Genomic DNA, 44,107 nt, shown 5'->3' with positions numbered 1-44,107 from the left:
CGCGCGACGACATTCAGGCTCAGTTGGACGATTGGCACCGCGCGCATCCCGGTCCGATCACCGACATGCAAGCCTATCAGGCGTTTTTGCGGGAGATCGGCTACCTGGTCGCTGAACCCGAGCCCTTCAGTATCGCCACGCAAAATGTCGATACGGAAATCGCGACAATGGCCGGGCCGCAGCTTGTGGTGCCAAGCCTTAACGACCGTTTCGTCCTGAACGCCGCGAATGCACGTTGGGGCAGCCTGTATGATGCTTTGTACGGCACCGATGTTTTGTCCGCGCCCGCCGCACGGCCCGGTGGCTATGATACCGCCCGCGGCGCTGCGGTTGTTGCTTATGCGCGCGACTTCCTCGACACGGCCATCCCCGGTTGGCAGGCAGCTTTGTCCGGCGGGGCGTGCCCCTATTTTGTCGCCAAGGCGCAAGACGGAGCATCCACCCGCTATGTATTCAAGCATCATGGCCTGCACGTCGAAGTTCAGGTAAACCCGAACCACCCCGTTGGCGCAACCGATGATCTGCACGTCGCTGACGTCATCCTGGAATCGGCACTGACGACCATCATCGATCTCGAGGACTCAGTCGCCGCGGTCGATGCCGATGACAAGGTTGCGGCATATACCAACTGGCTCGGCCTGATGCGCGGTGACTTGGTCGCCAGTTTCGACAAGGGCGGCAGGACCGTAACCCGCGCGCTTGAGCCCGACCGCGACTATGATGGCCTGACGCTGCCCGGACGCAGCCTGATGTTCGTGCGCAATGTTGGGCATCTGATGACCAATCCAGCGGTTCTGCTCGCCGACGGCAGCGAAGCGCCCGAGGGGATTTTGGACGCATTGTTCACATCGCTCTGCGGTTTGCATGATCTCAAGGGGCTTGGCACACACCGCAACAGCCGCGCTGGCAGCATCTATATCGTCAAGCCAAAGATGCATGGCCCGCAAGAAGCAGCGTTCACCAACGACCTGTTCGACGCGGTTGAAGATGTGCTTGGCCTTGCGCGCCATAGCATCAAGGTCGGCGTCATGGATGAAGAACGCCGCACCAGCGCCAATCTCGCCGCATGCATTCACGCCGTCCGCGACCGGATTGTGTTCATCAACACGGGCTTTCTTGACCGCACCGGTGACGAAATGCACACCGCGATGCAGGCTGGCCCGATGATCCGCAAAGCGGAAATGAAGTCATCCTCTTGGATTCAAGCTTACGAAGCGCGCAATGTCCAGATCGGCCTTGCCTGCGGCCTCAGCGGCAAGGCACAGATCGGCAAGGGCATGTGGGCAGCGCCCGACATGATGGCCGATATGATGGCACAGAAAATAGGCCATCCCAAGGCCGGCGCCAACACCGCATGGGTGCCATCGCCGACTGCTGCAACGTTGCACGCGATGCATTATCACCAGTTCGACGTTTTTGCGCGGCAGGCGGAATTGGCCAAGGAACCCACGCCCAGCCTCGAACCTTTACTGACCATTCCCGTTGCGCCAGTTGGCCATAACTGGTCCGACGAAGAAGTGACCCAGGAACTCGAAAACAACGCCCAAGGCATATTGGGCTATGTCGTCCGCTGGATTGACCAGGGCGTTGGCTGTTCCAAGGTGCCGGACATCCACGACGTCGGCCTGATGGAAGACCGCGCCACCTTGCGTATCTCGTCGCAGCATATTGCAAACTGGCTGCTGCACGGGATCGCTTCCGAGGCGCAAGTTGACGCTGCGCTCATTAAGATGGCCGCCAAGGTTGACGCCCAAAATGCGGACGACCCTGTGTATGAAACGCTAACGGGGGACAGCCTTGCGCTCAAGGCCGCCCGCGCGCTGATCTTCGAAGGCGTTGCGCAGCCCAATGGCTATACCGAGCCGCTGCTGCACAAATTCCGTCAGGAAAAGAAAGCCGGGGCTTAAGGCTTCGGCGCCTTTTTAAGCTGCTGCGCCTTCCAATCCATCGCGCGGCGCACCCGCGTTTCAACAGATGGATGCGAGTAGAAAATCGCCTCCTGCAATGCCGAAGGCCGCGGGTAACGATATTCTGCGGTCTTTACCAACGCCCCTGCCAATGCGTCCGGCAGGTTGGCCGTCCGCAGCGAATATGCGTCGGCTTCGCTCTCGCCCACGCGCGTCACGCTGTTCAACGCTGGCTGCGCCAGCACGCCAAGCACAGACACGATCAACAGCAAAATCGGCAGACCTTCGGGGTCACCGACTTTAGCCGTGCTGCCAAACCACGCGGCTACCCGATCGAACAGGCGATCCGCCAAATAGAAACCAAGCATGGCAATAAACACGATCAGGAATATAATGCGCCAGACGTGGCCAAGGACGTAATGGCCGATTTCATGACCCGTCACGGCTTTCACTTCGTCAAGTGAGGCCTTGTCCAGCGCAACGTCGGAAATCGCTATCCGCGCCGTGCCAAATACGCCCGAGACATTCGCGGTGAAATTGTTTGACTGCCGTGAACCGTCGAACATCAGCACGCGGTCATGGGGTATTCCAGCCTCATCCGCCATTATGAGCAGCGCAGTGCGCACGGGCCCGTCGGGAACTGGCTTATATTCGTTGAAGATGGGTTCAATAACGATCGGCGACAACAATATTGTTGCCGCAACCGCGAAGGCCGCCAATCCACCCGACCAGATCCACCATTTTTTCCCTGCGCGCCGGATAAGCGCATAAACACCAAGGAAGAACAATCCGCCGAGGACGCTCGACAACAATGTGCCAATGGCATCCTGCGCGATGAAATCGCCGAAAGACTGGCTCGTGCGGCCATAGGATCTTTCAAAACCCCATTCTTCGTAAATGCCCCAAGGCAGGCTGATTATTGCCGAGACCAGAAAAAAGACTACGCAGATTACAGAAGTCCGAAGCGCCCAACTCCGATTTTGCAGAATTGATGCGAGCCGTTTGAGTATACCTGAGCGAACGATAATCCACGTGACGATAGCGGTAACAAACAACCCGACAAGCAGGTGCCATTGACCGGCCGCCGTATAGGCTGCAGACTTCTGCAATGCCTCCGGCCCCAAGCTGTCAATGTAGCGTGCGGTTTCGGCTGCTGGATCAAATAGCATGAATGTCCCCTCCTATTAGCTGTATTAGGTAGATGATACAGCACGAGGGCGCAACAGATTAAATGACGGTGTTCGAACGCTTTCTATAACTTCCGGGGTGCAGATGACCGGAAGCGGCAGCCTCACGCAACAGCGTCGATAAACCGTTCCGCATCGAGCGCGGCCATGCATCCAGTACCGGAACTCGTGCACGCCTGACGGTAGATGTGGTCCATGACATCGCCGCAGGCGAAGACGCCGGGAACACTGGTCTCGGTCGCCTGCCCCTCGAACCCGCCGCGCACCTTTATGTAGCCGCCGGCCATATCGAGATGCCCTTCGAATATGCCGGTGTTCGGCTTGTGCCCGATGGCAATGAAGACACCGTGCAGTTCGATATCCTGCGTGTCGCTGCCATCTGTTGCAGCGATCCGCATGCCGGTCACGCCCATATTGTCGCCCAAAACCTCATCGAGCCTGTGGTTCCACTTGATTGTGACCTTGCCTTCGGCCTCACGCGCGAACAGGCGGTCCTGCAGGATTTTCTCCGCCTTCAATTTGTCGCGGCGGTGCACCAGGGTCACATGACTTGCGATGTTTGCGAGGTACAAGGCCTCCTCAACCGCAGTATTGCCACCACCGATGACCGCAACCGGCTTGTTCCGGTAGAAAAAGCCATCGCACGTTGCGCACGCCGAAACGCCCTTGCCCATGAAGGCGGTTTCGCTTGGTAGGCCAAGATATTGCGCGCTTGCGCCGGTCGCGATGATCACCGCGTCCGCCGTATAATCGCCTGCCCCGCCAGTCAGCACAAAGGGCCGCTTCGAAAAATCGACCTTTTCGATGTAGTCATTTTCGATCCGGGTGCCGAAACGCTCCGCGTGCTTGCGCATCCGCTCCATCAGCTCCGGGCCCATCACACCCGCGTCGTCGCCCGGCCAATTGTCAACCTCGGTCGTCGTCATCAGTTGCCCGCCGATTTCAACGCCAGTGATCATCATCGGCGTCAGGTTAGCGCGCGCGGCGTAAACTGCGGCGGTATATCCTGCGGGGCCGGAACCAATGATAACAACAGGGGCGTGACGATTTTCGGTCATGAATGGTCTTTCTGATTCTATAGGTTGCGGACATAGGCATTCGCGGCGCGCTGGCCAAGGGCAGCGCCGGACTTATCCCCATTAAATTAGGGCTTCACATGAGCAAATACGCCACCTATCAGTCCGACAACATTCAGGTTTTACAGGAGCAGCTTCATGGCCAAGGTCACGGTAATTTCACGCAACGGCGATGGCCGCGAGGTCGAGGCGGAAAACGGCCTGTCGCTGATGGAAGTGATCCGCGACAATGGTTTTGACGAATTGCTCGCCTTGTGTGGCGGCTGCTGCTCATGCGCGACCTGCCATGTCCATGTCGACCCGGCCTTCGCTGACCGCTTGCCCAAAATGGGCGAGGACGAAAACGACCTGCTCGACAGCACCGACCACCGCAACGAAACCTCGCGCCTGTCGTGCCAGATCCCCGTCAGCGACGCGCTCGATGGCCTGATCGTGACAATTGCGCCGGAGGATTGATTGGGGGTCGTTTTGTTACGCGACATCCAAACCCACTACTCGTCATCCTGAACTTGTTTCAGGATCTATCGCGCAGCAATCTCAGGGCTTGAATGACTAAATGGACCCTGAAAAAAGTTCAGGGTGACGAGACAGCTGGACACTGCGTGCGACAAAATTATTCGTCATCCTGAACTTGTTTCAGGATAACAAACAACGGTCGCATGTAATCCTGAAACGAGTTCAGGATGACGAGGTCGGAAAGGCGGAGTGCTTAAAACAAATTCCGTTCTCCCTACCCCCGCATGGCGCTGTCCATGGATTCCTCCAGCACCGGATAGCCATGGCCATCGGGAATACACAACCAGCTTCCGTCCTCGCGCTTTTCGACATAGGTCAGCACCGTGGACACCGGATGCGCAGCGGCATGGGCAGCGGCAGCATCGAAATCTCCGAACATCGCCAGTCGTTCCAGATTGCGCCGTGTCGGGAAAATCACCTTCACATCGCCCCGTTCCGATTTTTCGAGAACCTGCGCGGCAGTCGCCCAAAACAGCATCCGGTTTTCGGTCTGGTCCACTGTGGCGAGCGGCGTCGTGTTGCCTGCGTCGACCAGATAGAAACGCGTGTCGAACACCCGCGAGGCGCGCTCAAACGCTGGTGGACGCCAGCGCGACCATGGCACCAATTGATCAAGGTCCGGTTCCCAGCCAAAGCGGTTGCAGACAGCCTGAAGGCTTTCCCCGTCATGCAAAGCCGCGCGCGCATCGATGCAGTTCGCGGCGTCGGAAACACCTGACAAGCCAAGTGCCAATCCGGCTTCCTCAATAGTCTCGCGGATGGCAGCAAGTCTCGCGGCTGCCTCATCGAGCGGCAGTGACGACTTCAGCATCCCCGCATAATCAAAGTCAGCAGGATCAACTTTACCACCCGGAAATACGGCAGCACCACCTGCAAAGGCCATCGCCTTGACGCGTTCGACCATCAACAACAATGGCGCACCCCCATCGGGATTTTCGCGGAAGATGACCATCGTTGCGGCCGGTGTGGCAATGGGCAATGGTTCACCACTGATCGGGTGATTTGTGAGTTCGGTTTCCATGCTTTCACTCAAGCATGCTTTAGATACGGGTTGAAGCGGAAAGTTCTTTTGGCCCTATTTTGCAGGTTCATTGCATCGCGGCGGCATCCGTGTCAGCCTGAACGCAATTAAAGGAGGCGACATGGGTGTCATCGAAATATTGGGTCTCGCGGGAAGCCTCAGCCTGTTGTCGGGCTGGCGTTTTTATCTGACCATTTTCGCGACCGGATTGGCGATGCATTTCAATATCGTGCCGCTGCCGGAAAATCTGCAGATGCTCGATGTTCTGGCGAACCCTTGGGTACTCGGGATCAGCGCGCTTGGTGCCGTTGCCGAGTTTTTTGCGGACAAAATCGCGTGGCTAGATTCGATCTGGGACGGGTTGCACACGATCGTCCGGCCAGTTGGTGGTGCGATGCTGGCGTTAGCGGTCGTCGACAGTTCAGACCCAGCCTGGCAAGTCATCGCATTCCTGCTTGGCGGCGGCGCGGCCTTTGCCAGTCACGCGACCAAGGCAAGCGCCCGGGCCGCCGTCAACACCAGCCCTGAACCGTTCAGCAACGTTATCGTCTCAACCGTTGAAGATGTTGCGACAGGTGGCTTGCTGGTGTTGGCATTCGCCAACCCCGTCGCCGCTCTGGTTATATCGCTTATTCTGCTTGGTCTTGCGATTTGGGCATTATGGGCGGGCTATCGGGCGTTCCGCCGGATGTTTCCGAAGTCGCCGTCACCGCCGTCGCAACTGGGGCCGCAGGCTGGTCCGCCGGAATAACCGCGCCCGTTCCTGCGGCAAATGTGACTGTTGCCGTGGGCGGCTTTGGCGCTGGCCGCGTACTCCCGAGTCCAGCGTAGATAAATCCGCCATTCTCCAGCGTCTGGAGGATCAACTCGCGCTTGTCGGGTTCGACCACAAAACACCCCTCGCTTGACCCCGGGCGACCGCGCATGGCGACGTGCTGGGCGTTGAAATAGCGGCGATGTTCGGGTGCGTAGCTGTGCACGACGATATCGCGCGCACGCATCTGGCTGTTGCTGGCCTCCAGCCCGTCGAGCCGCAACGACAGACCGTTAATCCCTGCGTATCGCTCCGCACCAAGCGCCGCGCCCAACGAGGATGTAAAACTCTCCTCAACATTGCTGAAGAAACTGGCATAGCCATCGTCATCGGGATCAGAGCCAATGCCGTGCGCCACGCGGATGGGCCTGTCCAACCCGTCACCGTCACGCAGATCGACGCGATACAGCCGCGGGTCGCTGCTATGTTTGGCAAAGTCGACAACGACAATCACGGCTGGCCCTGCTGTCCGGCCAAAGCTGCAAAAATGCCCTCGATATTTGTTCAAGGCGGCGGCGAACAACGCGGCCTCCAGACGTTGCCGGGGAAGTGTCGATGCTGGTGCATAATAATTGTCGGTGATCGTGCCTTGCGAGGTCTGCAATGCGGCGCAGTCGAGCATCGGTCGCGCAGGTGGCATGCCCAACGGCGCTTGCCCGTCGGTGTTTCCAGTTCCCTGCTGGAAGACTATTGCCGGGGCCGAAGGCGCAGGCGCGGCGTCCTGAGCCACCACCGGAGATGCGGCCAGAAACAGCGACGCAATAATGCATTTTCGAACAGCCATAATATTCTTCCGTCTGACAATCGTCGAACGTTCAACAATACACGACCCCTTTTGCTCCATTATGCTGCAAATGCGAACAAACGCAAGATGATGGAAAAGCCTGCCTTGAAATTGCTGGTGCGTTGGCCCATTTCGTTAATAACGCACCCCTTGCGCTTTTAGAACAAATCTGGAACAAGTTGAAATATGTCACTCACCCACATCAAGGTGCGCGGTGCGCGCGAGCACAATCTCAAGGGCGTCGATATCGACCTGCCACGCGACAAGCTGATTGTTATCACTGGCTTGTCCGGTTCGGGCAAATCCAGCCTCGCGTTCGACACGATCTATGCCGAGGGGCAGCGCCGCTATGTCGAATCGCTAAGCGCCTATGCGCGCCAGTTTCTCGAGATGATGCAGAAGCCCGATGTCGAGCATATTGAGGGGCTTTCGCCGGCCATCTCCATCGAGCAGAAGACCACCAGCCGCAACCCGCGATCAACCGTCGCGACCGTCACCGAGATTTACGACTATATGCGCCTGCTGTGGGCGCGTGTTGGCGTGCCTTATTCGCCGGCGACTGGCCTGCCGATCACTGCGCAGACTGTCAGCCAGATGGTCGACCGCGTGATGGCCCTGCCCGAAGGCACCCGCGCCTTCCTGCTCGCGCCAGTGGTGCAAGGCCGCAAGGGCGAATATCGCAAGGAACTCGCCGAGTGGCAGCGCTCGGGCTACACCCGCGTCCGCATCGACGGCGAACTCTACGCCATCGAAGAGGCGCCTGCGCTCGACAAGAAATATAAGCATGACATTGAGGTCGTCGTCGACCGGATCGTCGTCAAGGACGGCATCCAACAGCGGCTGGCGGAAAGTTTTGAAGCGGCGTTGAAGCTGGCCGACGGCTTGGCGTTTGTTGACCTTGCGGATACGACGGTTGCGGAGTTGGCGGCGCAAAACCCCGATCATGTGCCAAGCGCCTTCGGTGAAGCCCGCGCGACCTTTTCTCCCCTCCCGCTTGCGGGAGGGGCCGGGGGAGGGCAAATAAGCGAAACCGAAGACAAGTCACCCTCCCCTAACCCCTCCCGTACACGGGAGGGGAACATGAAGAATGTCGGCCTCCCCGCCAACCGCATCGTGTTTTCGGAGAAATTCGCCTGCCCCGTCTCGGGCTTCACCATCGCCGAGATCGCGCCGCGCCTGTTCTCCTTCAACGCGCCGCAGGGTGCTTGCCCCGATTGCGACGGCCTTGGCGAGCGGCAGGAATTCGACCCGCAGCTTGTGGTCCCCAACGAACATCTGTCGCTGAAAAAGGGCGCGATTGTGCCCTGGGCGAAGTCGAACCCGCCAAGCCCTTATTATATGCAAGTGCTCTCCAGCCTCGCGAAGGCCTATGGCTTCAGCCTCGATTCCACGTGGGAAGACCTGGCGCCTGAACAGAAGCTCATCATCCTCCACGGCACCGGTGGCATGCCCGTCGAGCTGACCTTCAAGGACGGGCGCAAGGAATATACCGTGCGCAAGGCGTTCGAGGGCGTCATCGGCAATCTCAACCGCCGCCTGCTTCAGACCGACAGCGCGTGGATGCGCGAGGAGCTGTCGAAATACCAGACGTCGCAGCCCTGCGAGACCTGTCACGGCGCGCGGCTCAAGCCCGAGGCGCTGAGCGTCAAAATCGCCGGCGTCGACATCGCCACGCCCACGAAGATGTCCGTCGGCGATGCGCTCGACTGGTTCGGCAGCGTCGACCAGACGCTCACCAACCAGCAGCAGCAGATTGCCAAGGCCATCCTCAAGGAAATCAACGAACGGCTGGGCTTCCTCAACAATGTCGGGCTCGATTATCTCAACCTCGACCGCACCAGCGGCACTTTGTCCGGCGGGGAAAGCCAGCGCATCCGTCTCGCCAGCCAGATCGGCAGCGGCCTGTCGGGCGTGCTCTATGTGCTCGATGAGCCCAGCATCGGCCTGCACCAGAAGGACAATGACCGCCTGCTCGCAACGCTCCGCCGCCTGCGCGACCTGGGCAACACCGTCATCGTCGTCGAGCATGACGAAGACGCAATCCGCACCGCCGACTGGGTGGTGGACTTGGGCCCCGGCGCTGGCGTCCATGGCGGTACCGTCATGGCCGAGGGCACGCTGAAGCAGATCCTGAAATCAAAGGACAGCCTGACCGCCGCGTACCTCAACGGCACCCGCGAGATCGCGGTCCCCAAGACACGGCGCAAGGGCAACAAGAAGAAGCTCACCGTCCACAACGCCCGCGCCAACAATCTGAAGAATGTGACCGCAAGCATTCCCTTGGGCACGTTCACCTGCATCACGGGCGTATCGGGATCGGGCAAATCGAGCTTCACCATCGACACGCTCTACGCCTCGGCCGCACGCAGCCTCAATGGCGCGCGCGTCATCGCTGGCGCGCATGACAAGGTCACTGGCCTTGAACATTGCGACAAGGTCATCGACATCGACCAGTCCCCCATTGGCCGCACGCCGCGGTCGAACCCGGCGACTTATACCGGCGCGTTCACCAACATCCGCGACTGGTTCGCGCAATTGCCCGAAAGCGCCGCGCGCGGGTACAAGCCGGGACGTTTCAGCTTCAACGTCAAGGGCGGCCGTTGCGAAACCTGCAGCGGCGATGGCCTGATCAAGATCGAGATGCACTTCCTGCCCGACGTCTATGTGACGTGCGAGGAATGCAACGGCAAACGCTACAACCGCGAAACATTGGAGGTCAAATGGAAAGGCATGAGCATCGCTGACGTCCTCGACATGACGGTCGAAGACGCGGTCGAGGTGTTCAAGGCCGTCCCGCCCATCCGCGACAAGATGGCGATGCTGGCCGAGGTTGGCTTGGGCTATGTCAAGGTCGGGCAGCAGGCCACGACCCTGTCGGGCGGCGAAGCGCAACGCGTGAAGCTCGCCAAGGAACTCACCCGCCGTTCCACCGGCCAGACGCTCTACATCCTCGACGAGCCAACCACCGGCCTCCATTTCGAAGACGTCCGCAAATTGCTGGAGGTCCTCCACCGCCTCGTCGAACAGGGCAACAGCGTGGTGGTGATCGAACATAATCTCGACGTCATCAAAACCGCGGACTGGGTGATCGACCTCGGCCCCGAGGGCGGCGTAAAGGGCGGCGAGATCGTTGCGGAGGGTACTCCGGAGGATGTGGCGAAGGAGCCGAAGTCCTACACCGGGCATTATCTGGCGCCGATGTTGGAAAAGGCGAAATAGCCACTTTCCCTTACGGCTTCCGTTCCTCTGCGAAAGGGTGTACGCTCGGGTCTCACGGGATAGGAGGGACCCCCCATGATACAGCATCTGAAAACGGCTACGGCGTTGACGACCACGGCTATCATCATCTTGTTCTGGGCCGGATCAGCGCAGGCTGCGAGCGATTATCTGTTGAAGATTGAAGGTGTGCCGGGCGAAAGCCGGGTTGCCGGCGCTGGTGGCGGCGCGTTGCCGCATGTCAAGAAAGAGAAATGGATTGAGCTGATTTCAGTCCAGTCCGGCGCTGAAATCGCGCCCGATGGCTCGGCCCGCGCCACAGGTTACGACGTCAAGACGATCAAGACCGCGCGCGAAGCTTCGTCAGGAATGGCGACGGGCAAACGCATGCACAAGCCCATGCCCGTGGCATCGCCGAACGTTGACACCGAAACCGCCGCCCTGCTGCTGCCCGCGGTTCAGAAAATCCGCGAAGCCACCGCCCGCATGACGCCATGGGCGGGCTGCACAGCGGGCCAGACGATGGACGCCATTTCAATCCAGCAGGTGTCGACCGGCAAAGAGGGCAAAATCCTCGACCCCGTCCTGACCACCTGCGCCGCAGATTCGGTGAGCTTCAACTTCACCAAGATCGAGTGGAAATAAAGGGCACCTCCTCCCGATTGTAGCGGGCTTTAGAAGGCCGTTATCGGGACGGGAAAACTCCCCCCTTGCAATGTAGGATTTCGTCTGTCAGCGTAGACCCTCAACATCGGTAACCGCCCAATAGCTGCAGGGGCATGCAATCAGCCGGCGATGCATTAATTGCCCGCGCTTCACGCGATACGCGATCCCACGCTGTAATCGGTCTCCGTTTCTTTGTCCCACCCCAAGCCCTATGCAAATGCGTTTAGGTGAGACTTTAGTGTGACTTTCCGCCCGTAACCCGCAGACTTCCGTTGGCCTCCGCTCCGACCGCTTCACGCGCACTTCCATTTATTCTTCCTTCGTCATGCTAAATTTGTTTCAGCATCTTACTTCGCCATCCTGAACTTGTTTGTGCGTTGCACGCCTGCGGCTCCAGGATCTTACTTCTCCAGGTCGTTTCAATAGTAAGATGCTGAACCAAGTTCAGCATGACAGGAAAAGCGAGCATCCCCCACAGCCCCTCGCCAAGGGAAAATGACGGGTGTAGACAGATCTGGTCGGACAATCATTGTCACGCGCCGGTCATGTTGGTCTGCGATGGCGCGAACGAATTTTTTGGGGAGTGTAGAATGCGTAAATTGTCATCCACCCGGTCAGTCACCTTTGCGCTGGCGTCCTGCCTTGTCGCCGCGCCGCTTCTGGCGCAGGCCGTGCCTGCTGCGCCCGCTGCCCCCGCGCCAGCGCCTGCTGTTCCTGCCGCCGCACCAGCGCCAGTCGCCGTCCGCATCGGCACGCCACCGATCACCACCAGCGAGGGGTATCTCAAGGCTGGTGCGGCGGAGCTCGCGCGGCTTGAGGCGGACAAGCCCAACAACCGCAAGGCGCGCAATGTCATCATCTTCATCGGCGACGGCATGAGCGTCACGACGCTGACCGCTGCGCGGATCTATGAGGGGCAGCAAAAGGGCGTCGACGGAGAGTCCTACACCGCGCAGATGGACCGCCTGCCCTACACCGCCCTGGTCCGGACCTATTCGCATGACGGCCAGGTGCCCGACAGCGCGCCGACCGCGACCGCTTTGGTTGCGGGCGTCAAGACGCTGAACGGCGTCATCGGCGTCGGGCCGCAAGCCATCGAGGACAATTGCAAGGCGACCGAGCCCTATAAGGTGCAGTCCCTGTTCGAGCTGGCCGAGGACCGCGGCCTTGCCACTGGCATCGTCTCGACCGCGACGATCACCCATGCGACGCCCGCCTCCACTTATGCGCATACGGCGCAGCGCGACTGGGAAGTCGACGCCAATATGCCTGCCGCGGCGAAGGCCGAAGGCTGCATCGACATTGCGCGGCAGATGGTCGAATGGCCGCATGGCAATGGCCTTGACGTGATGCTTGGCGGGGGACGCCAGCATTTCATGCCGAACAATGCGGCTGACCCGGAATATCAGACCAAGATGGGCAAGCGCGCCGATGGCAAGGACCTAATCGCAACATGGCAGGCGGCCAACCCCAAGGGCGCTTATGTGTGGAATACCGAGGGCTTTGCCGGGGTCGATGCGAAGAAGGCCAGCAAGCTGCTTGGCCTGTTCGAGCAGTCGCACATGCAGTATGACGCAGACCGCACCGCGACCGGATCGAAAGAGCCGTCGCTTGCCGAAATGACGAGCAAAGCGATCGAACTGCTGGCGAAGAACCGAAAGGGCTTTGTCCTGATGGTCGAAGCTGGCAGGATCGACCATGGCCATCATGGCGGCAATGCGCGCCGCGCGCTGCAAGATACCGTCGCGTTGAACGACGCGCTGAAGGCGGCGATGGACAAGGTCGATATGCGCGATACGCTGATCATCGTGACGTCCGACCACAGCCACAACTTCACGATGGCGGGCTATCCCGAGCGCGGCAACCCGATGCTGGGCAATGTCGTCGACCAGAAAGGCAAGGCTTCGCTGGCGCTTGATGGCAAGGGGTACACGACCCTGAGCTATGCCAATGGCCCGGGCGCCGTCACCACCGCGGCGCGGCCTGACCCGTTGACGCAGGACACGCAGGCGCTCAATTACAAGCAGCAGGCATTGATTCCGCTGCCGTCGGAAACGCATAGCGGCGAGGATGTCGTGGCGCGTGCGGCGGGGCCAAAGGCCTATCTGGTGAAGGGCACGATCGAGCAGAACACGATCTACCAGATCATGCGCGCAGCGCTTGGCCTGAAATAGAGTATGGCTTAAATAAGCGGGGTCAATAAAAACCCCGTCCGGGGGAGGGTTCCGGACGGGGTCGATTTAGTCCTCTAATGCCTGCTAGGGGGTTTACGAGGACTGGGAATTCGGGTCACCGAGGCGACCCGAAATCTTATGGCATAACAACAGTGTCAATGACGTGGATCGTGCCGTTCGACGCAACCATATCGGCTGCGGTTACGGTCGACTTGCCGCCCTTGGCATCGGTCAGGACAATCTTGTCGCCGTCCATCATCGCCTTCAGGCTGCCGCCGTTAAGCGTCTTGACGGTTGCAGTGCCCTTGCCGTCGGCGATCATCTTGGCGAGGTCGCCAGACTTCACATTGCCAGCAACGACGTGATATTTGAGGAGGGCTGCAAGCTTATCCTTGCTTTCTGGCTTCAACAAACCGTCGAGCGTTGCCTTGTCCACCTTGGCAAATGCGTCGTTCGATGGCGCAAATACGGTGAATGGTCCGGCGCCTGACAGCGTTTCGGCCAATCCGGCTGCGGTCACTGCGGTTACGAGCGTCGATGCCTGCGGGTTGCTTTGGGCAAGTGCTACGATTGTCTTGTCGCCTGTAGCTTCGGTCGCAACCATAGTGTCAGTTGCCATGGCATCGTCCTGTACAACTTCGGTGTCAGCTGTTGGCGCCGGTGCTTCTTCGCTACCACTGCAAGCCGTCAAGGCGAGCGCGGACAAGCCAGTTACCAAAGTGAGTTTCAAATTCTTCATCATCTAAGTCCTTCCGTATGATCCCCTCAACAGACAACAACGCACAACAGGGACGAAAGGATGCATTGCGCGCAAATTATATAATTGGGCTTTCGGTGCTGCGCGATATAGGACCAGATCATGTCCGGCCTTGCCCCTGTCCTTCGCGACGCTACCGCCGCGCTTGACGCCGTCAGCGCGACTCCGCGGCTTGATGCTGAACTTCTCTTGGCCCATGCACTTGGAATCGAACGATCAGAAATGCTGCTGCGACAGCACAGTCTTATTGCGCCGGATAGTTTTGCGGCGTTGATCACCCGGCGAATCGCGCACGAACCTGTGGCCTATATCACTGGCACCCAAGCATTTTGGGATCTTGAATTGCGGGTGACACCAGACGTCCTTGTCCCACGCGCCGACAGCGAAACCTTGCTTGAGGCAGCGATTGCATATTTCGGTCCGGATAGATCGCCCACGCGAATCGCTGACCTTGGCACGGGTTCCGGCGCACTGTTGCTCGCGGCGCTGTCGATATTTCCGGCGGCTGAGGGGATTGGCATCGACGCCAGTGTTCCGGCGGTTGCTGTCGCCCGCGAAAACACCGAGCGGCTTGGCTTTGCCGACCGAGCGAGTACGGAAATACGGGATTGGACGTTACCGGGCTGGCGCGAGGGATTGGGAAAGTTTGACCTCATATTGTGTAACCCACCTTATATCGAAGACGATGTCGTGCTGGCGCCGATGGTCTCGGCATATGAACCGCACACTGCCCTATTTGCCGGCGATGACGGTCTCGACGATTACCGTATTTTGATTCCGCAATTGCCAAATTTGCTGAATCCGCACGGAGTCGCTCTATTTGAAATTGGGTATAATCAGGCAGAATCGGTAGGTCTTTTGGCTGCCGAAGCGGGATTTGTGACTGAACTGCGACATGATCTTGCTGGAAATCCAAGGGTGTTACGCTTTTCGCTTGGCATAGAAGTTTACAACGACTAGTACGAACGCGCATCGCAGCAAAAGCTCCGTTAACAAGGTCTTTTAGCGCGAAGCCGCCCCCAGCGCAGATGGAAGTATTTGCAGGGTCATGCTGACCCTAGCGCAACCCAAATCGGGTCCAGGGGTTTCATGCAACTATAAAGTGCTAAACAGAGGACGGGTCAGCCCTGATGAATACCAACAACAGGCAGCAGCAGAATAACAATCGTCGCCGTGGGCGTAACAACAACAATAACCGGCAGCAAAATAACAACCGCAGCGGTTTTGATTATCAAAACCAGATCGACAACCGTGCGCGCGGCAACGCAGCGCAGATGTTGGAAAAATACAAGAAACTTGCGCAAGATGCCCAATTTAACGGGGACCGCGTCAACGCCGAATATCATTTACAATTTGCCGACCATTATTTCCGCGTGCTTGCCGATTTCCGCAGCCGTCAGGAAGCGCGTCAGGACCAGCAAGGCGAGCGCCGTCCCCGTGACGATGCACGCGACGACGACCGCGACGATTGGCAGAATGACGACCGCACGCAGAATTATGACCGGTCACCAAATTATGACGATCAGCCTTCATCGGAAGGCATGGACTCCGACCCGGTTTCAAATGACGATGCTCGAGATAGCGAACAGCGCGGTCAGCAACGCGACACACGCGCACGTCGCCCCGAACGCAACGACCGTAGTGAGCGTCCCGAACGTGCCGAGTGCCCGGAACGAGCGGAGCGTCCCGAACGTGCCGAGCGCCCAGAACGCGCCGAGCGTCCAGACCGCGGCGAGCGCCCAGCAAATAATCGCAACGCCAACCGGGGCCCACGCCGCGATCCTAAGGAAGACAATGACGACGCGCCCGTTGGCCTTGACCTTGCGGTCTTGCCGCCTTCAATTGCAATAACGCCAGACGATGGGGAAAGTGCGGCCGAAAAGCCGGCACGCAAGCCACGCGCACGCCGCGTTAAGCCAGAAAACAATGATGAGGTTGCGGCCGCTGCCGAATAGGCGAAACGCGCCGAGGTAACGCGGCGACTTCAGGACTGCGGTAAAGGTCTTGGTTTATGTTCGTCGTCTAGCGCGACGAATGTGAACAGACCTTCGGTCACCTTTACCTCCTGCTGACCACGCTCGCGCGTTGCGATAACCTCAACGCGGACACCCATTGACGTGCGCCCGCGCCGCTCAAGCGTTGCGTAGACAGAAATGATATCACGCAACAATATGGGGGCGATAAACTCCATCTTTTCGATTGCCACGGTCGCGCAGGCACCTTGCGCAATCCGGCCAGCCAATATGCCGCCGGCCTGATCCATCATACCAAGCACCCAACCACCAAAAATATGCCCGTTGGCGTTGATGTCCGCTGGCCCCGGAACGACGCGTAAAACTGGATCGTTCCGTTGCGGAAGGTTTCGAATATTTTCACTCACCTGTCGGCCTCATCCTCGAAAGGATCTTCGATGGCCTCATCATGACCCGAGCCGCTCGATAAAAACACAAGTCCCATCAGAGCCGCTGTCAACATCACCGCACCAAAAATTGCGCCGGCGGTGGCAATAAAGAAATGGATGGAAACCATGCCATTTTGCCACCAGAAGGTTGTCAAAGCCGCACACGTCACAAGCAATGTTACGCCAAACATCCAGCGCATCAGGCGCCAATATCGCTTCCATGCGAAGCTGGCATAATCGGGATCATCAAGGCGCGAGGGACGAGTCATGGGTTGATAAGGCCGCCTTATGCTATAAGTTCCACATGGGGCAAGAACATAGGAAGAGAGTCGATGACTATTTCTGCAATTTTGGCCAATCATACCAAAGACGTCTTCACGGCGTTGCCGCATGAAAGCGTTGGTGATGTTGTGGCGCGGCTTTCGGAAAACCGCATTGGCGCGCTTCCCGTGGTCGACGGTGATACCGTTGTCGGTATTTTTTCCGAGCGGGACATTGTCTATGGCGTTGCCCGCTTTGGCGCGGCTTTTCTAACGAAGACGGTTGCCGACACAATGACCTCGCCTCCCATAACGGTCGCGCCCGACACGCCCATAATGTCGGCGCTGTCACTTATGACCAAACGGCGAATCCGCCATCTTCCGGTCATTCAAGACGACACTCTTGTCGGATTTGTCTCCATCGGCGACTTGGTCAAACATCGGATTGAAAAAATCGAAAACGAAGCCGCGGCAATGCGCGACTATATCAGCATGGCCTAAAGCCGGATTACAGGACGCACATTTACCACGTTCATCAGGCTAGGAATGCCCCATGTCGAAAATCGAATTCTACACCAATCCCATGTCGCGTGGCCAGATTGCGCGGTGGGCCCTGCATGAAGTTGGCGCCGAATATGAACAGAATATTCTGGAATATGGCACAACAATGAACGCGCCCGAATATCTTGCCATCAACCCGATGGGAAAGGTTCCGGCAATCGTCCACAACGGCAACGTGGTGACAGAGTGTGCCGCCATTTGCGCGTATCTTGCTGACGCGTTTCCCGATTGTGGCCTCACGCCAACCGACGCCGAACGCGCAAATTATTATCGATGGATGTTTTTCGCTGCTGGTCCGGTTGAAACTGCAGTGACCAACCATGCGGCCGGCTTTGATCCTGCCCCAGAAAAAGAAATGATGTTCGGCTATGGCAGCTATGACCGTGTGATCGGCGCGCTTGACGTGCATTTTTCCGAACATGATTATGTCTGCGGCGAACGTTTTACCGCTGCAGACGTCTATGTTGGTAGCCAGATTGTCTGGGGCGCGCAGTTCGGTACCATGCCTAAGCGCGATAGCTTTTTGCGCTACCGCGACCGATTGACTGTGCGACCTGCCTATATCGAAGCCAAAGCCATCGATGGAGCGTTGATCGCGCAGGCGCAGGCAAATTCCGCGCGTTAAACGCCGACAGTCAAATGCCCTGCTACACGGAGGGTGTCGTCACCGGTGTCGTTGATGGTGGTGACGTATTGACCGGTGGTAAAGCGACCGGAGGCGAATTCACCGGCGGGGTCATGATGTTCGATGATGGAGTATACACCGGGCGCGGTGCATATTTCATATTCCAGTCGGCCAAGTCGCGTTCATATTGCACGTAGGAATCGTAAAAACTGACAAATATATTGTCGATATCGGTCAGCGCACCGATGGCATATTCCGCGAGCGCTTCCTTTGGTACCGAATTGGCTTCAGTCAGCTTACGCAGAGCCATGTCGCAATATTGTGAGCGCACGGGTGGCAGCGCGAAATAATTGTACAAATCCGTCATGCGTGTGTCGCGAATACGCAGTCCATTCTGCTTTGGATACCGCTTTACATATTCGCGATCGACCGATTTGCTGGTTTTGGATAGTAGAACCTTATGTATAACAATGAATTTGTTATATTCTGTCGCAGTCTGGCCCCAGACTGGTCCCTGACAATTCAACGCCGCAACGTTGAGCGCGGAACGGAAATGCCAGATTTGTTCGTCACGGCTGAGGCCGCGATTGGGCGTGACGCGTACGCCGTCCAAGCCAACAGGTGGTATCGTCATCGACAATGCAGCTCCGCCCGGTGGTAATGGCATCGCCGGTGGCGGCGGTGGCGGTGGCGGTGGAAGCGGTATGGGTGGCGGCGCAACCTTGACCGGCGCTGGCGCACATGCGGCGACGACAGTGATGAAAATGATGGCAGCTAGATTTTTGACGCCCCGGCGCATGTTCCGTGTCTCCGATTACCCAAGCATCAGCACAACAGGATTTTACACCGAAAGAAAAGCCCTGTTCGACCAAATTCCAAAGAAAATGGCCCAGTGGTTTCCCACCGGGCCATCTCTATCTGGTTTAGCTGAACGGCTAATGACTACTCGCGGTTTCCGAGAAAGCTCAAAAGAAACTGAAACATGTTGATGAAGTCGAGATAGAGCGTCAATGCCGCCATAACTGCGGCCTTACCCAACATTTCAGGTCCTTGCAGGTAGAAATATTCGCTCTTGATACGTTGTGTATCGTAAGCGGTAAGACCAGCAAAGATGAGCACACCTGCGCCGCTGATAACCCAACCCAGGGTGTCTGACCCGAGGAAGATGTTTACAATCGACGCAACGATCAATCCAACCACGCCCATAACGAGGAAACTTCCCCAACCGCTGATATCCTTCTTCGTGGTGTACGCCCACAGGCTTAGTCCCGCAAAAGATGCCGAGGTGGCAAAAAATGTTTGCGCAATGGATTCACCGGTGAACATCATGAAGATGCGCGCCATCGACAGGCCCATCAGGACCGCAAAGCCCCAGAACATTGCCTGGAGAGTGGCAGCTGAAAACTTGCCTTGACCAAAGCTCATAGCCATTACGACTACTAATGGTGACAAAATGATTACCCAGCTCATAAGGCTTGGGTTGACCATCAGGTTTTGCGCCAATTCAGTCTGCGCAAATAGCATCGCAACGACGCCTGTCAGCAAAACGCCGGACGCCATGTAGTTGTAAACCTTGAGCATGTGCGAACGCAGACCTGCGTCAACCGCAAGGTCGCCGCCGCGCGCGCCAACGCCTTCAAGGCTTGACCGGGTCCCGGTTACCCGCGGATCGGACCACTGTGCCATGACTTAATTCTCCTCAAAACACGGCAATATAGCCGCATACAAACTATATTGGATGAAATCAGTCCAAATTCAAGCGAAACACGACATGCCCTATGGGAATTTTTTCGAAAGCACATGGACTTAGAAGTTGAATAGCGTTTCAGGTTGCGCCCATTGCCTGTTGTGCTAGCCGTAAAGCTACAAGTCGATAACGACCAAAACGGGAGAGTTTAGTGAGCATGACGGCCGAAGGCGAAACCCCAAACGGTGTTCCTCCGCAAGCGGAAAAACCAATGCCCGAAGCCAGCAGTTACAGCTGGTATGTTCTCGTGGTCCTTGTCGTTGTTTACATATTAAACTTCATCGACCGGCAAATCCTCAGCATCTTAGCGGTTGATATCAAGGCCGATCTTGGCCTGACCGATGCAGATATGGGCTTTTTGGGTGGCGCGGCATTTGCGGTTTTCTACGCGCTATTTGGCATCCCGCTTGGCCGCTTGGCTGATAACTGGAGCCGCGTAAAATTGCTTTCGGTCGGCCTCGCCTTGTGGTCGATTATGACTGCCTTGTCTGGTTTTGCGCGTAATCAGGCTGAATTGACGATGGCGCGCATGGGTGTTGGGGTTGGCGAGGCAACGGCAAGTCCGACCGCTTATTCGTTGATCTCTGACTATTTTCCCAAACGCCAGCGCGCAACCGCGCTCGCCATCTACTCTTCGGGCCTTTACATAGGGGGCGGCGTTTCGTTGTTTCTTGGCGCGCTGATAGTCGAGACTTGGGACGCGGCTTACCCGCAAGGTGGACCGCTTGGCTTGGTCGGTTGGCATGCTGCGTTTGTTGCCGTTGGTATTCCAGGTATTCTAGTGGGCTTATGGGTGTCCACTTTGCGTGAACCAGTTCGCGGTGCAATGGACGGTCTGGCAACGCCTGCACATCCCGCTCCGTTTCGCACATTTGCGAGCGATCTTTCTATGATAGTGCCGCCCTTTACCTTGTGGGGCGCGTGGCAGCGTGGTCCAACGGCGCTTGCCCTTAATCTTGCGACTGGCGCCGGTATTGCTGTGTTTGCGTATACGATGATCCAACTGACCGGCAATCTGCCGCAATGGTCTGCCGTCGGCTTTGGCTATTACGCCGTCTTCTCATGGGCCTCGACATTGCGCGCAAAGGACCCCGCCACGTTCCGGCTCATTTGGGGTACCCCAGCGTTTATCTGCACAACTATCGGCTACGGCCTTGTGGCGCTGGCGGCTTATGCCCTCGCCTTTTGGTCGGCACCTTATGCCGAAACAGTTCTTGGCCTGCCAAAGAAGGAACTTGCGGGAATCCTGGGTGCAAGCGGCGCGCTTAGCGGATTTTTAGGCGTGATCGCCGGCGGAGCCTTCGCGGATCGTTTACGGAAGAAAAATCCAGCTGGGCGCATATTGGTCATCATCCTTGGAGTTTTGGGTCCAATCATTCCCATCGGCATTGGCTACACCACCGATAATGCAACCTTGTTCTATATCATGAACTTCGTTGCCGGCATGCTTGGCGCAACGGCGCTTGGTGCGGCGGCGGCAACCACACAGGATCTGGTCCTGCCCCGGATGCGCGGCACCGCGACCGCAGCGTTCTTCCTGGGCACAACGCTCGTCGGGCTTTCCTTTGGGCCATATATGGTCGGGCAAATCTCCGATCTTGCCGGAAGCATGGTCGACGGTAAGCTCGTGGGCAATTTGCGCGTGGGCATTTTGTCGCTCATTGCCGTTGCCCCGATCGCGCTGGCCTTGTTGATTGCCGCCTATCGCAGCGTACCACAGGCCGAACGCACGATCGTGGAGCGGGCACGGGCCGCGGGCGAACCGGTTTAATCAACCGATTAAATTCGGCTTGACGCCCGCGTCAGCTTGCTGGCATTGATGGGGGATTACCGCAGGACATTTTTGCAGGGGATTCCACATGTCACTCGATACCATTCCGCGCACCGCCTATAATGAAGATCATGAGGCGTTTCGCCAGTCGGTCCGCCAGTTCCTGCAAAAGGAAGTCGCGCCGCACGCAAAGCAGTGGCAGGAAGACGGCATCGTCCCCAAATCGATCTGGCCCAAGGCCGGCGAAGTGGGCATGCTTTGCCCGACCGCCCCTGTTGAATATGGCGGCCTTGGCCTCGACTTTGGCTACAACGCCATCGTCGACGAAGAATCGGCTTATTATGGCGGCGTAGCAACGGGATTCTCATTACAGTCCGACATCGTCGTCAACTACATAACCAGCTACGGCAGCGAAGAGCAGAAAAGGCACTGGTTGCCCAAGATGATCTCGGGCGAGGTGATCACCGCCATCGCCATGACTGAACCCGGCACCGGTAGCGATCTTCAGGCTATGAAGACCACCGCCAAGAAAGACGGCAACCATTACGTCATCAATGGCAGCAAAACCTATATTACCAACGGCCAGAATGCCGACCTGATTTTGGTTTGCGTCAAGACCGACACTGAAATTCAACCAGCCTATAAGGGCATGTCCATCGTCCTCGTCGAGGCGGAACGTGACGGTTTCAAGCGCGGCCGTAACCTCGACAAAATCGGTATGGATGAAGCCGACACCTCGGAACTCTTCTTTGAAGATGTCCGCGTCCCCATGACCAATTGTTTGGGCGAAGAGGGCAAGGGTTTCATCTATCTCATGAGCGAATTGCCGCAGGAACGGCTCTCTATCGCAGTGTCGTCGATGGCGAGCACGCAAAAGGCTTTTGATGAAACCGTCGCCTTCTGCCGCGATCGTATCGTATTCGGCAAGCCATTGCTCGATTTCCAGAACACCCGCTTTGTACTCGCAGACATCAAATCGAAGCTGCAGGTCGGGTGGGCGCATCTCGATTGGGCACTGAACCGCCATTACAAAAAAGAACTGACCGCCGAGGAAGGTGCCGCTGCAAAATTGTGGCACACAGATGTCCAGTGGGAAGTGGTCGATGCGTGTCTGCAATTGCATGGCGGCGCTGGATATATGAACGAATACCCCATCGCCCGCATGTGGCGCGCCGCCCGCGTGACACGCATCTTCGGCGGGACGAACGAGATCATGAAGGAACTCATCGGTCGGGGTCTTTGAACTGAGTAAGATAGCAATACCGTCACCCTGAACGTGTTTCAGGGTCTTACTTGTCACGCTGGTAGTAAGATGCTGAAACGAGTTCAGCATGACGGCAAAATAATATGGAATATTAAAATGCCCAAACCGCAAAGCTGGCAGCTCGATCCTGCCAATTACCCGTTCAACCACTCCGCCGAGACGCGGTTTGCGGATCTTGATTTGTTGGGCCATATCAACAATGTATCGATGGCCGGACTGTTCGAGCATGGCCGCGGCATGTTCAATCACGCTATTGAAGTCGAACGCCGCGCACCGGGGCAACGATGGTTGATCGTGAGCGTCGCACTTGAATATATCGCGGAGGCCCATTTTCCGGCCCATATCGCGATTGCCAGCGGCATCTTGCGGATCGGCAGCAGCAGCTGGGACATCGCCTCTGCCGCCTTTCAAGGCGGCGAATGCAAGGCGACCTGCATCACAACGATTGTGCTAACCGACGGCAATGGCCCGACCAGGATTCCCGACGACCTGCGCCATGAATTTGAACGACTTCACGTCAAAACAGGTTAATCCGTAAATACGCCGACGCGTTTCTCCATTCCGGCCATCACGGCTTCTATCTGGTTTGGCGTGCGGATAACGCGGGCTTGTCGCACGCTTTCGGCCATAAGGATCGCATCTTCGTCCAAATCGGCATATTCGTTGAACAAAGCCTTGGCCTCGCACATCGCGTCGGGGTTGCGGTTCGCGATTTCGCTGGCAATCGCCATCGCGCGTGCATGCGGGTTTTCATCGACAAAGGTCGCAAAGCCCAAGGTTAATGCCTCATTCCCGGAAAACTCGCGGTTTGTGTAAGTCAGTTCACGTAGCATATCCTCACGCACCATTCCGCGCCACAGGGCATAGCCGCCCATGTCGGGGATAAGGCCCCATTTCATTTCCATAACCGCAAGCCGCGCGTCTGGCGCGATTACGCGGATGTCCGCGCCGCTTGCAATCTGCAAGCCCCCGCCAAAGCAGACACCATGAACCGCCGCGATCACGGGCATGGGCAATTTGCGCCACAGCATCGCGACCTGTTGGAAGGTGTTGGCGTTGCCATGCGTCCGGTCGGTCAGGCTGCCCATCCCGCTGTTCGCGCTTGCGCCGCCGCTTGCCATGCTTGCCATATCGAGCCCAGCGCAAAAGCTTCGTCCCTCGCCCGAAAGCACGACCGCGCGAACACCCTTCATTTCCGCAAGCTGTGCACCGGCGGCAATAATCCCCTGAAACATCGCCGGATCAAGTGCATTCATCTTGTCCGCACGGTTCAGCCGGACATCAGCGATATGGTTGTTAACCGAAATGGATATGCGGTCGTTCATACATGGCTCCTGTTCAGGGCAAATTCTACCAGCGGCAATTGATCATTGCCAAAATACATTTTGCTACTGTCGACAAAGATCGTTGGCGAACCATAGCCGCCACGCGCAATGACTTCGTCAGTGTTGGCGCGCAATAAAGCTTTGACAGCATCCGTTTGTGACTGCTGGCGCATGGTTTCGCCATCAAGTCCAACGCGGTGTGCGATTGCCACCAACGTGTCAGGATCATCGAGATTTTCCTGCGCGCCAAAATAACTTTCGAAGGCGGCTTTGGTAAATTTCATCAGCGATTTCTGGTCATCTGCCAGCGTGCAAGCCATACGCATGGCATGCACGCTCTTTGCCGGATGATATGCGCTGGGAAAGTTGATTTCGACTCCCGCAAGTGCAGCCCAATCTTTCATGACACGCCAGCTGTGCTTGAATTTGGGGTTATCGGCTGAATCGCGCGCTGCGTATACCGACGGGTTAACGGCATTGAACACACCCCCTACCAGTATCGGTCGCAGACGGACCTGCGCGCCTGTGCGGGCAAGGACGCCGCCCAGATTGTGGAAGGCAAGATAGGTCCATGGACTTGAAAGATCATAAAAAAATTCGATGCGTTCAGCGGCCATTGCCATCTCCAAAATACCTCTTGAGGTCATAGCATTGCGGGTTATTTAATGAAGTGCATTAATGGCCGATTGGCAATTTTGAACATTGTTCCAACGCTGGTCGGTGATTTTACACTGTTGGTCGCAGTTAAGTTTAGTCTTAACGTGTCTTAAATTGACTTTAACCATATGGCGTCACAGGGGTGTGGGCGTCAAAAAAGCCTTGGTGGATGGGGACAGGGTCGTGGATAATACTCGCAATGTTTGAAGGCAGAGAGACACGGCTTGCCGGTGCCGGCTGGGACGCGAATATATTGCTGGCCGATGCGACTTCCGCGCCTATGCGCCAGATCCAGGAACCAAGTTGGCGCGACCGGTTGGCAGAACTGGATTTCGTACCCGATCTGGGCGAGGACATTGGCTCACTGGGATGGTTCCGTGGCCTTGGTACGTTAACAGTGTTGAGCGTGGCCGCACTCGCCCTGCTTCCAGATTATGGCCCGATTTACGGAAGCCAGCCTTCTCTGCCGACCGAGGCCGAGTTTGAAGAAGCCCGTGCACAGATGATCATGCCGATTGCGTATGGCAGTGACAGCGGCAAACGCATGGCCGCCACAGATGCGGTCGTTGCTCTGGCAGGCAGTCCGGAGCGTCCACGAATCGAACTTACCGCATCTTTGGGCCGCGGCGACAGCTTTGCACGTGTGCTGCAACGTTCAGGCGTAGGCGGTAGCGAGGCAGCAGATGTCGCCAATATGGTTTCGGGCGTCACTGCGCTGACAGACATTGAACCTGGCACACCGGTGGATATCGTTCTTGGCACCCGTCCATCCAAAAATCAGGCCCGCCCGGTAGAATCGGTTGCCTTTCGCGCTCGGTTTGACCTCAACCTCGAGATTGTACGCCAAGGCGGGGGCCTGACGCTGAAGCGAAAGCCCATTAACGTCGACACGACGCCGCTGCGCGTTCGCGGCACCGTGGGTAGCCAAGGGATTTATCGTTCTGCACGTGCCGCAGGGGCGCCGTCGCGGGCAATTCAGGATTATCTCAAAGTGATCGCAGGACGGACGTCCTTGGCTTCTATCCGCCCCACGGACGAATTTGATATCATCATGGACTATAAGCGCGCTGAAACCGGCGAAGTCAAAGTTGGCGATCTGTTATATGCAGGGGTTGATCGCGATGGCAAATCGCCAATCCAGATGTTGAAATGGAGATTGGGTGATAGCAACCAGTGGTTTGAAGCTTCGGGCGTCGGCGAATCCAAAGGTGCGCTGAGCCGCCCGGTTAATGGGGGCGTAACATCGGGGTTCGGCGCACGTCGGCACCCCATATTGGGCTATATGCGTATGCACAGCGGTCTTGATTTTAAGGCGAGCTATGGCCAGCCCATTTTTGCCGTCACCGACGGCGTTGTTGCTTATGCAGGACGCAAGGGCGGCTATGGCAATTTTGTGCAGCTCAACCACGGCGGCGGCCTTGCAAGCGGTTATGGCCATATGAGCAGAATCGCGGCGCGGGCAGGCAGCAGGGTCCGGCGTGGTCAAATCATTGGCTATGTAGGATCGACCGGCCTGTCGACAGGGCCGCATCTGCATTATGAATTGTACCGAAACGGCCGCGCGGTAAACCCGATGTCGGTCAAGTTCACGCAGCGCGCTCAACTTTCGGGCAGCGACCTCACACGCTTCAAAGGGAGCCTCCAACGCCTGAAATCGGTGAAGGCAGGCGCGGCGCTTACGCCCTTGCGGACGGCGCCCAAAGCCGATGAAGCGCCCAAGAGGGAAATCGACCGGCTAACGCTTCGCGTCGGGCGACCACTGACCAGCGGATAAGCCGTTGAGGATATCATGAACAAACGCTAACTCGTTAGGATGAGCGATATATCTAATTTTCCAAACAGCCGCCCGCGTCGCACCCGTGTAAGCGCGTGGAGCCGCAATATGGTTCGCGAGACGGTCATTTCGCCGTCGGACCTCATCTGGCCTTTGTTCGTCACAGAGGGACAATCGGTACAGGATCCGATTTCCTCTTTGCCCGGCGTGTCACGCTGGTCGGTTGACCAGATTGTCATGCGCGCCGCCGAAGCGATTGAACTTGGCATCCCATGCATCGCGCTGTTTCCAAACACGCAAGCCGACCGCCGCAGCGACGATGGCGCCGAAGCGCTTAATCCCGATAATCTGATGTGCCGAGCCATTCGCGCCGTCAAGCAGGCGCATGGCGATGCGATCGGTGTTCTGACCGATGTTGCGCTTGACCCGTATACCAGCCACGGCCAGGACGGGCTGATTGACGATGACGGCTATGTGGTCAACGATGACACGGTTGCTGTGCTTGTGGATCAAGCGATTAATCAGGCGAACGCGGGTGCGGACATCATCGCGCCAAGCGACATGATGGACGGCCGCGTAGGTGCCATCCGCAAGGCGCTTGAAATGAACGGACATCACAATGTTCAGATCATGTCCTATGCCGCCAAATATGCGAGCGCATTTTACGGACCGTTTCGTGACGCGGTCGGGTCAAGCGGCCTGCTTAAAGGTAACAAGAAATGTTATCAAATGGACCCCGCCAATACCGACGAAGCAATGCGTGAGGTCGCGATGGACATTGCCGAGGGCGCGGACAGCGTCATGGTCAAGCCCGGCCTGCCCTATCTCGACATCGTCCGCCGTGTGCGCGACCGTTTCGACGTGCCCGTCTTTGCGTATCAGGTGTCCGGCGAATATGCGATGATTGAGGCCGCGGCAGCGGCAGGCGCAGGGGACCGTGATGCGCTCGTTCTGGAAACGCTGATGGCTTTTAAACGGGCGGGATGCTCGGGAATACTGACGTATCACGCTGCATTGGCTGCTCGTTTGCTCAAGGGGTAATGCATGAACGGGACTGAAGCGCGGGGAAGCCGGGGGCTATTCCTGCTGACCATTTTAACGGGCAGCTTTCTGCTCTTCCTTGTTCAGCCCATGATTGCCCGCATGGCCCTTCCCCGCCTTGGCGGCGCGCCTGCCGTATGGAACAGCGCGATGCTGGTCTATCAGGCGCTACTCCTCGCTGGCTATGCGTATGCGCACCGTCTGGCGCGCGAACCTGCCCGCCGTCAGGCCATGATCCATATCGCGTTATTTGCCGTTGCGCTGCTGTGGCTTCCTTTAGGGCTTGTGGACATGAACCCTCCAGCTGACGGATCACCCATTTTTTGGGTTCCGTGGTTGTTGGTGGCATCGATTGGCCCGCTCTTTTTTGTCGTCGCTGCCCAAGCACCGCTGATGCAGCGATGGTATGCGATTTCGGGTAACAAAGGTGAACCCTATGCGCTCTATGCTGCTTCGAATATCGGCAGCTTTGCAGGCTTGCTGACCTATCCGCTGCTCGTTGAGCCGTTCACGGCCCTAAACAGCCAGAAATGGCTGTGGAGCGGGATTTACCTGCTGTTGATGGCGTTGGTCGCGATTTGCGCGCTGAAGGTATGGCATGCGTCGGGCAGTCTGTTCACTAGCGCCGAACCAGCCGAACCAACAGAACACATAAGCTGGCGTCGCCGGTTGTACTGGATTGCACTTGCCGCTGTTCCATCGGGGCTGATGTTGTCCACAACGTCGCATTTGACAACCGACCTTATGGCAATGCCGCTTTTGTGGGTCATACCGCTGGCCATTTATCTGCTGAGCTTCAGTGTCGCTTTTGCCGACAATCAACGGCCCGCTTATTGGATCAGCCGGTTGGCACCACTGGTCATGGTTGTCGCCGGGTCCTTTATTTTTCTGCAAGGCACTAAAGGCGCGATCAACGGCCTCGTTGCAAGTCTGGGCCTGTTATTCGCGGTTGCCGTGGCTTTGCACAATGAAATGTATCGGACGCGTCCGGCGCCAAGTCAGCTGACGGGCTTTTACCTGATGATGTCGGTTGGCGGCGTCGTGGGTGGCCTATTCTGCGCGATCGTCGCCCCGTTGCTGTTCAACTGGACGTGGGAGCATCCGATCCTGATCCTCGCAGCGGCGTTGCTTTTGCCAAAGATTACGTTGGTGTCGTTCGACAAGACCGATGGCAAGGTGGCTTATGTGATGGCTGCGTCTGGCGTTATGGCACTTGTTCTCGGGATATATGGAGCAGTATCCGAACCCTACGTCATGACTGTGCCGAAAGTCATCATGGCGTCGATCGTCATCGTGGTCGGGGCTTTAGTCGCCGGCTTTCGCGTTCCGTTCCTGCTCGCCATGGCTGGCTTGCTCACTCTAAACGGCGGCTATTATAATGCGCAACTGAGCATGGATGGCGCGCGTATGCGCAGCTATTTTGGCACTTACACAGTCAATTCATCGGACAGCGGCCGGGTACGCTGGCTGACGCATGGCACCACGATGCATGGCATGCAATTGCTGGACGAACCTACCCGCCCCATCAGCTATTACACGCCAGAATCGGGCGTTGGCCTCGCACTTGCAAAGACGCCTGAACTTTATGGCAATGGCGCAAGTGTCGGTATTGTCGGTCTCGGCACCGGAACGCTCGCCTGCTACCGCAAGCCTGGTCAGACGTGGCAATTTTTCGAAATCGACCCGTTGATCATCGAGATTGCACGCGACCGAAAAATCTTTTCCTTCCTCGAAAAATGTGCGCCGGATGCCATTATAACCTTGGGCGACGCAAGGCTGACGATTGCTGAGGTGCCAAAGGGTAAATTTGATGTTCTGGTGCTCGACGCCTTTTCGTCGGACGCTATTCCGCTGCACTTGCTGACGAAGGAGGCGTTTCAGACATATGGCCGTGCGCTTAAACCCGGCGGAATGTTGCTCGTCCATATTTCAAACCGCTATATCGACCTCAAGCCAGTAGTTGCTGCGGAAGCGAAGTTGAATGGCTGGGTCGCGGCGCTGCGGCATGACGGACCGACCGAAAAAATGGTCAGCAGGGGCGCGCGGCCATCGGTGTGGATCGCACTCAGCCGGGACCCTCAAAAATTGGCTCAGCTTACGGGAAAGATGGATGCCAAAAAGAGCGCATTTTATGATGCTGACCAATGGCTGGAATTGCCAGCATCGAACGATACGCGCGCGTGGACCGACGATTATGCGTCGGTACTTCCGCATCTCATGTTTTGGAAAAAAGAATGACGAACAACCGGCGCGATGTCAGCATCGTCACATTGAACGGCAAAACGCCGCATATCCACGAAAGCGCCTTCATTGCGCCGGGTTGCCGCATCATTGGCGATGTTTCCATCGGTGCGGAAGCCAGCGTCTGGTACAATTGCGTCATCAGGGCAGAGGTTAACCGCGTCGTCATCGGCGCGAGAACGAATATCCAGGACGGCAGCGTTGTCCATTGCGATGGTCCGATCCCGGGCGTTGAGGATGGCTTTCCAACCATCATCGGCGATGACGTGCTTGTCGGGCATAATGTCATGCTCCACGGATGCGTTTTGCATGATCGCGCTTTTGTCGGACTTTCGGCCACTGTCATGAACGGCGCAGTTATTGAAAGTGACGCTATGCTGGCGGCAGGTGCGATGCTGACGCAGGGCAAGCGTATCGAGACGCGGCAATTATGGGCAGGATCGCCCGCGCGTTTCTTGCGCGACCTTGATGAAGCCGCTGTAATGGGTATGCGGCTTGGCGTTGCGCATTATGTCCACAACGCCAAGGCACATGCCGCTGCCGTTAGCGCAGCTTAGAACTTTGCCCGTATCGTGAAGCGGCCATTGATGGGCGCGCCGGTCGATATGTTGTTATTGTTGTGCGCATCCGAAAAATATGTGGTGTTGAACAGATTTTCCACATTCAGTTGCACCTGGACTGCGTCGCTTACATCATAATAAAGTGCCGCATCAACGCGCGTGAATGCGGGCAATAAAGTTGTATTGGCCGCGGTTCTAATCGCTGCAAACTGGCTCGACTGGTGAATGATGCCAAGACCCGCTGCAAATGCATCGCTGACCTCAAAACGATTCCACAGGCTCGCTTGATGCTTGGGCACTTGACCCAAACGTATGCTGTCATTGCCCGCTAACGTTGCGTCCTGATAGCTGTAACCGCCGTGGACCTGCCATGCAGGCGTAATCTGACCGGTGGCTGCCAGTTCGATCCCCTGCGTGCGGGTCATGCCAATGTTGATGCTGACAAGCGGGTTAAGTGGGTCCGGCGTGGTTGCGTTGCTGCGCTCAAGCTGGAAAGCGGCGAATGTAAGGTTGAAATTAGGACGTACATCCCATTTTGCACCGATTTCATAATTGGTGAATTTCTCTGGTGCCAAATTCTGCTGCGATACCGTCAGCGACAGAAACTGGTCGCCGGAGCGCGGCAGGAACGATTGGCTGTAGCTGCCATACAGCGAGATAGTGTCTTGCGGCTTGAAAATGAGGCCAAGCCGGGGGCTGACCTTTTTATCTTTGCGTGCAAACGGCCGGTCGACCGCTGGAAACAGATCGATCCCGCTGATATCAAAGCTGTCATAGCGCAGGCCCGCAACGACATCGATATGGTCGCCAAGGCTAATCTGGTCCTGCACATAAGCCGAGAAGAATTTGACGTCCGACACCGTTTGACGGTTTGGCGTATTGAACCTGACTGTCGGAAAAATCGGATTGGCAAGGTTTAGGGTGGCGTTTGAAAGCGTGCCGTTAGTCCTGCTATTGGTCGAACTCTGGTCCCCATATTCCGCACCGATCAGGATTTTATGCGCCAGAGGACCCGTTTCCACATCCCAGACCAGATTGGCTTGTGCGATGAAATTCTCGCGCTTGGTCGGGTCGCTATAGGCCGCCAATGCAACGTTTCCGTTCTGCGCCGAGGCTGAGCCGTTGGCGTACACGTTCACATAAATTTTATCATAATCGCCATAGAGCATTGTGCCGCTGAAGCTCAAATTCGGGGCAAGCTGACCATCCAGCCGCAATTTTGCAATTTGCGCTTCCAGCCGAGTGCGATTGACGCCCGGTATCCCAAAAAACTGGTCACGATATCCGGAAATCGGTCGGTTGGGCTGGCCGGCTGTGGTCGCGATCGAAGGAACACCGCGGTCGGTGGTTCGGTCGTCGTTTACATATTCGTAAGAGAGCCCAAGCCTCCATGCATCGCTAAGTTTGAACGCGATATAAGGGTTCCATGCATATCGCTCGCCGCCAACGAAATCACGGTGGCTATCGAGATTTTCATAAACGGCATTGACCCGCACGGCTGCGCTGTCACTCAAGGGCGCATTGAGGTCAGCTGACACATCATACGCGCCAAAGCTGTTGACGCTGGCTTGTCCTGCATAAATCACATCATCAGCCAAAGGAGATTTTTGGACTCGGTTGATGATTCCGCCGCCGCCGCCGCGACCAAAAATCAGCGCATAAGGCCCTTTCAGGATCTCGACACGTTCAATATTATACAGGCCGCGATAATATTGCACATCGTCACGTACGCCATCGAGGAAGAAGTCAGCGGTCGTGTTTTGACCGCGCAATGTAATCTGGTCACGATTCCCCTCACCCTGTCCAACCGTTGTGCCGGGGATGTAGCGCAAGATATCGGCGAGCGAATGGTGCGCCTGATCGTCCAGCTGCGCGCGCGTAACCACGTTGATAGTCTGCGGAATGTCGAGCAGCGGCGTGTCGGTCTTTGTTGCCGTGACCGAATTGGACGCGAGATAGCCATCACTTAATCCGGTAACGACGATCGTCCTGCTATCGTCACTCGCGTCGGCGTCAAAGGCGGCTTCTTCAGCAAATGCAGGTTGCATGTATAATGTTGCTGACAACAAGGCGACGATAGACGTGGATATTTGGCGCATTTGAAACCTTTTTTGACATTGTTGCGAATGGTTCGCAATATTATTTCCTCCCACTATTGCGAATCGTTATCAGACGCAATTGAAAATTGTAAAAAATGTTGGATTGCTTTTGCATCTTGCTGACTTAGATGCGCTCACGTCAAAATGTCCGATGGAGATCAGATATATGCATGCAACAATTTGGCATAACCCCGATTGCGGAACATCGCGAAAGGCCCTCGAAATCCTTCAACAGGCAGAGGGCGTGACCGTAGAAGTGAACGAATACCGAAAGCAGGTTTTTGACCGTGCGATGCTCGTACAGCTCTTCAAGGACGCTGGCCTTACGCCGCGCAAGGCGCTTAGGACCCGCGGATCTCCGGCGGAGGAATTAGGTCTGATTGACGGCGCATCTGACGACCAAATCCTTGACTCAATGGTCGCGCACCCGATTTTGGTCGAACGGCCCTTTGTGCGGACGGATAAAGGTGTTCGCCTTTGCCGGCCACAGGATAAGATTTTCGAGATATTGTAATAAAGGTTACGCGACCTCGCGTTGCGGTCCGTTGAATAGGGCAAGGCTGTCGTCGAAAAGCATTGGCCGCCCGAAATAATAGCCCTGGATTTTTTTGCAGCCAAGTTGCTGGACCATGACATACTCACCTTCGGTCTCAACACCTTCGGCTGTCGTCGCAATATTCAGGCTGTCGGCAAGCGCGACAACCGCCCGGATGATCGCAAGGCTCTCTGCCTTGTTCTTGGCGGCGCCTTGTACAAAACTGCGGTCAATCTTGATCGTGTCAAACCTGACGTTGCGCAAATAGCCAAGCGATGAATATCCGGTGCCGAAATCATCAAGCGACAATTTTATGCCAAGGCCGCGCAGACGGTCAAGCACCTGCACAGCCATAGTTCCGTCACGCAAGAATATGCTTTCGGTGACTTCAAGTTCAAGACGCCATGCTGGCAGTCCGCTGTCGTGCAGCGCAGAAATGACGGCTTCCACGAAATTCGCACTGGTGAGCTGATCAACCGAAATATTTACCGCGATTCGGGTGGATTCAGGCCAACTCATCGCGTCCTGGCATGCCCTTCGTAAAATAAAGTTGCCAATTGCCACAATAAGCCGGGCATCTTCAGCAACCGGGATAAATTTGGCAGGCGAGACAAGGCCGAATTTCGGATTGACCCAGCGTAGCAAGGCTTCAAAGCCGACAAGCGCGTTTTCCGCGCTGGCATTGACCACGGGCTGATATTCGACGTGGAATTGGTCACCTTCGAGCGCAGCGCGAAGCTCAAATTCCATCAAGCGGCGCTCTTCCGCATTGGCATGCAGCTTGTGTTGGTAACTGTGATGCGTGTTTCCGCCTTGGTCCTTTGAACGGTACAAAGCCAGATCGGCGCTGCGCATCAAAAGGTCGACCGAGCGTCCATCAACGGGGCCAATCGCGCTGCCGACGCTGGCACCGATAAACAGCGTATTTTGGTCAACCTCATAAGGCCGCGAAAGGCTTTCAATGATTCGGCGGGAAAGCGTGGCCACGTAACCGGTATCGGTTGCGTCCTTAATCACTACCGCGAATTCGTCGCCACCTAGACGCCCGCACAATTCATTGTCAGTCATGATTAACTTCAAACGCCGCGCAACCTGCGCCAGCAATCGGTCGCCTACCGGATGGCCAAGCGTATCATTGACCGCCTTAAAGCGGTCCAGGTCAATCATCAAGAAGGCACAGCGCCGCCGCCATTTGTCGGCGTCTTTCAACGCATTTGCCAATGTCTCGGTCAACAACATCCGGTTTGGCAAACCGGTCAAAGTATCGAAGCGTGCCAGATGCGAAATCTTGTTTGCGGACTCGCGTTGCTCGGTCACATCTGACCCGACGCCACGGAAGCCCATGAAGCTGCCGTCGTCAGCATGGCGCGGCGAGGCGGATAATTCCCACCAACGCTGCACGCCTTTGGACAGGACTGGTACGATTAGGTTGCTGAATGACTCGCGTCGTTTGAGCCGATTAGCCAGCTCGTGCAGTTCCGCGGGATATTGACCTTGCTCCCACGCATCGCCGGCAATCAGTTTTAGCAAGGGCTGCCCCTCCACCGACTTCGTATCCGTGCCAAGTGCATACGCAAAGCGCGGGGACACTTGCGTGGCGCAACGCGACACATCGGTCTGCCACAGCCAATCCGCTCCACTGTCTTCAAATTCCCGCAGGAGAAGGCTCACCGTCTCAGATTTTTCCTGCAATATGCTGCTGGCTACCTCGTATAATATCTGCGCCCGGGCAGTTTGCAGGCACGCCATGACCAGCAAGGCACCGATGCCAAGCGCGGCAAATGCCAAATAATAGCCACCATGAAAGGCAAAGCCCAAGCTTGCACAAAGGCTGGTCACCCCGATAAAGATGGTCGCAGCCATCGGCGCAGTCGGCAGCAACAGCGATGCATAGACCATCAACCCAAGCACAATCGACCACAAACCAAGCATGTCCATGATAGAACCGCTGGTGCCCAATATCACAAAGGTTGATCCCCACATGATAGCGGTAAGCGCAGAATGGGTGTTTAACCGCCGGACATCGCTTAAGTTATATTGCGGTGTCTCCCATATGGATTTCGCACCAAACTGAAAAAATGTGATTGTGTGAAAACTGCAAAATAGCGACGCCCAGGCGATCATTGACCAATTGGGCGCTGTGCCACGATAGAGCAAAATGACCATGATCGCGAAGGCTAGGTTCAGCGCAACGCGCAATGTTTTACGTCGCTGCACGATGCGTCCTTGGATCTCGCGCATGACAGCGCCGTCAAGTCCGACGGGCTCGGCAAGTCCAAGCAATGCCTTGTAAGACAGCTCGGTTGGTAGTTCGAAGGACGCGTTATATTTGATCACGCCCGCAATTTAGGAAAATAACGTTACCCAAAGGTAAGGATGGTCGAAAAAACTGTCTTAAAAAAGCGAAATAAAACCCATTGTGATACAGTGTGTTACATCAATTTCGCCGTCCTGCGCGATTTACGTCCTTGCTGGGTGGGGCAAATTGCACCCGCCCGAACAGATCAGGCGGCAATTGCGTAAGGCTGGATTTCACCCGACAGATACAGGTTTCGGGCCTTCGCGCGGCTCATCTTGCCCGAGCTTGTTCGCGGCAAAGTCCGTGGCGGAACCAATTCGATGACGCAGTTCATACCCGTCACTGACCGCACCTTGTCGCGGATCTGTTCACGCAGCTTGGCCCGTTCGACCTCGTCAGTAGTGCGGCACTGCACCAGCACGGCTGGCGTCTCTTCGCCGCCGGGTGTGGTCACCGAAAAGGCCGCAATGTCACCCGCCTTGAACCCGGGCAATTGCTCCACCGCCCATTCAATATCCTGCGGCCAGTGGTTCTTGCCGTTGATGATGATCATGTCCTTGGCGCGGCCAACGATGTAGATATAGCCGTTCGACAGATATCCCATGTCGCCAGTGTCAAGCCAGCCATCAATCAGGCAAGCATCGGTCGATTCCTTGTCGCGGAAATATTCCTTCATCAACGACGGGCCCGTGCACCACACTTTGCCAATCGTCCTATCGGCAAGCGGCTCGCGGTTTTCGTCGCGAATTTCGATGGTCATGTCCTTGACTGCGCGGCCGCAATTGACGATCGCGCGGTAGCGGACGGGCCGGTCGGGCGCGCCGGGATGACCAGTCAGCTCGGTTTCTTCAACCAGCTCGACCTGAATGCCTTCACCCGGCGGCATGATCGATACCGCAAGCGTCGTTTCGGCGAGGCCGTAGCTCGGCAGGAACGACGACGCTTTGAAACCAGCTTCGCCAAAGGCATCGACAAATGCCTGCATAACGTCGGGCCTGATCATGTCCGCGCCATTGCCTGCAAGCCGCCATTTGGACAGGTCAAACCGATCGTTCACGTGCGTTTGGCTCGAAACCCGACGCGCGCAAATATCATAGCCAAAGGTCGGCGAGTAGCTGATGACGGTGCCGTCGGCCGCGCTGATTACATCAAGCCAGGCCAATGGACGCCGCGCAAAATCCTCGGTCTTCATATAATCTGTCGAAACCTGGTTCGCGACCGGTGACAGGAAACAGCCCACAAGCCCCATGTCGTGATACCATGGGAGCCATGATACGCAGCGGTCATTCTCGGTCACTTCCATGCCATGGGAATGCGCCGACAGATTGTTGAGCAAAGCCTTGTGCGTCACCGCGACACCATGCGGAAAGCGCGTCGATCCGCTCGAATATTGCAGATAACAGATTTCGTCCGTCTGGGCTTGTGGCAATTCGGTCCTCAGCGCGATCCGGTCGCTAAAGCTTTCCCAGTCGACACCTTCAACTCCGCAGGCGCGCGCAGCGTCGTTCGCCATATCTGCTAATTCGGCAGGGAAGAACAAAATCTTCGGATCGCAACTTTTCAGTTGGACCGACAATTGGTCAACATAGCTTTCCTTGCCGCCAAACGACGTTGGCAGTGGCAGTGGCACTGGCCATGCGCCCGCATAGACGCAACCGAAAAACAAAGCGGCAAAATCCGGCCCGGTTTCGGCGACTAAGGCAATCCGGTCATCCTTCTGCACGCCGTGGCTGATCAGGCGGTACGCCATTTTCAACGCATCTTCGCGCATTTCGTGATAAGGATAAGGGCGTGCCAGCTGACCACGCATGTCGTGGAAATTAAGGCCGCGTTTGCCTTGAGCTGCATAATCGAGCGCCGCGCCAAGCGTCGCAAAATCGGAAAAACGGCGTTGCAAGCTGTCCTTCGTCGGCGTGGATGCCATTGCGCTCATAATATTTCCCATAGTTGTAAGGGCATTTGCCCATGCTTTTATTGTTAGTCTGCACCCTTAGCCGCCGATACCAGTTCAAATTTCGACCCGACTGTGGCAAGAATAGGGCGTGAACCGCGCCCGCTCCGACAAAAAGCCACCTCCACCGTTAAATGACGAAAGGATGCGGCAGTTGGCGCTGCATTATGTTGGCAAATACGCAACGACGCAGGCGAAATTGGCGGGCTATCTCGCGCGCAAATTGCGCGAGCGCGGATGGGACGACGCGCGACCGGCTGACATTGCTGCGCTGACCGAACAATTTACGCAATTGGGCTATATCAACGATGCACAATTTGCGGAGGCCCGCAGCCGTTCGTTCGTGCGTCGGGGCTTTGGCGAACGGCGGCTGAACGAGGATCTACGCGCCAGCGGGATCGGTGACGCAGACGCGATCTCGGCCAAAGCGCATATGGAGGAAAGCGTATTTCACGCCGCTGAAAACTTTGCGCGGCGAAAGCGGCTTGGGCCATTTGCGCAAGACCCGGCGCCGCCCGAAAAGCGGCAGAAACAGTTAAATGCGTTCTTGCGCGCCGGACATGGTTTTGATCTGGCCAAACGATTTGTATATGCCCAACCCGGCGACGAGATCAGCGAAGACTAAACTTAGTCGTAAACACGGTCCGCGGTAGCCACTGCCTCTGACGCGCGAAGCGCCGAGATTATGCGCATCAAATGCTGGAGATCATGCACCTCCAGATCTACCTCGAACGTGTGAAACTCGACATCACGCGCCGTCATGCGCAGGTTGATGATATTCGCCTTGTGATAGCCGAATATCCCCGCAATTTCGCCCAGGGTTCCCGGCCGGTTGTGGATGATAACGCGCAGCCGCGCTGACGCGCCTTCGCTTCCCTGCCCCCAGCTGAGATCGACCCAGTCGGCATCTTCCCCGCTTGCCAGCCGGTCGCATTCGATTGTGTGCACCTCAACCGGTTGCCCGGGCTTGCGCAATCCGACAATCCGGTCGCCGGGAATGGGGTGGCAGCATTCGCCGAGATGATAGCCAACGCCGGGAGTCAAGCCACGGATCGAAATCGCGCGTTCCTGCCCCGGAAAATCAAAGTTTACCCCATCGGCGTCAAAGCCGGGAACCAGCGCCTCCATCAACGCTCGGTCGTTAATCTTGCCCAAACCGATGCGGTGCATCAGTTCATCTTCATCTTCCAATTTCAACCGCGTGACCGCCGCCGTCAGCGCTTTTTTGCCGATCTTGCCCGGCATGCGCGCAGCGATCTCTTCATAGAGCTTGCGGCCAATCGCCACGAGCTCGTCGCGCTCGCGGTGTCGGACATGGCGGCGAATGGCAGCCCGCGCCTTGCCCGTGGTGACGAAATTCATCCAGGTTTGCTGCGGCTCTTGCGCCTTGGATTTCAGGATTTCGACCATGTCGCCATTGTTCAGTTGCGTGCGCAACGGCACATGGCGGCCGTTGACCTTTGCGCCCACAGTCTTGTCGCCAAGATCGGTGTGAACCGCATAAGCAAAATCCACAACGGTCGACCCTTTTGGTAACTGGTGCAGGGCGCCTTTGGGGGTAAAGGCAAAAATCCGGTCCTGATACATCGCCATGCGCGTGTTTTCGAGCACGTCTTCGGCATCCTGACTTGTTTCCAGAATTTCGATCAGGTCGCGCAGCCAGCCTGCCTGCCCATCTGGCTTGTCCGACTGTTTATACGCCCAATGCGCAGCAAAGCCGTGTTCGGAACTTCGGTGCATATCGGCGCTGCGAATCTGCACCTCAACCCGCATGTTTTTGGCAAACATGATGGTCGTGTGGATCGATTTATAGCCATTACGTTTTGGCGTTGAGATGAAATCCTTGAACCGGCCCGGCACCATCTGCCAGCGGCGGTGCAACACACCCAAGGCGCGGTAACAATCTTCGGTTGTCTCGGTAATCACGCGAAACGCGTTGATATCGGTCAGTTGTTCGAACGCAACATGCCGTTCCTGCATCTTTTTCCAGATCGAATATGGATGCTTCTCGCGGCCCGAGATCTTAATCTTAAGCCCCGCTTGCTCCATTTCCCAAGCGATGGTCTGGTTGATCTGGTCGATTTCCACATCGGCTTTTTCGCGGATCTGTTTCAGCCGTCCGGTGATCGTCTGATACGCCTCGGGCTCAAGTTGTTCAAAGGCGAGCAACTGCATTTCGCGCATATATTCATACATGCCAATCCGCTCGGCGAGCGGGGCGTAGATATCCATCGTCTCTTTGGCAATCCGGCGGCGCTTTTCGGGACTTTTGATGAAATGCAGCGTGCGCATGTTATGCAACCGATCGGCCAGCTTGACCAACAGCACGCGGATGTCGTCCGAAATCGCGAGCAGAAACTTACGCAGATTTTCCGCCGCGCGCTCGTCCTCGGTCTGGGCTTCGATTTTCGACAATTTGGTCACGCCGTCCACGAGCCGTGCGACCTCTGGGCCAAAGCGCGCTTCGACATCTTCAATCGACGTCAGCGTATCTTCCACCGTGTCATGGAGCAGAGCGGTGATGATCGTGTCCTCATCCATTTTCAGGTCAGTCATCAGGCCAGCGACCTCGACGGGGTGGCTGAAATAGGGATCACCCGATGCGCGCTTTTGCGCGCCGTGCATCTGAACGGTGAAGACATAAGCGCGGTTGAGCCGATCTTCATCGACGTCAGGCGTATAAGCCCGCACGCGCTCCACCAGTTCATATTGCCGCATCATATCTCCAACTTGTGTCTTTTACGCTGCGATGCAACCTGAAAATGGCTTTATTTGTGCGCTCGCGCCAACGAATTGCAGCAACCAAGGTCTGCCTCCCTCAAAAGACGTCCCCACAATATGCCGCAAACCCTGCGTATCTGCGCATGACGAAAAAACACTTTCCTACAATATATTCAATATGTTCTATACTGTTGAATGACACAGGAACCAACATCATCTAACCGCCCTGACGAAGCGTTGAACTCCGTCTGCGATGCGCAAAGCGCCAATTTGGCCGCCAAACCCGATACACAGGAAAATGACGGCTCGTCGTCCGAACCGGAATATTATGATCCGGCGGAATATCGCTGGGTGCCGGTTCGGCGGCGACCGCGCCATGACGGGTGGACCGAAGAAAAACAGAGGCGATTCATCGAGACTCTGGCCGACACAGGGCTAGTCAGTCACGCCGCCAGAGCGGTGGGAATGAGTCGCGAATCCGCCAATCGGCTTCGTCGTTCAGCCCATGGCGCGTCATTTGCCCGCGCATGGGATGCTGCGCGCCAGCACGCGGGCACCGCGCTTGAAGACATCGCATTCGAACGCGCGATTGAGGGCGTCGAGCACAATGTTTATGACGAATATGGCGATGTGATCTGCACCAAGCGCGTATATAATGATCGGCTTTTGACCTTCCTGTTGCGCCATCTCAAGCCGGAGCGATATGCCCCGGACGTAACGGGGATCGCTTCAGCGTCGTCGAAAAATCTCGAAATGAGTTTGCGGGCGATGGAACCGCAGTTGCCCGCTCCACCCGAGGCATTGATGGATGCGGAAACATTTGAGGATGCGCTTGACCTTGCCGACGCGGCGGACGGAATTTTGCCTACGTTTCTGGCCGAGCAGAACCCCGACAAAGTGGGACAGTGGTTAGACCGCGGGCATACCGAAAAAGGGCCGCACCCAAGATCTATAGCGTTTGGTCTTTCCAGCCGGGATGTACCACCGCCACGGCGTTTCAGGTGAGACCTTAATGTGACTTTCCAACCAATTTATCGCTCTACAAAAATGCGCCGGAAGGGAGTTCCCTCCGGCGCAGTCTGGTTTCGGCCCCTGATGCTACACGCAAGATGCAGCGATGGGATAAGGAGGAGAGCGGAGCCGAAAAATTCCGGGGCTGCTTTAGTTCTTCGCGATTGCCTTTGCATTGCCGCCATTGCAGGCTGCAACTTCTGCGGCGGTGAACACGCGCTCACCAGCCGAGAATGCCGCAACTTCGCCGAACTTGCGGGCGATGCTGATGCACATGTTCTTAGGTGCAGTCGACGCCATCGGCGCGCGACAGTTGTTGCCTTCGCACTTGACGAAAACGCTGCGCAGCAATTCAGGCTTAGCTGTCGTAGGCTGCGCCAGTTCAATTTTGTAATACGTGCTGTTGGTCGCTGCATGGGCCTGCGGGGCAACGAACAAAAGGGTCGCGCTCAAGGCGGAGGCAGCAACGAGTGCGCCCAGACGGGCGGAAACATGGGAGAGAGTCATCTTGTTTTCCTTTAGCTTTGCTAAACTTTCAAAATACAGGCGGGAACTTTGGTCCCTCGTCAGCACTTTGCGCTTCTGGTAAATCAGTTGCGAATCACTACTTATTATTATAGGTTTCTTTTTGCAACTGATATTTGCATATTCAGTTGATTATTTTTGACGAGGGTCGCAATCTGCGGCTGAGAGGATGTTACATGGGCGAATTGCGCGAACCGTTACAGGAACTGGCCGAATGCGGCCTTCCAACTGCGTTGGAGGCAATGGGTGAACGCTGGTCATTCATGATCCTGCGCGCGGCCTTTAACGGCGTGCGTCACTTTGAAGAGTATCTTTCCGAGATTGGCATTGCCCGCAACATATTGGCAAACCGGCTTACAAGGCTGACCGAAAGCGGGATTTTGCACCGCACACCCTGCCCTGATGACCGGCGCAAGGTGGAATATCGGCTCACGGAAAAGGGGCTGGACCTGCTGCCCACGATGATCGCCTTGCGCCAATGGGGCGAAAAATGGGGCACTGGTGTGTTGTCCAACCCCGTGCTGGTTGATGAACGCGACCGGCAGCCGATATCGCCTGTAACCATCCGCAGCCATGACGAACGCGTGCTCGGGCATATGGATCTTTGCTGGATGAACTCGGCCGATATAACGCCGATTAGCGCCAGTTCGGCCGACGATATGGGCGACCGGGTGAGAAAACTGAGCGCAATTTAATTTGCGCTATTGACACTCTTTACAGCAGGCATTGAATTTTTGTTGCGAATCTGTTACACTGCGTGTCACAGGCCAAAAATGGCCGATGACTGCGCACCTAAAACGGGCTGAAGCAGGATCATGACGCAAGGGACGAACACAAAAGTCTTATGGACATCATTAAGGTGTCCGAAAAGCTATTCTCCCGGATAATCAGAAAGGTCGTAATATGACGTCCAACGCGGCGATGTTTGATGTAGGCGATTATGTAGTATATCCCAAGCATGGGGTAGGACGCGTAATTGAACTCCAGGATTCCGAAATCGCAGGTATGCAGCTTCAGCTCTATGTCCTGCGCTTTGAAAAAGAAAAAATGACGCTCCGCGTGCCTTTCAACAAGGCCGAAGGCGTCGGCATGCGCAAGCTGTCGAGCGACAAGACGCTCAAGGAAGCGATGCACACATTGACCGGCAAGCCCAAGGTGAAGCGCACCATGTGGTCGCGCCGTGCGCAGGAATATGAAGCGAAAATCAACTCGGGCGATCTCGTTTCGATTGCCGAAGTGACGCGCGATCTGTTCCGTCCTGACGATCAGCCCGAGCAGAGCTATTCCGAGCGGCAGATATTTGAAGCCGCATCAAGCCGGTTGGCACGTGAGCTTGCCGCGATGGAAAAGACCGATGAAAAAGCGGCGCTCCAGAAAATACTCGTCATTCTGAACGAAGCGGCGCCGCAATATTACGAAAAAGCAGAATAGAAGTTTCCTTACCGGAAAATCTGAAGGGCGCTGGAAACAGCGTCCTTTTTTTTGGGTACATGCATTCGCGACGCTACCAGCAAATGCCCAGCCTGACAGTTTCACACAGCAGGGGTAAAGAGACCCAATGTCCAAATTGACGATCTGGTACGATGGTGCGTGCCCCCTATGTATTCGCGAGATTGCGCTGATGCAGCGGCTTGACCGGCGCGGGGCGATCGATTTTGTCGATATCGCGCCCGACGATGCCGTCTGTCCGCTTGACCGGCAACTGATGCTGGCACGCTTTCATGCGCGCGAAGATGGCGTCATTCTATCTGGCGCAGCGGCGTTTGCGGCGATGTGGCGGGCTATCCCTTTGCTGAAACCGCTTGGTTTCGTGGCGCGCAACGCTTTCATCCTAAGCCTTCTTGAAAGCCTTTACCTCCGCTTTCTCAAACTCAGGCCACGCCTGCAAAAATTACTGGTCCCCAAATGATCCTCGAAAACTTCCCTGCGACGCGCAGCTTCGCGCTTTCCCGCCTCACGCAGTTCGCGCCGCGCGCTGGGCAAGCTTATGCCTCGGGCCGCAACACCGACCCCGGTCCGGATGAAGCAGGGGCCGTGTCCAAGCTTTCGCCATATCTCCGCTATCGTTTAATTACCGAACAAGAGGTCATCGGCGCGGCGCTTGGTCAACATAGCCTGCCTGTGGCAGAGAAATATGTGCAGGAAGTTTTGTGGCGCACCTATTGGAAGGGCTGGTTGGAGATGCGTCCATCGGTCTGGTCTCAGTTCCTTGAAGAATGCGAACGGCAGCGCGACAGCTTTCCCAACGCCCGCGCAATTCGCAGCGCGGAAGCAGGCGAAACTGGCATCGAAGGCTTTGACGACTGGGCCCGCGAGCTTGTTGAAACAGGCTATCTGCACAACCACGCCAGAATGTGGTTTTCGTCCATCTGGATCTTCACGCTTCGCCTTCCCTGGGCGTTGGGAGCCGACTTTTTTCTGCGCCATTTGGTTGACGCGGACGCCGCGAGCAACACATTGTCGTGGCGGTGGGTCGCCGGGCTTCAGACCGCTGGCAAAACCTATCTTGCGACGACAGACAATATCTCGCGGTTCACCAATGGCCGCTTTGCGCCAAAGGGTCTGGCGACAACTGCAACGATGCCAATCGACACGGGCATAGCAGCAGCCCGCCCCTTGCC

General features: G+C 56.7%; 39 protein-coding genes and 1 pseudogene. 24 read left to right on the top strand and 16 right to left on the bottom strand.

Features of this window, described 5'->3' with window-relative positions; translation table 11 throughout:
* A partial coding sequence (locus tag ACLL9E_RS05965; protein ID WP_411290824.1) for a malate synthase G occupies positions 1-1,907 on the top strand: 1,907 nt, incomplete at its 5' end.
* On the opposite strand, the gene ACLL9E_RS05960 is transcribed toward ACLL9E_RS05965, so the two are convergent.
* Together ACLL9E_RS05960 and trxB are read right to left on the bottom strand one after the other, a co-directional pair.
* Positions 1,904-3,076: a M48 family metallopeptidase gene (locus tag ACLL9E_RS05960; protein ID WP_411290823.1), complete on the bottom strand. Its 1,173-nt coding sequence runs from the start codon at positions 3,074-3,076 to the stop codon at positions 1,904-1,906. The genes ACLL9E_RS05965 and ACLL9E_RS05960 overlap by 4 nt on opposite strands.
* 122 nt (positions 3,077-3,198) lie before the next feature.
* A complete protein-coding gene (gene trxB, locus ACLL9E_RS05955; RefSeq protein ID WP_411290822.1) occupies positions 3,199-4,152 on the bottom strand; it encodes a thioredoxin-disulfide reductase in 954 nt (317 codons plus the stop codon).
* A gap of 156 nt (positions 4,153-4,308) precedes the next feature.
* Between trxB and ACLL9E_RS05950 the strand changes: the two genes are divergently transcribed.
* Positions 4,309-4,626: a 2Fe-2S iron-sulfur cluster-binding protein gene (locus tag ACLL9E_RS05950; protein WP_411290821.1), complete on the top strand. Its 318-nt coding sequence runs from the start codon at positions 4,309-4,311 to the stop codon at positions 4,624-4,626.
* A gap of 274 nt (positions 4,627-4,900) precedes the next feature.
* Here the strand turns inward: ACLL9E_RS05950 and ACLL9E_RS05945 are convergent, their stop codons facing one another.
* Entirely contained in the window at positions 4,901-5,707 is an 807-nt protein-coding gene (locus ACLL9E_RS05945; protein WP_411290820.1) for an NUDIX hydrolase, read from the bottom strand.
* A 121-nt stretch (positions 5,708-5,828) separates the two neighbouring features.
* On the opposite strand from ACLL9E_RS05945, the gene ACLL9E_RS05940 reads away from it, so the two are divergent.
* Positions 5,829-6,458, top strand: coding sequence for a DUF4126 domain-containing protein (locus ACLL9E_RS05940; protein ID WP_411290819.1), 630 nt, complete (start codon positions 5,829-5,831; stop codon positions 6,456-6,458).
* Positions 6,459-6,543: 85 nt separating this feature from the next.
* Here ACLL9E_RS05940 and ACLL9E_RS05935 read toward each other — a convergent pair.
* Positions 6,544-7,143 (bottom strand): annotated as a pseudogene (locus ACLL9E_RS05935) (murein L,D-transpeptidase catalytic domain-containing protein); the annotation flags it as partial.
* A 348-nt stretch (positions 7,144-7,491) separates the two neighbouring features.
* Here ACLL9E_RS05935 and uvrA point away from each other — a divergent pair.
* From uvrA to ACLL9E_RS05920, 3 genes are all read left to right on the top strand, one after another.
* The gene (gene uvrA, locus ACLL9E_RS05930) at positions 7,492-10,524 is read left to right on the top strand and encodes an excinuclease ABC subunit UvrA (RefSeq protein WP_411290818.1); all 3,033 of its coding nucleotides are present in this window, start codon (positions 7,492-7,494) and stop codon (positions 10,522-10,524) included.
* A 75-nt stretch (positions 10,525-10,599) separates the two neighbouring features.
* Positions 10,600-11,166, top strand: coding sequence for a hypothetical protein (locus ACLL9E_RS05925; RefSeq protein WP_411290817.1), 567 nt, complete (start codon positions 10,600-10,602; stop codon positions 11,164-11,166).
* A gap of 611 nt (positions 11,167-11,777) precedes the next feature.
* Positions 11,778-13,361, top strand: coding sequence for an alkaline phosphatase (locus ACLL9E_RS05920; RefSeq protein ID WP_411290816.1), 1,584 nt, complete (start codon positions 11,778-11,780; stop codon positions 13,359-13,361).
* Between the two features lie 136 nt (positions 13,362-13,497).
* Here the strand turns inward: ACLL9E_RS05920 and ACLL9E_RS05915 are convergent, their stop codons facing one another.
* Positions 13,498-14,103 (bottom strand): fasciclin domain-containing protein, encoded by a 606-nt coding sequence (locus tag ACLL9E_RS05915; protein ID WP_411290815.1) that lies wholly within the window; start codon positions 14,101-14,103, stop codon positions 13,498-13,500.
* Between the two features lie 117 nt (positions 14,104-14,220).
* On the opposite strand from ACLL9E_RS05915, the gene prmC reads away from it, so the two are divergent.
* Positions 14,221-15,078, top strand: coding sequence for a peptide chain release factor N(5)-glutamine methyltransferase (prmC, locus tag ACLL9E_RS05910; protein ID WP_411290814.1), 858 nt, complete (start codon positions 14,221-14,223; stop codon positions 15,076-15,078).
* A gap of 170 nt (positions 15,079-15,248) precedes the next feature.
* On the top strand, positions 15,249-16,073 hold the full coding sequence (locus tag ACLL9E_RS05905; RefSeq protein ID WP_411290813.1) for a DUF4167 domain-containing protein: 825 nt from the start codon (positions 15,249-15,251) through the stop codon (positions 16,071-16,073).
* 29 nt (positions 16,074-16,102) lie between these two features.
* On the opposite strand, the gene ACLL9E_RS05900 is transcribed toward ACLL9E_RS05905, so the two are convergent.
* Together ACLL9E_RS05900 and ACLL9E_RS05895 are read right to left on the bottom strand one after the other, a co-directional pair.
* Complete coding sequence (locus tag ACLL9E_RS05900) at positions 16,103-16,498, bottom strand: acyl-CoA thioesterase (RefSeq protein WP_411290812.1); 396 nt, start codon at positions 16,496-16,498, stop codon at positions 16,103-16,105.
* On the bottom strand, positions 16,495-16,788 hold the full coding sequence (locus ACLL9E_RS05895; RefSeq protein WP_411290811.1) for a hypothetical protein: 294 nt from the start codon (positions 16,786-16,788) through the stop codon (positions 16,495-16,497). The genes ACLL9E_RS05900 and ACLL9E_RS05895 overlap by 4 nt, the downstream gene beginning before the upstream one ends.
* 63 nt (positions 16,789-16,851) lie before the next feature.
* Here ACLL9E_RS05895 and ACLL9E_RS05890 point away from each other — a divergent pair, with 63 nt between their 5' ends.
* Both ACLL9E_RS05890 and ACLL9E_RS05885 read left to right on the top strand, forming a co-directional pair.
* Positions 16,852-17,280: a CBS domain-containing protein gene (locus ACLL9E_RS05890; RefSeq protein WP_411290810.1), complete on the top strand. Its 429-nt coding sequence runs from the start codon at positions 16,852-16,854 to the stop codon at positions 17,278-17,280.
* Between the two features lie 52 nt (positions 17,281-17,332).
* Entirely contained in the window at positions 17,333-17,965 is a 633-nt protein-coding gene (locus ACLL9E_RS05885) for a glutathione S-transferase family protein (protein WP_411290809.1), read from the top strand.
* Between the two features lie 22 nt (positions 17,966-17,987).
* Here ACLL9E_RS05885 and ACLL9E_RS05880 read toward each other — a convergent pair whose 3' ends face one another.
* Together ACLL9E_RS05880 and ACLL9E_RS05875 are read right to left on the bottom strand one after the other, a co-directional pair.
* Positions 17,988-18,764 (bottom strand): hypothetical protein, encoded by a 777-nt coding sequence (locus ACLL9E_RS05880; protein WP_411290808.1) that lies wholly within the window; start codon positions 18,762-18,764, stop codon positions 17,988-17,990.
* 143 nt (positions 18,765-18,907) lie between these two features.
* Positions 18,908-19,651 carry a Bax inhibitor-1 family protein gene (locus ACLL9E_RS05875; RefSeq protein WP_411290807.1) on the bottom strand — a complete coding sequence of 248 codons (744 nt, stop codon included), beginning with the start codon at positions 19,649-19,651 and terminating at the stop codon, positions 18,908-18,910.
* A gap of 218 nt (positions 19,652-19,869) precedes the next feature.
* On the opposite strand from ACLL9E_RS05875, the gene ACLL9E_RS05870 reads away from it, so the two are divergent.
* The 3 genes from ACLL9E_RS05870 to ACLL9E_RS05860 all read left to right on the top strand — a co-directional run bounded on the left by ACLL9E_RS05870 (position 19,870) and on the right by ACLL9E_RS05860 (position 23,278).
* A complete protein-coding gene (locus ACLL9E_RS05870; RefSeq protein ID WP_411290825.1) occupies positions 19,870-21,483 on the top strand; it encodes a spinster family MFS transporter in 1,614 nt (537 codons plus the stop codon).
* Between the two features lie 88 nt (positions 21,484-21,571).
* Positions 21,572-22,726, top strand: coding sequence for an acyl-CoA dehydrogenase family protein (locus tag ACLL9E_RS05865; RefSeq protein ID WP_411290806.1), 1,155 nt, complete (start codon positions 21,572-21,574; stop codon positions 22,724-22,726).
* Positions 22,727-22,843: 117 nt separating this feature from the next.
* Positions 22,844-23,278 (top strand): acyl-CoA thioesterase, encoded by a 435-nt coding sequence (locus ACLL9E_RS05860; protein ID WP_411290805.1) that lies wholly within the window; start codon positions 22,844-22,846, stop codon positions 23,276-23,278.
* On the opposite strand, the gene ACLL9E_RS05855 is transcribed toward ACLL9E_RS05860, so the two are convergent.
* Positions 23,275-24,072 carry a crotonase/enoyl-CoA hydratase family protein gene (locus ACLL9E_RS05855; protein ID WP_411290804.1) on the bottom strand — a complete coding sequence of 266 codons (798 nt, stop codon included), beginning with the start codon at positions 24,070-24,072 and terminating at the stop codon, positions 23,275-23,277. The genes ACLL9E_RS05860 and ACLL9E_RS05855 overlap by 4 nt on opposite strands.
* Positions 24,069-24,689 carry a 2-hydroxychromene-2-carboxylate isomerase gene (locus tag ACLL9E_RS05850; RefSeq protein ID WP_411290803.1) on the bottom strand — a complete coding sequence of 207 codons (621 nt, stop codon included), beginning with the start codon at positions 24,687-24,689 and terminating at the stop codon, positions 24,069-24,071. Before ACLL9E_RS05850 ends, ACLL9E_RS05855 begins: the two co-directional genes overlap by 4 nt.
* A 239-nt stretch (positions 24,690-24,928) precedes the next feature.
* Here ACLL9E_RS05850 and ACLL9E_RS05845 point away from each other — a divergent pair, with 239 nt between their 5' ends.
* Genes ACLL9E_RS05845 through ACLL9E_RS05830 form a run of 4 tightly spaced genes read left to right on the top strand, consistent with a single transcriptional unit; the run spans position 24,929 to position 30,342 of the window.
* On the top strand, positions 24,929-26,503 hold the full coding sequence (locus ACLL9E_RS05845) for a M23 family metallopeptidase (RefSeq protein WP_411290802.1): 1,575 nt from the start codon (positions 24,929-24,931) through the stop codon (positions 26,501-26,503).
* A 39-nt stretch (positions 26,504-26,542) separates the two neighbouring features.
* Entirely contained in the window at positions 26,543-27,544 is a 1,002-nt protein-coding gene (gene hemB / locus ACLL9E_RS05840) for a porphobilinogen synthase (protein ID WP_411290801.1), read from the top strand.
* A gap of 3 nt (positions 27,545-27,547) precedes the next feature.
* A complete protein-coding gene (locus tag ACLL9E_RS05835; protein ID WP_411290800.1) occupies positions 27,548-29,782 on the top strand; it encodes a fused MFS/spermidine synthase in 2,235 nt (744 codons plus the stop codon).
* A complete protein-coding gene (locus tag ACLL9E_RS05830) occupies positions 29,779-30,342 on the top strand; it encodes a gamma carbonic anhydrase family protein (protein WP_411290799.1) in 564 nt (187 codons plus the stop codon). Before ACLL9E_RS05835 ends, ACLL9E_RS05830 begins: the two co-directional genes overlap by 4 nt.
* On the opposite strand, the gene ACLL9E_RS05825 is transcribed toward ACLL9E_RS05830, so the two are convergent.
* Positions 30,339-32,393 (bottom strand): TonB-dependent receptor, encoded by a 2,055-nt coding sequence (locus ACLL9E_RS05825; protein WP_411290798.1) that lies wholly within the window; start codon positions 32,391-32,393, stop codon positions 30,339-30,341. The two genes, ACLL9E_RS05830 and ACLL9E_RS05825, sit on opposite strands and share 4 nt — an antisense overlap.
* A 217-nt stretch (positions 32,394-32,610) precedes the next feature.
* Between ACLL9E_RS05825 and arsC the strand changes: the two genes are divergently transcribed.
* Positions 32,611-32,958, top strand: a complete 348-nt coding sequence (gene arsC, locus ACLL9E_RS05820; protein ID WP_411290797.1) for an arsenate reductase (glutaredoxin) — start codon at positions 32,611-32,613, stop codon at positions 32,956-32,958.
* 6 nt (positions 32,959-32,964) lie between these two features.
* On the opposite strand, the gene ACLL9E_RS05815 is transcribed toward arsC, so the two are convergent.
* A complete protein-coding gene (locus tag ACLL9E_RS05815; protein WP_411290796.1) occupies positions 32,965-35,316 on the bottom strand; it encodes a putative bifunctional diguanylate cyclase/phosphodiesterase in 2,352 nt (783 codons plus the stop codon).
* A gap of 167 nt (positions 35,317-35,483) precedes the next feature.
* Positions 35,484-37,211: a fatty acyl-AMP ligase gene (locus ACLL9E_RS05810; protein ID WP_411290795.1), complete on the bottom strand. Its 1,728-nt coding sequence runs from the start codon at positions 37,209-37,211 to the stop codon at positions 35,484-35,486.
* Between the two features lie 109 nt (positions 37,212-37,320).
* Between ACLL9E_RS05810 and ACLL9E_RS05805 the strand changes: the two genes are divergently transcribed.
* Entirely contained in the window at positions 37,321-37,854 is a 534-nt protein-coding gene (locus ACLL9E_RS05805) for a regulatory protein RecX (RefSeq protein ID WP_411290794.1), read from the top strand.
* 2 nt (positions 37,855-37,856) lie between these two features.
* Here the strand turns inward: ACLL9E_RS05805 and ACLL9E_RS05800 are convergent, their stop codons facing one another.
* Positions 37,857-39,950, bottom strand: a complete 2,094-nt coding sequence (locus ACLL9E_RS05800) for a RelA/SpoT family protein (protein ID WP_411290793.1) — start codon at positions 39,948-39,950, stop codon at positions 37,857-37,859.
* 195 nt (positions 39,951-40,145) lie between these two features.
* On the opposite strand from ACLL9E_RS05800, the gene ACLL9E_RS05795 reads away from it, so the two are divergent.
* Positions 40,146-40,955 carry a hypothetical protein gene (locus tag ACLL9E_RS05795; RefSeq protein ID WP_411290792.1) on the top strand — a complete coding sequence of 270 codons (810 nt, stop codon included), beginning with the start codon at positions 40,146-40,148 and terminating at the stop codon, positions 40,953-40,955.
* A 156-nt stretch (positions 40,956-41,111) separates the two neighbouring features.
* On the opposite strand, the gene ACLL9E_RS05790 is transcribed toward ACLL9E_RS05795, so the two are convergent.
* Positions 41,112-41,468, bottom strand: a complete 357-nt coding sequence (locus ACLL9E_RS05790; protein ID WP_411290791.1) for a CC_3452 family protein — start codon at positions 41,466-41,468, stop codon at positions 41,112-41,114.
* Between the two features lie 194 nt (positions 41,469-41,662).
* On the opposite strand from ACLL9E_RS05790, the gene ACLL9E_RS05785 reads away from it, so the two are divergent.
* The 4 genes from ACLL9E_RS05785 to ACLL9E_RS05770 all read left to right on the top strand — a co-directional run.
* Positions 41,663-42,181, top strand: a complete 519-nt coding sequence (locus ACLL9E_RS05785) for a winged helix-turn-helix transcriptional regulator (protein WP_411290790.1) — start codon at positions 41,663-41,665, stop codon at positions 42,179-42,181.
* Positions 42,182-42,389: 208 nt separating this feature from the next.
* Complete coding sequence (locus ACLL9E_RS05780) at positions 42,390-42,917, top strand: CarD family transcriptional regulator (RefSeq protein WP_295489585.1); 528 nt, start codon at positions 42,390-42,392, stop codon at positions 42,915-42,917.
* A 127-nt stretch (positions 42,918-43,044) separates the two neighbouring features.
* Positions 43,045-43,395, top strand: coding sequence for a thiol-disulfide oxidoreductase DCC family protein (locus tag ACLL9E_RS05775; RefSeq protein WP_411290789.1), 351 nt, complete (start codon positions 43,045-43,047; stop codon positions 43,393-43,395).
* A partial coding sequence (locus ACLL9E_RS05770) for an FAD-binding domain-containing protein (RefSeq protein WP_411290788.1) occupies positions 43,392-44,107 on the top strand: 716 nt, incomplete at its 3' end. The genes ACLL9E_RS05775 and ACLL9E_RS05770, both read left to right, overlap by 4 nt.

The sequence above is a fragment of the Sphingorhabdus sp. genome, from assembly GCF_046596595.1.
Classification (GTDB): Bacteria; Pseudomonadota; Alphaproteobacteria; order Sphingomonadales; family Sphingomonadaceae; genus Sphingorhabdus_B.
This window is presented reverse-complemented; position numbering and strand designations above follow the sequence as displayed.

Bases quoted from the DNA above. Each gene is read 5' to 3' on its own strand.
- arsC (WP_411290797.1), top strand. From the start codon at position 32,611: ATGCATGCAACAATTTGGCATAACCCCGATTGCGGAACATCGCGAAAG.
- ACLL9E_RS05875 (WP_411290807.1), bottom strand. From the start codon at position 19,651: ATGGCACAGTGGTCCGATCCGCGGGTAACCGGGACCCGGTCAAGCCTT.
- ACLL9E_RS05960 (WP_411290823.1), bottom strand. From the start codon at position 3,076: ATGCTATTTGATCCAGCAGCCGAAACCGCACGCTACATTGACAGCTTG.
- ACLL9E_RS05795 (WP_411290792.1), top strand. From the start codon at position 40,146: ATGACACAGGAACCAACATCATCTAACCGCCCTGACGAAGCGTTGAAC.
- uvrA (WP_411290818.1), top strand. From the start codon at position 7,492: ATGTCACTCACCCACATCAAGGTGCGCGGTGCGCGCGAGCACAATCTC.
- ACLL9E_RS05950 (WP_411290821.1), top strand. From the start codon at position 4,309: ATGGCCAAGGTCACGGTAATTTCACGCAACGGCGATGGCCGCGAGGTC.
- ACLL9E_RS05845 (WP_411290802.1), top strand. From the start codon at position 24,929: ATGTTTGAAGGCAGAGAGACACGGCTTGCCGGTGCCGGCTGGGACGCG.
- ACLL9E_RS05895 (WP_411290811.1), bottom strand. From the start codon at position 16,788: ATGACTCGTCCCTCGCGCCTTGATGATCCCGATTATGCCAGCTTCGCA.
- trxB (WP_411290822.1), bottom strand. From the start codon at position 4,152: ATGACCGAAAATCGTCACGCCCCTGTTGTTATCATTGGTTCCGGCCCC.
- ACLL9E_RS05920 (WP_411290816.1), top strand. From the start codon at position 11,778: ATGCGTAAATTGTCATCCACCCGGTCAGTCACCTTTGCGCTGGCGTCC.
- ACLL9E_RS05905 (WP_411290813.1), top strand. From the start codon at position 15,249: ATGAATACCAACAACAGGCAGCAGCAGAATAACAATCGTCGCCGTGGG.
- ACLL9E_RS05835 (WP_411290800.1), top strand. From the start codon at position 27,548: ATGAACGGGACTGAAGCGCGGGGAAGCCGGGGGCTATTCCTGCTGACC.
- ACLL9E_RS05850 (WP_411290803.1), bottom strand. From the start codon at position 24,689: ATGGCCGCTGAACGCATCGAATTTTTTTATGATCTTTCAAGTCCATGG.
- ACLL9E_RS05790 (WP_411290791.1), bottom strand. From the start codon at position 41,468: ATGACTCTCTCCCATGTTTCCGCCCGTCTGGGCGCACTCGTTGCTGCC.
- ACLL9E_RS05915 (WP_411290815.1), bottom strand. From the start codon at position 14,103: ATGATGAAGAATTTGAAACTCACTTTGGTAACTGGCTTGTCCGCGCTC.
- ACLL9E_RS05945 (WP_411290820.1), bottom strand. From the start codon at position 5,707: ATGGAAACCGAACTCACAAATCACCCGATCAGTGGTGAACCATTGCCC.
- ACLL9E_RS05855 (WP_411290804.1), bottom strand. From the start codon at position 24,072: ATGAACGACCGCATATCCATTTCGGTTAACAACCATATCGCTGATGTC.
- ACLL9E_RS05785 (WP_411290790.1), top strand. From the start codon at position 41,663: ATGGGCGAATTGCGCGAACCGTTACAGGAACTGGCCGAATGCGGCCTT.
- ACLL9E_RS05870 (WP_411290825.1), top strand. From the start codon at position 19,870: ATGACGGCCGAAGGCGAAACCCCAAACGGTGTTCCTCCGCAAGCGGAA.
- ACLL9E_RS05880 (WP_411290808.1), bottom strand. From the start codon at position 18,764: ATGCGCCGGGGCGTCAAAAATCTAGCTGCCATCATTTTCATCACTGTC.
- ACLL9E_RS05800 (WP_411290793.1), bottom strand. From the start codon at position 39,950: ATGATGCGGCAATATGAACTGGTGGAGCGCGTGCGGGCTTATACGCCT.
- ACLL9E_RS05860 (WP_411290805.1), top strand. From the start codon at position 22,844: ATGCCCAAACCGCAAAGCTGGCAGCTCGATCCTGCCAATTACCCGTTC.
- ACLL9E_RS05885 (WP_411290809.1), top strand. From the start codon at position 17,333: ATGTCGAAAATCGAATTCTACACCAATCCCATGTCGCGTGGCCAGATT.
- ACLL9E_RS05830 (WP_411290799.1), top strand. From the start codon at position 29,779: ATGACGAACAACCGGCGCGATGTCAGCATCGTCACATTGAACGGCAAA.
- hemB (WP_411290801.1), top strand. From the start codon at position 26,543: ATGAGCGATATATCTAATTTTCCAAACAGCCGCCCGCGTCGCACCCGT.
- ACLL9E_RS05890 (WP_411290810.1), top strand. From the start codon at position 16,852: ATGACTATTTCTGCAATTTTGGCCAATCATACCAAAGACGTCTTCACG.
- ACLL9E_RS05775 (WP_411290789.1), top strand. From the start codon at position 43,045: ATGTCCAAATTGACGATCTGGTACGATGGTGCGTGCCCCCTATGTATT.
- ACLL9E_RS05780 (WP_295489585.1), top strand. From the start codon at position 42,390: ATGACGTCCAACGCGGCGATGTTTGATGTAGGCGATTATGTAGTATAT.
- prmC (WP_411290814.1), top strand. From the start codon at position 14,221: ATGTCCGGCCTTGCCCCTGTCCTTCGCGACGCTACCGCCGCGCTTGAC.
- ACLL9E_RS05925 (WP_411290817.1), top strand. From the start codon at position 10,600: ATGATACAGCATCTGAAAACGGCTACGGCGTTGACGACCACGGCTATC.
- ACLL9E_RS05810 (WP_411290795.1), bottom strand. From the start codon at position 37,211: ATGAGCGCAATGGCATCCACGCCGACGAAGGACAGCTTGCAACGCCGT.
- ACLL9E_RS05825 (WP_411290798.1), bottom strand. From the start codon at position 32,393: ATGCAACCTGCATTTGCTGAAGAAGCCGCCTTTGACGCCGACGCGAGT.
- ACLL9E_RS05865 (WP_411290806.1), top strand. From the start codon at position 21,572: ATGTCACTCGATACCATTCCGCGCACCGCCTATAATGAAGATCATGAG.
- ACLL9E_RS05940 (WP_411290819.1), top strand. From the start codon at position 5,829: ATGGGTGTCATCGAAATATTGGGTCTCGCGGGAAGCCTCAGCCTGTTG.